Here is a 57,671-nt window from a genome sequence, read left to right as displayed (position 1 = left end):
CGCAACCACGCCCTCGTCGAACCCGCCGGTGCGGGCGACGTCGATGATCGTGCGGGCGACCGTGGTCACCGGCGTCCCGTCCAGGATCGTGATCTCGTCGGGGTCCAGGGCCGCGCAGAAGGTCTGCAGGGTTCGCCGGCGATGGCCCGAGCGGGTCTCGGAGTTCGTCACCTGCACGAGCGTGCTCGGCGGGTGCAGGAGGGCGATTCCGTGCAGGCACGCCGCCGAGCGGTGACTGACCACGTGCCGGCCGTCCAGCTGGGCCATGGTGGCGGCCACCCGCAGCCGATGTTGCTCCGGTGCGGGCAGCGCCGCGAAGGCGGACGAGCGCGCATAGGCGCCTCGGCGGAGGATCTGCCAATCGCCACGGGCCACCCGACGCTTGATGTCGTCGGCATCCACGCCGCGCTCGAAGGCGACGGCCCGGTGGATCAGCAGGTTCGGTGTGGGCCCGGCCCGGTCCGCGACGTGGCCCGCGTCGTCTTCTTCGAACATCTCCTTACTGTTGAACCCGAACTCGCACAGGGCCAGCAGCAGACGGTGGATGTGGATGAAACTCGCCCATGGGGACAACGTGCGTGTCGGTCACCGGGAGAGGCCGCGGGTGTCGCACTTGCCGGCGCAGGGAACTCCTCCCGGGCGCAGCGAACTCCTCCCCGGCGAACAGAACTTCTGGTCGACAAGGAGTCCCGTTCGCTCGTGGGGAGTTGGGTGGGGCCGGGCCGGGCTGATGGTCGGCCAGCCCAGCGGGCGGGCTCGCCTGGAACGGGTGCTGGAGCCGCGTCCGACGGGCCGAGGCGCCGCCGTCGGCGGGGCTCGCCTGGACCGAGCGCGGCGGCGGCCGCGTCAGACGGGCCAGGCGGGCAGCGCCGTGCCCTGGTCGAAGAACATCCACTCGTACTGGCTGGAGCGCTCGAACGCGGCGATCATCGCGGCCCGATCGGCCGAGGATGCGGCGGCGTACGCGCGGTCGGCCAGGGTCACCGCGCGAGCGGTGGACTCGGCGAACGCCGGGTCGGCGTACGTCTCGATCCAGGCCGCGTAGGGGTGGTCGGCCGCCGCGGCGCCGGCCGCGGTGTGCAGCTCGCCCAGCCGTTCGCCGATGTGCTGGTACAGCCAGAAGCAGGGCAGCACCGAGGAGACGGCCTCGGCGTACGAGCCGGTCGCACAGCAGCGGTGCAGGTGGTCCAGGTAGGCCGTGGTGATCGGGGACGCCTGCACGTTGTCGAGCGACTCGCCGTGGGCGGTGAGCAGCGTCCGGTGCAGCGCCATCTCCGCCTCCAGCGCGGCGGCCGAGGAGTGCGCGAAGAACTCCTGCGCGTCCTGGTCGGGCGCCAGCGCGGCGACCCGGGCCAGGCAGCGGGCGTATTCGCGCAGGTACCAGGCGTCCTGGGCGAGGTAGAAGCGGAAGTTCGGCCAGGGCAGTGTCCCGTCGGCCAGCGCAGTGATGAACGGCATCGTCTCGATGGCCGCCCGAAGCGGGGCGATCCGCTCCCACACCGTCGTCGAGAAGGCGGCCGGGAACAGCACGTGCAGGTGGTCAACCGGACCCCGGCCCCGCCCGACCTCGACGAGCGAGCCGCCGACCAACGCGCCGGTCAACCATGCCTTGGCGTCCACGGCGGCGGCCGCCCATGACTCCCGCTGCGGACGCAGCGCGGCGAGGGCCGACGATAGCGTGCAGCCGGTGCCGTGGGTGTTCTTCGTCTCCACCCAAGGTCCGGCCACCACCGTCACCGACCCGTCGGCCCCGACCAGCGCGTCGGCGGCCAGCCGCTCGGCGCCGGCGCCGGACAGATGCCCGCCCTTGACCAGCACCTGCGCGCCCGTCGTCGAGGCCAGCGCCTTGCCCTGCGCGATTGCGCCGTCCAGATCGCGGGCCGGCTCGTCGCCGACCAGCACTGCCAGCTCGGCGACGTTCGGGGTGAGCAGATCCGCCGACGGCAGCAGCGCCCGCAACGCCGACTCGGCGTCGCTGTCGAGCAGCCGGTCGCCGCTGGTCGCCACCATCACCGGGTCCAGCACGACGAACGGCGGCCGGTGCGCGGCCAACCAGTCACGCACCACGGCGATGTTCTCGGCCGAGCCCAGCATGCCGATCTTCACCGCGTCGACGGCGATGTCGTCGGAGATCGCGTCCAGCTGCTCGGCCAGGAACGACGCCGGCGGGCTGAACACGCCCCGGACCCCGGTGGTGTTCTGCGCGGTCAGCGACGCGATCACCGCCATGCCGTAGACACCCTGCGCAGCAAAGGTTTTCAGGTCGGCTTGAATGCCGGCACCGCCGGACGGATCGGACCCGGCGATAGACAGTACGCGGACGGTCATCAGGACATCCCTTCGCTAGCGTTACCTAGATCAGGTGGCTACGGGTGTTCTCTCAGCCCGACCTGTGCGGGCACCCCGTGTCAGTTGCGCAACTTACCAGCACGCCGCTCGCCGACTGGGCCGTTGCCGACGGTGGCCTCGCAGGTTCGCCCCGTGTAGCCTCGCGGCATGCTGAACGGAGCCGGAACGAGCGGGTATCGCCGCCGGCACGTCGACCTGCGTCGGGTCGCCAGCGCCATGTGTTGCCGCTGAGCCACCGCTCAGCCGACCCGGTTTGCGCCGGTGCCGGGCAACCGACCCCGCGAGGACCTCGCGTCATGACGCACACACCCATCGACATCCACCAGCACCTGTGGCCGCCGGCGCTGCTCGACGCCCTGCGCCGTCGCCGCGAATCGCCGCGGCTGGACGGCTGGACGCTGCACCTGGCCGGTGAGCCGCCGTTCGCGGTCCCCCCGGCCGACCACGACCCCGAACGGCGCCGGGCGACCGAGCCGGGCCGGGTGGTCCTGGGCCTGTCCAGCCCGCTGGGCATCGAGGACCTGCCATCCGAGCAGGCACGGCCGTTGCTGGACGCCTGGCACGGCGTCGCCGATCTGCGGCCCGACTTCGACGCCTGGGCCGCGGTCAACCGGCACGACCCCGACGTCGCGACGCTCAAGGACCAGCTGCACGACGGCTTCGCCGGCCTGCAGATCCCGGCCACCTGGTGGCAGTCGCCGGCGGACGTGGACCGGCTCGGCGAGGTGCTCGATGTCGTGCAGGACGCGAACCGGCCGGTGTTCGTGCACCCCGGGCCGGTGCCGCGGACGGCCGGACCGCGCCCGGCCTGGTGGGCCGCCGTCGTCGAGTACCCGGCCCAGTTGCAGGCCGCCTGGTGGGCCTGGCAGGTCGCCGGCCGGGCCGGATTCCCGCGCCTGCGGGTGTGTTTCGCGGCCGGCGCCGGGCTGGCCCCCGCCCAGCACGAACGGTTCCACGCCCGCGCCGGCCGCCCCGTCACCGTCGATCCGCACACCTTCGTCGAGACGTCCTCGTACGGGCGGCAGGGCGTGGACGCGTTGACCCGCGCGCTGGGCGTCGACCCGCTCATCGTCGGCAGCGACCGCCCGTACGGCACCCCGTACGTCACCGACCTGGGCCATGCGCTGCGGGTCGCCTTCACCCAGACCAATCCGCACCGACTGCTCACCGGAGAACAACCGTGACCAGCACTGAAACGACTGAGATCGCCACCGCCATCGCCGCACGGGTGGACGGCCCCACGGTCGCCGCCCGGCACGCCCACCGGATCGCCGACGAGGCCGGCGGCCTGACCCTGCAGACCCTGCCCGGCCGCGACCTGGATCCCGACGAGCTGATCGAGTTGGCCAGCTCGATCGCGGCCGACCCGGCCCCGCTGGAGCCGCACATCGCATTCAGCGACGACAAGCGGCACTACGTCAGCCTGCACCGGGACAGCCACGTCGACGTCTGGCTGCTGTGCTGGACCCCGGAGAACGACACCGGCTGGCACGACCACGACATCTCGTCCGGTGCGGTGGCGGTGCTGCGGGGAGCGCTGACCGAGCACAACCTGGCCGTGGCCGACGACGGCATCCGCACCGACGTCACCGCCGGGCAGGTGTTCGGCTTCGGCCCGGACCACATCCACCGGCTGACCGGCCGCGATCCGGGCAGTGTCTCGGTGCACGCCTACTCGCCGCCGCTGTGGCGGATGGGCCAATACACGCTCGGGCCCGGTGGCGTCCTGCGGCGGCGGACCGTGTCGTACGCCGACGAGCTGCGGCCGGCCGACGGCTAGGACAAACCCTTGTCAACACCAAATGTTAGAGGCTAACATTTGCTGCATGACCGTCCCCCTTCCAACGACGACGAGCCGGACCGCACGCACCCGCGCCCGGCTGCTGGCCGCCGCCATCGACCTCTTCACCCGCCAGGGATACGACCGGACGACGGTCGCCGAGATCGCCGCGGCGGCCGGCGTCACGGAAATGACCTTCTACCGGCACTTCGGGTCCAAGGACCAACTGCTGCTCGACGATCCCTACGACCCGTTGATCGCCGGCGCGATCGGGCACCAGCCCACCGATCTGCCACCGCTGCTGCGGGCGGTTCGCGGCATCCGGGCGGCCTGGCGCACGATGCCGATCACCGAGGAGGGCGACGTCCGTGAGCGCGTGGCGATCGTCGCGGCGACGCCGAGCCTGGCCGCCGCCGTCCGCGCCGGCACCGCGGCCACCGAGGCCGCGATCGTCGCCGAGCTCATCGCGGGCGGGGCTGCGCCGGCCGAGGCGGCCATCGCCGCGGCGGCCGTGATGGCCGCGTTGATGACGGCGCTGCTGCAGTGGGGCGGCGGTGTGGACGGCACCCTGTCGGCCGCCATTGAGCGAGCCCTGGACGTCCTGGCGGTGAACCGTGATTGAGCCGCTGCGACTGGCCGGCGTGAGCCGAGAATACGGCGGCGGCGCCGGTGTCCGGGACATCGATCTGACGGTCAGGCCGGGCGAGATCCACGCGCTGGTCGGTTTGAACGGTGCCGGCAAATCCACGCTGATGAAGCTGATGCTCGGCATGCTCCGGCCGGACGCCGGCCGCATCGAGCTGTTCGGGACGCAGATCCGGTCGGCCGGGACCGGCGTCTGGGCCCGGGTCGGCGCGCTGATCGAGTACCCGCTGGCCTACGGCGAGCTCGACGGCCGGACCAACCTGGAGCTGGCCGCCCGGCTGCACCGCGTGCCGACCGGCCGGATCCGACCGATGGTCGACGCGGTGCTCGACGAGCTCGATCTGCACCGCTACGCCGGCATCCGGGCCCGCCGGATGTCGCTGGGCAACAAGCAGCGGCTCGGTCTGGCCGCCGCCCTGCAGCATCGGCCGGATTTGATCATCCTGGACGAGCCCACCAATGCCCTCGACCCGGCCGGCATCATCCTGCTCCGGGAGGCGCTGGCGCGGCGGTCCGCGGCCGGCGCCGGGGTGCTGGTGTCCAGCCATCACCTGGATGAGGTGGCCCGGATCGCATCCCGCATCTCGGTCATCGCGGAGGGCCGGCTGGTCGGCACGCTCGACCCGGACGGCGTCGACATCGAACGGGCCTTCTTCGCGATCGTGCATGCGGCCGGCCAACGAGCCACGATGGGAGCTCCGCGATGAATGCCCTGCTGGCCGCGGTTGCGGTGGAGGCCCGGAAGGCCCGGTCTGCTCGGGTGCTGTGGGCCACCGGCACCCTGCTCGTCGTCGGCGTGGCCGCACTCGCCGGGGTGACCGTCGTGGCCGCCCGTTCCGGCGACGCCGAGATCGTCGCCAAGCTCGGCCCGATCGCGGCAACGGGAGGTTGGCCGGCGCTGCTCGGGGTGGCCGCGCAGGTCACGGCGGCGGCGGCGTTGCTGGCCTTCGGCGTCGGAATCAGCTGGCTCACCGGCCGCGAGTTCGCCGACCGCACGGTGTCCGGGCTGTTCGGGCTCCCCGTCGGCCGCGGCACCATCGCCGCCGCCAAGCTGGCCGTCTACGGGATCTGGGTAACCGCGATCAGCCTGGCGATCACTCTCGCGCTGCCCGTCGTCGGGGTCGCCGTCGGCATCGGGTGGCCGTCCGGGGACGACCTCGTCGGTTTGGGGCGCCAGCTCGCACTCGGTCTGCTCACCGCGCTGATCGCCGTCCCGGCCGGCTGGGCCGCCTCGCTGGGCCGTGGCCTGCTCCCCGGGATCGGCACGGCGGTCGGCATCATGGCCGTCGCGCAGATCGCAGCCATCGCCAAGGTCGGAGCCTGGGTGCCGTTCGTCGCGCCCGCGTTCTGGGCCCTGCAGCCGTCCGCGTCGAGTGCGGCGGCCCTGTCGGCGGTGCCCCTCGTGCCGCTGGTGTTCGGCAGCGCGCTGATTCTCATCTGGCGCCGGCTTCAGCTGGACCGCTGACGGCCGGGCGACGTCGCGCCACTCGAGCGAACCGCGCGCCGCCTCGACATGGCGCGAGGACAACCCGGCGGCGCGACGTGGCCGGCCGGGACCGGAGATGCGGGCGCGGGCGGCATCTGTGATGCGGGGCGGATGGCAAGATCAGCGCCATGAACGCCGCGTCCCGCCGACCGAGGGTGCTGTCCGGCATCCAGCCAACGGCCGACTCGTTCCACATCGGCAACTACCTGGGCGCGCTGCGGCAGTGGGTACGGATGCAGGACACGCACGAGTGCTTCTACTGCGTCGTCGATCTGCACGCGATCACGGTCGAGCAGGACCCGGCGGTGCTGCGGCAACGCACCCGGGTCGCCGCCGCGCAGCTGCTCGCGCTGGGCATCGACCCCGACCGGTCGACGCTGTTCGTGCAGTCCCAGGTGCCGGCGCACACCCAGCTGTCCTGGGTGATGGAGTGCCTGACCGGCTTCGGCGAGGCCAGCCGGATGACGCAGTTCAAGGACAAGTCGCAACGCGGCGGCGCCGACCGGTCCAGTGTGGGCCTGTTCACCTACCCGATCCTGCAGGCCGCGGACATCCTGGCCTACCAGGCCGATGCGGTGCCGGTGGGGGAGGACCAGCGCCAGCACCTGGAGCTGACCCGCAACCTGGCCCAGCGGTTCAACGCCCGCTTCGGACCGACGTTCGTGGTGCCCGAGCCGTACATCCTCAAGACAACGGCCAAGATCTACGACCTGACCGAGCCGCGGGCCAAGATGAGCAAGTCGCTGCCGAACGGCACCCTCGACCTGCTCGCCCCGGTGAAGACGAGCGTCAAGCGGATCAAATCGGCGGTCACCGACACCGAGCGGGAGATCCGCTACGACGAGGAGAACAAGCCGGGGGTGTCGAACCTGCTCGGGCTGCTGTCCGAGCTGCGGGAGGTGCCGATCGCGCAGCTGGAGCAGGAGTACACGGGCCGCGGCTACGGCGATCTGAAGGGCGGCCTGGCCGAGGCGTTCACCGCGTTCGTGGAGCCGGTGCAGGCCCGGGTGCAGGAGTTCCTGGCCAATCCGGCCCAGCTGGACAAGATCCTGGCGGCCGGGGCCGAGCAGGCGCGCGCCGTCGCGAGCGTCACCGCGGCCACCGTCTACGAGAAGATCGGCCTGTTCGCGCCCTGACCTGGTGCGCCCGGCGCATTGCGGGGTACAGACCTTCACGAGCGTCACCCGCACGACGACCCCCCACCCGGAGGTTTCATGGTCACCACGCCGGAGCGCACCATCGGAAAGGGTCCGATTCCGGCCGACCCGCCGCCCGTCGGCCGGCTCGTCCTGCTGGGCAAGCGGATCGCGTCCCGACCCGGTGTCAAACACCTGATCGCGGCCATCACCCGCTATGGCGACCGGCTGGGCAGCCAGTTCGCCGGGGCGATGACCTACTTCTCGTTCCTGTCCCTGGTCCCGATCCTGATGGTCGGGTTCTCCATCGCCGGCATCGTCCTGCGCAACAACCAGGAGCTGCTGAACACCCTGGAGAACGAGGTGGCCAAGCTGCTGCCGGTGGACATCGCCAATCAGGTGGTCTCGCTCATCGACAGCGTGGTGGCCAATCCGCTCGCGATCGGCATCGTTGGTCTGCTGATCGCGTTGTATTCCGGGATCGGCTGGATGGGCAACCTGCGCCGCGCGATCCGGGCGTTGTGGGGGCGAAAATTCGAGTCGGGCAAGGCCAACGCGGACAGCCTGGTGACCGGCACCATCAAGGACCTGGGCGCGCTGGCCGGGCTGGCCGTGGCCGTCACGGTCTCGGTGGGTCTGTCGGCGATCGGCGCCCAGTTCGCCGGCACGATCCTGGGCTGGCTCGGCCTGGCGGAGGTGAGCTGGCTGCTGCCGGTGCTGACCGTGGTGCCGATCCTGATCGCGATGGCCGCCGACGTGTTGATCTTCATGTGGGTCTACACGATCCTGCCGCCGAAGGCCCAGCGCTCGCCGTTCAAGGCGCGGCTGCGCGGTTCGATCATCGCGGCGGTCGGTTTCGAGATCCTCAAGTTCGCCCTGACCACGATCCTGCCGGCGTTCACGGGCAGTTCGAAGACCGCGGCGATCTTCGGCCCCGTCATCGGTCTGCTGTTCTTCTTCAACCTGGTCGCTCAGCTGGTGCTGTTCGTCGCCGCCTGGGTGGCGACGGCTGAAGGCCACGACGAGGACGACGACGAGCCGCTGCCGGAGGTGCCGGAAGCGACCTTCATCGTCCGCAAGGAGCCGTCCCGGCTCAGGTCCGCCGCGATGCTCGGGGTCGGTGCCGCGGTGGGCTGGGGGGCGCGTCGGCGGCGCGATTGACGCCCGCGCCTCGGCCCGCTCGTCTGGTGGTGGCGTCGGCCCTGGTTGGGCGGAGCCGCCGGGGTCGGCCGGCTTCGCTGATCAAATCCGGGGCAGGTCGGACATTTCGGGTGCCGGTCCGCGGGTTTGATCAGCCAACTTGATCGGCCCGACCTGCTTCGCGGATGAAATCCGCGTCGGATCGGACCTTTCGGACGCCGAATCGCAGTTTTGATCAGCGAGGCGCGGGGCCGCCGGGGTCGGCCGGCTTGGGATCCGCCGGTTCGGCCGGAGGCGTCGGTTCGGCCGCGCCCGTCGCCTCGGCCGGCTTGGGACCCGCCGGTTCGGCCGGAGGCGTCGGTTCGGCCGCGCCCGTCGCCTCGGCCGGCTTGGGATCCGCCGGTTCGGCCGGTGCTGCCGGTTCGGCCGCGCCCTCCGGTTCGTCCGTCGGTTCGTCGGTTCCCGCGGCGGCGGGGCCGGCCGGCTCGACAGGTTCGGTCGGCTCGTCTGTGCCCGTCGGTTCAGTCGGCTCGGCAGGCTTGGTCAGCTCGTCTGCGCCGGTCGGTTCGGCCGGCTCGCCGACCGCAGCCGCTCCGGGTTCGGCCGGGTCGGGCTTGGGTTTGGCGTCCCCGGCGAACACCGCCCTCTTGTTCAGGTGCCGACGCCGGATGAGCAGCACGACGCCCGCGGCGACGACCAGGATGCCGATGCCGGTCAGGATCCAGGCGACCGGGATACCGCTGGACGACTCGCCCGCGGTCGGCGCGGCCGCCGCCGCGGTCGGCCCCGGGGTCCCCGATGCCACCATCGACCCCGGGACCGGCGCCGAAGCGGGCAGGCTCGGCGTGGGGGAGGGCCCGCCGGTGGCCTCGGCCAGCGAGTTCACCAGTTCACCGACCGGCGCCGAGGTGGCCGGCAGAGCGAAACCCCAGTCGAGCAGCGACGCGGCCTGCATCCACTGCCGGCGGGGCTGCTGAGTGCCGTTCATCATCGTCACGACCAGCCGCCGGCCGTCCTTGCCTGCCATGCCGACGAAAGTGTTGCCGGCGTCGTCGGTGAAGCCGGTCTTGCCGCCCAACGCCCCCGGGTACTGGGCGAGCAGCTGGTTGTCGTTGGCCGCGATGTATCCTTCGCCGCCCGCGGCCGGCACCCGAATGTCGGGCCGGGCGATGAATTCCGGGAACGGCGCGGTCTGCATGTCGGCCCGCGCGAACAACGCCAGGTCGTAGGCCGAGGTTGACTGACCCGGCCCGTCCAGCCCGGAGGGGGTGGCGGCCCGGGTATCCAACGCGCCCAACGCCCTCGCGGTGGCGTTCATGTCGGCGATGGTCTTGTCGTACCCGCCGTTGGTCCGGGCCAGCGCGTTGGCCGCGTCATTGCCGGAGATCATCACCAGGTAGGAGATCAGGTCCCTGACGCTGTACTGGCCGCCGGCCTCGATGCCGACCCGGGTGCCGTCCTGGGCGGTGTCCGCCTGGGTGCCCTCGACCATTTGATCGAGGTTCTTCAGGTTGGTCAGCATGACCTGCGCGGTCAGCAGCTTGAGCGTGCTGGCTGGCCGGTAGCGGCCGTGCGGGTCCTTGGCGGCCAGCACCTCGCCGGTGTCCAGGTCCGCGATCACCCAGGCGCCGGCACTGATGTCCGGCGGCAGCGGTGGCGCATTCGGCGGCAGGATCAGCCCGCAGTTCGCCAACTGCGCCCCTCCGACCGGTGTCGATGGAATCGGGAGGGGCTCGGGCGCCAACTGGCCGTCCGGCACGTCCTCCGACGTGTCGACGGCGGGCGGCGGCTTGTCCCGCTGCGGGCATCCGTCGGTGGACGGGGCCTCGATGGTCACACTGGGTGGGACGAACGGATCGGTGTTCGGGGCGGCCTCAGCTGGCGCGACGGCGCTCAGGGAGGCGAAGACGAACGCGGCCCCCACCAGGGCGACGCGCCGGGGCAGGGAGGCGGGCATCGTGGCTTACGGTAACGCCCGCCCCGTGAGCAGCGTGTCAGTGGGCGGTTGCGCCCTGTTCCTGTGCCTGTGCGATCTGCCGACGCACGTCGTCCATGTCCAGGTCGCGGACCGCGCCGATCAGCTGCTCCAGCGAGGGCGCGGGCAGGGCTCCGGCCTGCGAGAAGACCAGAATGCCGTCCCGGAACGCCATCAGCGTGGGGATGGACCGGATGTTCGCGGCCGCGGCCAGCTGCTGCTGGTCCTCGGTGTCGATCTTGCCGAAGACGATGTCGGTGTGATTCTCCGACGCTTCCTCGAAAATCGGCCCGAACATACGGCACGGACCGCACCAGGCGGCCCAGAAGTCGACGAGCACGATGCCGTCACCGGACACCGTCGTCTCGAAATTGTCGTTGGTCAGCTCCAGCGTGGCCACGGAAATGTCCCTTCGGTTCTCTTCGGCATTGTTCGGATCGCACGGTCAATCTGTTTCCGATACTGCCAGGCATAACGGTGGGGGCCCGCCCGTCATTCCCCGGCGGCTGATCGGGCCCGGGCTGGGATACTCGGCCGATGCCGCGACGGGGGTGCCGGGTCCGATGAGCGATGTCGTGGCCGGCCGGTACGCCCTGATCGACCCCATCGGGTCAGGGGGTTCGGGCACCGTCTGGCGCGCCTACGACCGCCGGCGGGGTGCGTACTGCGCGGCCAAGTTGCTGCGCCAGCGCGATGCCGGCGAGCTGCTGCGCTTCGTCCGCGAGCAGTCGGTCCGGCTGGACCATCCGCACATCGTCAGCCCCTACAACTGGGCCGCCGAGGACGGCACGGTGCTCATCGCCAGCGAGCTGGTGGCCGGCGGCTCGCTGCACACCCTCATCGGCGACTACGGCCCGCTGGCCGAGGGCACCGTGGTCGCCCTCCTGTACCAGGTGCTCGCCGGGCTGGCCGCCGTGCATGACGCCGAGTTGATTCATCGGGACGTCAAACCGGCCAACGTGCTGCTGCGGGTGACCGGAACCGGCCCGTTGCACGCGGTGCTGACCGACTTCGGGCTGACCATCAGCCGGCGGGATGCCCGGCTGACCCAGGTCGGCACGGTCATCGGGACCCCCGGCTACCTGCCGCCGGAGGTCCTCGTGGGTGGGGTGCCGCCGGATCCGCGCCACGATCTGTATGCGGTGGGCCGGCTGGCGGTCACCCTGCTGGGCGGTGCGGAGCCGGTCGGCCCGGCCGTCGACGTCGTCGACACGGTCCGCGATCCGGTCCTGCGGCGGGCGGTCGATGCGCTGCTCCGGCGGGACCCGGCCGAGCGCCCACCGAACGTGCCGGCCGCCGTGGCGCTGCTGGCCGGCGCCGGGGCCGACGCGGCCCCCCGGACCCGCGACGGGGATCCGGTCGAGGTGCTGGACCAGTTGCCGGCGCTGGCCGCCGGGGCGGGGATGACCGTACCGCCGGCCCCGGCGGGCGGGCCGGTGACGGTCATCGACGTGGCACCGACCGCCCCGCGCACCGGCCGACCGGATCCACGACCCGCGGCGGTCACGCCCGCGCCGCCCGGGAACGCGCCGCCCGGATCCGCGTCCGCGGGGCCGACCTCGGCACCCGCGCCCGGGCCGGCCACGGCACCCGCCCCCGGGCCAGCCACGGCATCCGCGCCGGCCACGGCACCCGCCTCCGGGCCGGCGGCGCCACCCGCCCGGCCGCGCCGGCGATCCGGGCGGGTGCTGGCCGCGCTCGCCGGCGGGCTGGTCCTGGTGGTCGCGGTGGTGCTGGGAGTGCGGCTGATCGGCGGGACGGGCGGCGGCGACCCGAGCAGCCCGCCGCCCACCGGCACGTCGACAAGCCAGTCGACCGGCTCGGCATCCCCGCCGGGCAGTGTCGACGCGCGGGTCGGCGACGAGTGCACCTGGCAACAGGAGGGCGATCGCCGGACCGGCGCCGACGGCGTGCTGGTCTGCACCCTGGCGGACGGTGCCTACCGCTGGCGCGCGGCCTGATCCGGTCGGCGCCGGGCCCGCAGCGCCAGGATCACGGCGCCCACCGCCGCCACGGCCACCGCGGCGCCGGCCCACCAGCCCCAGGCGGGCACACCCCCGCGGACGGGGTCGGCCTGCGCGGTGGGCACCCCGGCCGCCGACCCCGCACCCGGAGATCCGCCGCCGGTGGGACCTTCAGTCGACGACCCGGCGGCCGGTGACGGGTCGCCGGGCTGAGCCGCCAGGTAGGTCGGGCCGGTCTGCGCCCGGCCGTCGATCGCCACGGTCAGCACGAAGTCCGTGCGGGACGGCACCGCGTTGCGGTTCGCGCCGACCCGCAGGTAGTAGTCGCCGTCGAGGGCATAGATCGCCTGCAGCACGCCGTCCCGATTGGTGTAGCGCACCGGGTAATCGGTGTCCGCCCCGAGCGTGGCCCCCACGGCGGGCCCGAACCACAGGCTGCCGGTGCTGGCGAACCCGTCGAGCTCGCGGACCGGGTTGAACACGTCGGCGGTCACCTCCACCCCGCTCGCGTCGAGCGTCGGGTCGGCCGGGCCGATCTCGGTGACCGAATAGGCGAACCGCTGACCCCAGCTCAGCGGGATCTTGTAGTAGCGGTCCTCACCGGTCGCGATGGTGTCGTGGTAGGTCGCGCCGCTGGACAGGGCCGGTGCCTGGGCGAAGGACCGGCCGCCGGCGAGGTCGGCCGGCGTGCCGTGGGCGGGGGCAGGGAGGTCGGCGCCCACCGGCGCCGGTCCGGGCAGGCCGGCCCGGTCGGCCGGCGGCTCCATCCGGACCACGATCTCGGCCTCCAGTGGCTGATCCGCGAACGCCTCGCCGATGCGGTTGACCTGCAGGACGGCCAGCTCGTCGGTCGGGCAGGAAGCGTTGGCGTCGGGATCACCGAAGACCGGGCCGTTGAGCACCGCGATGACCGGTTGATGCCGGCCCTGCACCGGGAGGTCGTCCGCGGCGTTGGCGGCGCAGACGTCGCTGGTCGAGTCGAGCAGCGTCACCTCGACGCCGAACAGCTGCTCCGGTGCCGGATCGGCGTCCGGCGGGGACAACGTCACCGAGATGTAGGGGTGCACGCCGGGCCGGGCGTCGATCACGTAGTACTTCGTTGTGCCCATGGCGCCGTACTCGCCGATCCCGCCGCGGGAGAAGGTGTCGACGTACCGGCCGGGGTCCAGCCGCGGCGCCGTGGTGCCGGGCCGGTCGGCCCCGGACACCGGAACGGCCTGGTCGTCGGCCGTGGCGATCGGCGCGGAAATCGGTGCCGCGATCGGTGCGGAGATCGGTGCCGCGATCGTCGGGGTCAGGACGGCGAGCGCCGCGGCGGTGACGGCGCCGAGCAGGCGGGCCGGGCCGGTCAACGATCGCCCCCGACGCTCGGCGGCCCGCCGGCGGTCCGGCGCCGCGTCACCAGGATCACGACGGCCGCGACGACGCCCACGGCCAGTGCGCCACCCAGTGCCCACACCCAGCCCGGCACCGCGGGGTCGGCCGATGTCCGGTCCGTGGCGACGCCATCCGGGCTGGCCGTCGAACCGCTCGTGGCGGAACCCGCGACCGCACCGGACGGCGGCGTGGTGGACCCGGCCGAGCCGGCCGTCCCCGACGTGGAGCTGCCGCTCGTCGCCGCGGTGCCGGCCGCCAGGTAGGTCGGGCCGGGCTCGACGTCGCCGCTGACGACGACCTTGATCAGGAAGGTGGTGGTGGACGGTTGTTGCTCGTGCCGGTCGGCGTTGACCCGCAGGTAGTAGTCGCCGTCCAGGGCGAACTCGCGCTGGCTCGCGCCGTTGCGGTTGGTGTAGCGGGCCGGGTACGGCGTCGACGATGTGAAGGCATGGGTGTCCGGCGTGTCGCCGAACCACTGCTGGCCGTTGGTGTCGGCCAGGAGGGTGACCGTCGACCGCACCGGGTTGAAGACGTCGACCCACACGGCGGGAGTGGTGTAGCCGAGGCTGGGTTGGGCGGGACCGACCTCGGTGATCAGGTAGGTCAGCCGCTGACCCCACTGCACCGGAACCCGGTAGAACCGGGTCTGGCCGGTGGACAGTGTGTCGGAGTAGGTGGCCCCGCTGGTGAGCCGCGGTGCGTCGTTGAAGCTGGTGCCGCCGGTGAGCGTGACCGGCGGGCCGGCGACCGGGGCCGGGAGCGCGTCGCCCTCGGACGCCTGGGGCAGCAGGCCGGCGGTGTCGGCCGGTGGTTCCATCCGGACGACGATCTCCACGGGGAGCGGCCGGTCGGCCCAGGCCCCACCGATGCGGGCGACCCGGAGGACGGCGACCCCGCTCTGCGGGCAGGACTTTGCCTCGGGAGTTCCGAAGGTCGGTCCCGCCATCACCCCGGTGGCCTCCTGATTTCTGGCGCCCTGCAGGATGACCGAGCCGCGCTCGTGCCGGCAGGCCGTTCCGTCCGGGCCGAGCAGGTCCAGATCGAGGCCGAGAATGCCGATGTCGGTGGCGCCGCCGATGGTCTCGTCCGCCGGCACGATGGTGGCCGAGATGTAGGGGCGCATGCCGGCCTGCACCGGGACCGTGTAGTACTTGGTCGTTCCGGGGGTGGCCGTGTCCTCCGAGCCGCCCACCGCGAAGGTGTCGACGTACTGGCCGGGCGTCAGTAGCGGCGCCTGCTCCGAGGCCCGGTCGGCGCCGGTGACCGGGGTGCCGGCGGTGGTGTAGCCGGTGATCGCGACCTCGACCTTCGCCTGGAGCGCCTGGGCCAGGCCGGCGCCGTCCCCGGCGTCGCTGTAGGTGCCGCCGGTGGCCTGGGCGACACAGCTGAGCTGATCGCGGGCGGTGGCGTCGACCTTGAAGCCGACGGTGTGCACCGTCAGGTCGATGCCCTGCCGGTGCAGGTCGCGGGCGACGTCGCAGGGGGTCGGCGGCGCGCAGGTGTCCTCGCCGTCGGACACCAGGACGATGCTGCGCGGGCCCTCGTTCGGCAGCGCGTCGGCCGCCGCCGTCAGCGCGTTGCCGATGGGCGTGTAGCCGGATGCGGAGATGCCCTGGATCTGGGTGGCCAGGGCCGCCGCGTTCAGCGGGGCGACCGGGGCGAGCGTCCGGATGTCCTGGCAGCCCGCCGCCCGTTCGGCATCGGTGCTGCCGGTGCCCGTGCCGTAGACCATCAGGCCGACCTGTGCGTCCGCGGGCAGGGTGCCGAGCAGATCGGTGGCGGCGGCCTTGGCGGCGTCGATGCGCGGGCCGGGAGCGTCGGCCTGGTTCATCGATCCCGAGGCGTCCAGCACGATCATCACCGGAACCGGCGCCGCGGCCGCGGCGGTGGGCGCCGTCGCGGACGGTGCGGCGGCGGCCGGCGAGAGGGACGTCAGCGCCGCCAGCACCGTCGCGCCGACCAGGGCAGCGGCCCGGGCCGCCGCTCGGCGGTGAGCGGAAACGAATCGTGACACGGGGTTCTCCGTCCGATATCTTTGCAGTAGCAAACCCAACATTTGCACATGCAAATCCAAGATGCAAGCCCGGAAGGGGTGTCGTGCCCACCGCCGATGGACCCCACGCTCGACTGCAGCCGCCCGGCGGGCCCACCGTCACCCGCCAGGTCGACCTCTACGGGCTGAGCTGGTCGGACCGGCTGCACCGGTTGATGGCGGCGTACCGGTTGACCCAGGCCCGGCTGGCGGCGGTGATCGGGCTCAGCGCGCCGATGGTCAGCCAGCTGATCAGTGGGCAGCGGGTGAAGATCAGCAACCCGGCGGTCTACGGCCGGGTCGTGCGGCTGGAGGAACTGGCCGGCTCACCCGGTGTGCGGGCCGGCGATCCGGCCGAGATCGCCCGGGTACTGGCCGATGTCACCGCGGCCACGCCGACCTTGACGACCGTCGCCGGTCCGGCCGAACCCCGGCGGCCGGGGGAGCGGGAGCAGGCGGTCCGGCATCTGGCCGGCCTGGCCCCGCCGACGGTGCTACGGCTGGCGGCGGCCGCGGTCCCCGGCACGGACCTGGCCGCGCTGCTCGGCGAAGCGGCGACCGCCGACTGGGTGGCCCGCCCCCGCGGCTGACCGCCCGGACCGGCCGGAAAGGTTGGTTCGGAGCCGGCGGCGGACGGTACCGTCGAATCGTGGGGGCAGACGACTGGGCTCGCGCCGTGCACGCGTCCGTGCCGGTGCGTCGTCGGCGTCCCGGTGGTGCGTTCCTGCTGCTGGCGGTGGTCGGCCTGGTGGTGGCCGTCGCCGTGGTCGCCCTGGCCGTCGGCCGGACCGAGGCGACCGCGAGCACCCCGGCGGCGGCCGACGTGCTGGCCCAGCCGGCCGCGCCGTCGCCGACCGGGCCGCTGTTCGACGTCGGGCCGATGCCCAGCTTCCGCACCTCGTGGGAAGCAGTGTCGCCCGCGCCGGGCGGCGCGCCGGGCACCGGGGACGTGGTGGCCCCGTACCGGCCCGGGACCGGGGCCGGTATCGCCCGGCGCGGATTCGATGCGGGCAACATCATCTCCGACCAGGTCTTCTATGACTCCGGCGCGATGACCGAACCGCAGATCCGCAGCTTCATCGCCGCCCAGGGCGCCGGCTGCGTCGGTGAGCTGTGCCTGAAGAACCGGACCTGGACCCTGGACCCGGGAGCGGCTGACCAGTACTGCGACGCCTACCTCGGTGGCGCCGGGCTCGATACGGCTGCCCTGCTGGCCCAGCTGTCGACGGCGTGCCGGGTCAACCCGCAGATCATGCTGGTCACCCTGCAGAAGGAATCGAGCCTGCTCGATCGGCCGGCGCCCACCGAGGCGAACTACGACGCCGCGTTCGGCTGGCACTGCCCCGACGTGGACGGCGCCGCCGCGTGCGACCCGGCCTACCGGGGCTTCGTCGTGCAGACCGCCGGGATGGCCAAACAGTGGTCGCGCTACCGGGTCTCGCCGGAGAACTACTCCTACCGCAGCGGCCGGACCTACCAGATCGCCTGGGACGTGGACCCGGCGTGCGGGTCGGCGCCGGTGACCATGCGCAACACCGCAACCGCGTCCCTGTACAACTACACGCCCTACCAGCCCAACGCCGCGTCCCTGGCCGCCTACCCGGGTGAGGGCGACCAGTGCTCGTCCTACGGCATCCGCAACTTCTGGTTCCTGTTCCAGGGATACTTCGGGTCAGGCGCTGTTGCCAGCACGCCCTGACCTCTTACCCCCGACCCGGACCTCGACGTCAGACTCGGCGGAACATCAAGGCGCGCTTGACTTCCTGGATCGCCTTGGTCACCTGGATGCCGCGCGGGCAGGCTTCGGTGCAATTGAACGTGGTGCGGCAGCGCCAGACGCCCTCAGCGTCGGACAGGATCTCCAGCCGCTCCTGGGCGCCCTCGTCACGGGAGTCGAAGATGAACCGGTGGGCGTTGACGATGGCCGCCGGTCCGACGTAGGCGTCCTCGGACCAGTAGACCGGGCACGAGGTGGTACAGCAGGCGCACAGGATGCACTTGGTGGTGTCGTCGAACCGGTCCCGGTCCTTGGACGACTGCACGTACTCCCGGGTCGGCTGGTTGCCGTAGGTGATCAGGAACGGCTTGACCGCCCGGTAGGCGTCGAAGAACGGCTCCATGTCGACGATCAGGTCCTTGAGCAGCGGCAGGCCCTTGATCGGCTCGATGGTCACCTCGTTGCGCTTGTCCCCGATGAGATCCTTGACCAACACCTTGCAACCCAACCGGTTCCGACCGTTGATCCGCATCGCGTCGGAGCCGCAGACGCCGTGCGCGCAGGACCGGCGGAAGGTCAGCGTTCCGTCGATGTACCACTTGATGTAGTGCAGGACGTTGAGCAGCCGGTCCCCGGGTTGCGCCGGCACCCGGTACGACTCCATGTGCGGCGCGTCGTCCAGTTCGGGGTTGTACCGCTGGATGGTGACGGTGAGCATCACCGCGCCCTCGGGGATGGGCGGCAGCTCGGCGCGGTCGAGAGAGCCGGTGCCGGTCTCAGCTGCGATCGTCATCAGTACTTGCGCTCCATCGGCTGGTAGCGGGTCTGGACCACCGGCTTGTAGTCCAGGCGGATGTCGGCGGTCAGCTCCAGGCCCTGCTTGTAGGCCATGGTGTGCCGCATCCAGTTGGCGTCGTCGCGGTTCGGGTAGTCCTCCCGGGCGTGCCCACCGCGCGACTCCTGCCGCACGAGCGCGCCGACCACCAGGACCTCGGCCAGCTCGAGCAGGAAGCCCAATTCGACGGCCTCGAGCAGATCGGTGTTGTAACGCTGCCCCTTGTCCTGGATCGACACCCGCGCGTACCGCTCCTTGAGCAGCCGCACGTCGCCCAAGGCCTCCTTGAGGGTGGCCTCGGTGCGGTACACGGCGGCATTGAGGTCCATCGTGTTCTGCAGCGCCGTGCGGATCTCGGCGACCCGCTCCTTGCCGGTGGACTCGCGCAGCTTGGTCACCATCTCGATCACGACGGCCTCGGGATCGTCCGGGACCTGGGTGAAGTCGGTGGCGGCGGCGTGCTCGGCGGCGGCGATGCCCGCCCGCCGGCCGAACACGTTGATGTCGAGCAGCGAGTTGGTGCCCAGCCGGTTCGAGCCGTGCACCGACACGCAGGCGCACTCGCCCGCCGCGAACAGCCCGGGCACGACGTCGGTGTTGTTGCGCAGCACCTGACCGGTGATGTTGGTCGGGATGCCGCCCATCACGTAGTGGCAGGTGGGGAACACCGGCACAGGCTCATCGAGCGGCTCGACGCCCAGGTAGGTGCGCGAGAACTCGGCGATGTCCGGCAGTTTCGTCTCCAGCACCTCGGCCCCGAGGTGGGTGACGTCGAGCAGCACGTAGTCCTTGTTCGGTCCGGCGCCGCGGCCCTCGCGCACCTCCATCACCATCGACCCCTCGCCGCGGACCGCCTCCGAGATCAGGATGCCCAGCCCGGCCAGGCCCGTCGGGTGGAACTGGAAGAACTCCATGTCCTCCAGCGGCAGGCCCTTGCGGAAGACGATGCCCAGCCCGTCGCCGGTCAGCGTGTGCGCGTTCGAGGTCGTCTTGAAGATCTTGCCGGCGCCGCCGGTGGCCAGCACCACCGACTTGGCCTGGAAGACATGGATCTCGCCGGTGGCCAGTTCGTAGGCCACCGCGCCGGAGCAGACCTCGCCCTCGTCGGTCTTGGACAGCAGCAGATCCAGCACGTAGAACTCGTTGAAGAACTCGATCCCCAGCTTGACGCAGTTCTGGTACAGCGTCTGCAGGATCATGTGGCCGGTGCGGTCGGCCGCGTAACAGGCCCGGCGGACGGCGGCCTCGCCGTGGTTGCGGGTGTGCCCGCCGAACCGGCGCTGGTCGATCCGGCCCTCGGGCGTCCGGTTGAACGGCAGCCCCATCTTCTCCAGGTCCAGGACGGCGTCGATCGCCTCCTTGCACATCACCTCGGCGGCGTCCTGGTCGACCAGGTAGTCACCGCCCTTGACGGTGTCGAAGGTGTGCCACTCCCAGTTGTCGTCCTCGACATTGGCCAGTGCGGCGCACATGCCGCCCTGCGCCGCTCCGGTGTGCGACCGGGTGGGGTAGAGCTTGGTGAGCACGGCGGTGCGGGCCCGCTGGCCCGATTCGATGGCCGCGCGCATGCCGGCACCGCCGGCGCCCACGATCAGCACGTCGTACCGATGGAACTGCATAGTCAATGGCTCCTGTCAGCTCATCGAGGGATCGAAGGTGAAGATCACCAGCGTCCCCACCGCCAGGGTCAGCACCACCGAAATCAGCAGCAGCAACTGCAGCCAGAACCGGGTGCCGTCCTTGCGGGCGTAGTCGTTGATCACCGTGCGCAGGCCGTTGGCGCCGTGGATCTCGGCCAGCCACAGCATGATCAGATCCCAGGCCTGCCAGAACGGGCTGGCCCAGCGGCCGGCCACGAAGCCCCAGTTGATCCGGTGCACCCCGCCGTCCAGCACGTTCATGATCAGCAGGTGGCCGAGCACCAGGACCACCAGCACGATGCCGGACAGCCGCATGAACATCCAGGAGTACATCTCGACGCTGCTGCGGCGCCCGGTGACCCGCTTGTGCGGCGCCCGCGGCGCCTCGATGCCGCGGGTGGCGGGCGGATCGAATGCTGCCGACATCACGCACCACCGAACAGGTTGGCCACGGTGTGCTTCATCATGAAGTAGACACCGGGGACCATCACGACGAACCAGATGATCAAGATGATCCACAGCATCGTGCGCTGGTAGCGGGCGCCCTTGGCCCAGAAGTCGACCAGCATGACCCGGATGCCGTTGAGCGCGTGGTAGAGCACCGCACCCACCAGGCCGACCTCCATGAGGTTGACCAGCGGGTTCTTGTACGTCTCGATGACCTCGTTGTAGGCCTCGGGCGACACCCGGACCAGGGCGGTGTCCAGCACGTGGGCGAACAGGAAGAAGAAGGTCAGGACGCCGGTGATCCGGTGGGCCACCCAGGACCACATCCCGGCATCTCCGCGGTAGACGGAGCCTCGCCTGGGTGGTGGTGCCGGCTGACCGCCGGCCACGACGGCAGGGTTGGACATGTTGCTCCTCGACCTCCGACTTCGACGGCGGACGTGCATGAATGGTGGGACCGGCGCGGTCGGCGACCCGATCGCAGGGCCGGCGACCGCGATCAGGGCCCAAGGCTAACCCCGGGTTCACACGGGTCGCTCCTGCCCCTTGTGTGACGTGCTCGACACCGGCGTGGGCTTGGGCACACCGGATCGGGCCGATGGCGTGGCCGACGGTGTGCCGATCCGGTCACCATGAGTGACCGAATGGGGAGGCAGGCTTGGTCGCCGAGGGCAAAGTTACGGTCCGTGGGCAGCCGGGACGTGAATCCTGCCGAAATAATCCGGCAATCCGGGCATTTGATGAACGATTCGGTTACGGAGCGATGCAGCCCTCGCTCTCCCGGCATACCCGCGAGTAGGGTCCGACGATGCCCCCGTCCAGGAAGGGAAAGGGAGATCCAACGTGCGTCGAGCCGTAGGACTGAAACTCATCGCCGGACTCGCTGTGGCCGGCCTCGCGCTGGCCGCGTGTTCGTCCCCCAGCGGTTCGTCCGCATCCAGCGCCGCCGCCTCGGTCGGTTCGGCCGCCCAGTCGGCCGCGTCCGCCGCCCAATCGGCGGCATCCAGCCTGACCAGCAAGGCCGGCGAGGCCGCCTCCTCGGTGCAGTCCCGTGCGTCCGCGGCCGTGGCGTCGCTGACCGGCGACCCCGGCTCGGTCAAGCTCGGCCTGGCCTACGACGTCGGCGGCCGGGGCGACCAGTCGTTCAACGACCTCGCCGCGGCCAGCCTGGACAAGGCCAAGGCCGAGGGCGTCACCGTGGTCGGTGAACTGACCGCGGGTCAGGGTGAGCCCGATTCGGCCAAGACCGACCGGCTCAACCAGCTGGTCGACAGCGGCGCGACCGACATCATCGCCGTCGGATTCGCCTATGCCACCGCGCTGAAGGAGGTCGCGGCGGCCAACCCGAACGTGCACTTCGCGATCGTCGACGACTCGAGCCTGGCCGACGTCGCCAACGTCGCCTCGCTGACCTTCGCCGAGGAGCAGGGCTCGTACCTGGTGGGCGTCGCCGCGGCCAAGAAGAGCGCATCGGGCAAGGTCGGCTTCATCGGTGGGGTGAACACCCCGCTGATCCAGAAGTTCCAGGCCGGGTTCGAGGCCGGCGTCACGGCGACGAACCCGAACGCGACGGTGACCAGCAAGTACATCACCGAGCCGCCGGACTTCAGCGGCTTCAACGCCCCGGACAAGGGCGAGACCATCGCGACCGGCATGTACAACGACGGCATCGACGTGATCTACGCCGCCGCCGGCGGCTCCGGCGCCGGCGTGTTCAAGGCGGCCAAGACCACCGGCAACTGGGCCATCGGCGTCGATTCGGACCAGTACAACATCCCGTCCCTGGCCGATGTGAAGGACGTCATCATCACCTCCATGCTCAAGAAGGTCGACGTCGCGACCTGGGACTTCATCGCCAGTGCGGTGAACGGCAGCCCGATCGCCGGGCAGCACGTCTACAGCCTGGAGAACGACGGTGTCGGCTACTCGACCTCGGGCGGCCTGATCACCGAGTACGTGCCGGACATCGAGAAGGCCAAGGCCGGCATTCTCGACGGCAGCATCACCGTGCCGAGCACCGTCGGCGGGTGATCCCGGTCCGGACGTCGGACAGCGCCTGAAGGGGCGGACCTGACGCGACGCGGCCCCGACGGGAATGATCCCGTCGGGGCCGTGCCCATTCCGGCCCGTTCCGCCGAAGAATGTTCTGCTATGACTGCCACACGGCAGCTGTGCTCGACCGCCTTTCCGCCCGCCCGAACCTGAATCGCGAGGTGCAGGTGCGATGACTACCGACGCGACACCCGCCGGAGGACCGGTTGCGGCCGTGACCGACCCGCCGGCCGTCGAGCTGACCGGCATCACCAAGCGGTTTCCCGGGGTGGTGGCCAACTCGGACATCACCTTCAGCGTGCGCCGCGGCACCGTGCACGCCCTCGTCGGCGAGAACGGCGCCGGCAAGTCGACCCTGATGAAGACCCTCTACGGCATGCATCAGCCGGACGAGGGCACCATCGCCGTCGACGGCAAGCAGGTCACCTTCGGATCGCCGGCCGACGCCATCGCAGTCGGCATCGGCATGGTGCACCAGCACTTCATGCTCGCCGACAACCTGACCGTCTGGGAGAACATCGTCCTGGGCTCCGAGCCCGTGTCCGGTGGCCGGCTCGACGTCAAGGGCGCCCGCGGGCGGATCGACGAGCTGGCCCGCCGGTACGGGCTTGTCGTCAATTCCGGCGCGCTGGTGGAGACCCTCGGCGTCGGTGCGCGGCAGCGGGTGGAGATCCTCAAGGTGCTCTATCGCGGCGCCCGGACGCTGATCCTGGACGAGCCGACGGCCGTGCTGGTGCCGCAGGAGGTCGACGAGCTGTTCGGCAACCTGCGCGAACTCAAGGCCGAGGGCCTGACCATCATCTTCATCTCGCACAAGCTCGACGAGGTGCGCAGCATCGCCGACGAGATCACCGTCATCCGCCGCGGCACCACCGTCGGCACGGCCGACCCGAAGGCCGTCACCAACAAGCAACTCGCCGAGATGATGGTCGGCTCGGCCCTGCCGGTTCCCGAACTGCGCGAATCGACCGTCACCGACACGGTGGTGTTGGAACTGTCCGGAGTGCAGGTGGCCGGCGGGTCCGGGGAGCGGGACGTGCTGTCGGACATCGACCTGCAGATCCACGCCGGCGAGGTGCTGGGCATCGCGGGCGTCGAGGGCAACGGTCAGGCCGAGCTGGTCGACGCGATCATGGGCATCCGGCCGATCGCCGGCGGCACCGTCTCGCTGTCCGGTCGGGACGTCGGGCATCTGTCGACGGCCGGCCGCCGGGAGGCGGGGGTCGGGTTCATCCCCGAGGACCGGCACCGCCAGGGCCTGATCCTGGAGGGAACCCTGTGGGAGAACCGGGTGCTGGGCCACCAGACCCGGCGGCCGTCCGCCCGCGGCTGGTTGCTCGACCGCGGCGCGGCGCGCGCCGACACCAGGCGCATCGTCGACACGTTCGACGTGCGCACCCCGGGCATCGAGGTGACTGCCGCGTCGTTGTCCGGCGGCAACCAGCAGAAGCTGATCGTCGGCCGGGAGATGAGCGAGGACCCGGTGCTGCTGATCGCCTCGCACCCCACCCGCGGCGTGGACGTCGGGGCGCAGGCCGCGATCTGGGAACACCTGCGCACGGCGCGCGCCGCAGGCCTGGCGGTGCTGCTGATCTCGGCCGACCTGGAGGAGCTGATCGGCATGTCCGACCGGTTGACCGTGATCCTGCGCGGCCGGCTCACCGGCACCTACGACCCGCGCTCGGTCACCCCCGAGGAACTGGGCGCGGCGATGACGGGCGCGGCCGACGACCCGGGCGGGTCGGCGGGCGCGAGCGGTCAGGAAGGGGTGAAGTCATGACGGGGTCGAAGGGCCGGCGGTTCCTGCTCGGCGCGGCCGCGCCGGTCGGCGCGCTGCTGGTCTCGGTGATCATCACCTCGATCCTGCTGGTCACCACCGGCCACAGCCCGATCGACGCGTTCGGCGCGATGTTCGACGCGCTGGAGCGGCCGCGCATCATCCTCGGCACGATCAACCAGTCGGCCATCTACTACCTGGCCGCGGTCGCGGTGGCGATCGGGTTCAAGATGAACCTGTTCAACATCGGTGTCGACGGCCAGTACCGGCTGGCGGCCATGCTGTCAGCGGCCGTCGCCGGCGCGGCCTGGATGAGTGCGTTGCCCGGCTTCCTGCGGATCATCATCACGCTGCTCGTGGCGATGGCGGTGGGCGCCGCCTGGGCCGGCGTCGCCGCGCTGCTCAAGGTCACCCGTGGGGTCAGCGAGGTGATCAGCACGATCATGCTGAACGCGATCGCCACCTTTGTCATCGCCTACCTGCTGACGCCGCAACGGCTGGCCGTGCAGGAGGGCAACAACATCTCCACGCCCAAGATCACCGAGGGCGGCCAGCTCGGGGTCATCTTCTTCGAGGGCTCGACGACGCCGCTCTACACCCTGGTGGCGCTGGCCGCCGTGGTCGGCGTGCTGTACGCCCTGATGCTGTCCCGCACCGTGTTCGGCTTCAGCATCAAGGCCACCGGCATGTCGGAGTCGGCGGCGATCGCGTCGGGCATCTCGGTGAAGAAGATGATCGTCTCGGCCATGCTGCTGTCCGGTGCGGTCGCCGGGCTGATCGGCATGCCCGAGCTGCTGAACGGGTCGGCCGCGTCCTACTCGCTGAACTTCCCGACCGGCATCGGCTTCACCGGAATCGCCATCGCGCTGCTGGGCCGCAACCACCCGGTCGGCATGATCTTCTCCGCCCTGCTGTGGGCGGCGTTGGACAACTCGGCGAACGCGCTGCAGGGCGTCGGGGTGCCGCGGGAGCTGGTGACGATCATGCAGGGCATCATCGTGCTCTCGGTGGTGGTGGCCTACGAGTTCGTCCGCCGCTACCGGCTCACCCTCGAGGCCAAGGACGTGGCCCGGGCGCTGGCGGCCAAGTCCAAACCGGCGCCCGCGGCCGAACCGGCGAGCGGAGTGGGCTCATGAGCGTCGACTCGGATCTCGCGGTCCCGCTGCCGAAATCCTCCCGGCCGCAGCGGAACCTGACCCCGGTGATGTGGCTGGGCATCGTCGCGATCGGCATCGCGGTGGTGTCCCTGGTCCGCATCCTGACCGGCGCGAACAACCTCGATTCCTCCGGGGCCATCCAGGCCGCGATCACCGCGGCCACCCCGATCGCGCTGGCCGGCCTGTCCGGCCTGTGGTCGGAACGCGCCGGGGTGGTCAACATCGGCATCGAGGGCATGATGATCCTCGGCACCTTCGGCGCCGGGTACGCCGGCTACCAGTGGGGCGCCTGGGCCGGCGTGGTCTTCGGCATCTTCTGCGGCCTGCTCGGCGGCCTGCTGCTGGCGCTGGTCACCGTCACCGTCGGCGTGGACCACATCATCGCCGGCGTGGCGATCAACATCCTGGCGCCGGGGCTGGCGCTGTACCTGTCACGGCTGCTGTTCACCGACGCCCCCGGCGGCGGTCAGCGGCAGTCGCCACCGGTGCCCGACGTCGGCCGGATCACCCTGCCGTTCCTGTCCGACTGGCTCGGTGAGATCGAGGACAAGGGTTGGTTCTTCGTCTCCGACGTGGCCAGCATCCTGCGCGGGATGTGCACCAACCTGTCCCTGTTGACCGTGCTCGCCGTGCTGCTGATCGTCGCGACCGGCTTCGTGCTCTGGCGCACCCGGCTGGGCCTGCGGTTGCGGTCCTGCGGCGAGGCCCCGTACGCGGCGGAATCGTTGGGCGTCAACGTGTACTGGTACAAGTACGTCGCGGTGGCGGTGTCCGGTGGGCTGGCCGGGCTGGCCGGCTCGTTCCTGGTGGTCGGCCTGAAGTTCCAGGACGGGCAGACCGGTGGTCGGGGCTTCATCGGCCTGGCCGCGATGATCTTCGGAAACTGGCGGCCCGGCGGGATGGCCCTGGGTGCCTCGCTGTTCGGCTACACCGACGGCGTCCAGCAGTACGACGCGTCCGGTTCGGCGATGCACGCCTTCCTGATCCTGGTGGCGATCGCACTGGCCGTCGTCGCGGTGCTGCAGTACCGGGGTGGCCACCATACGGTGGCGGCGGTGGCCGCGGTCATCGCCATCCTGTGCGTCTGGTGGTTCCTGGCCACCGACGAGCTGCCCCAGCAACTGGTCAAGGCCGCCCCCTACGCGATCACGCTGCTGGTGATGGCGCTGGCGTCGCAGAACCTGAGAATGCCCAAAGCCGACGGAATGATCTACCGAAAGGGTGGGCACTGATGCCCGATACCGACCCCCTCGTGGACTGGCCGCTGCTCCGGCAGGCCGCCGTCGAGGCCGCGGCGGCCGCCTACTGCCCGTACTCGGGGCTGCAGGTGGGCGCGGCCGCGCTGGTCGACGACGGCCGGATGATCACCGGCTGCAACGTCGAGAACGCCTGCTACGGGTTGGGTCTGTGCGCCGAGTGCACCCTTGTCGGGCAGTTGCGGCTGACCGGCGGCGGCGCCCTGGTCGCGGTGGCCTGCCGGTCCGGCGCGGGGGAGCTGCTGATGCCCTGCGGCCGGTGCCGGCAGCTGCTCTACGAGTTCGGCGGCGCCGAGCTGCTGGTCGAGACCCCGTCCGGGCCGTTGCCGATGAGCGCGGTCCTCCCCGACGCGTTCGGCCCCGAGCACCTGCCGGCCGCCCGGACCGCCGCCCCCGATCCCACCTGGAGTTGATCATGGCGTTCCCTGCACGACACGCCGACGACACGCCGACCTCGGTGACAGAGAACGCCATGATCAATTCGGTGCGGGGGATGCGGTGAGCACCTTCGCCGCGGTCGATGAACCCCCGGGAGGAAACCCCTTGGCCGGCAGTGTCATCGCCGATCTCATCCGCGCTCAGATCGACAATCTCGAGGGGCCGGACGCCGACCGGGACGGGTGGGAATCCCTCGCGATCGTGCTCGAATTCCCTGACGGCGAGTTCAACTCGGCCCACGGCTATCTGTACTCGCCGGGCGGCCGGATCTCGGCCGTCGCGGCCGACCCGTGGGCGGTCAGGACTGCGGTGAAGGCGTACACGGACAGCTACTACCAGCCCGATGACGCCCTCCCGCGCAAGATCCTGGTGCAGTTCGACCGGACGACGGGCCGGTACGACGTCCATTTCGAGGAGACCGATGAGGCCCGCTGGAACGCGACTCCGCGTAACTTCCGCGAACTGCGCGAGGAGCTGCGACCGAAGCTGGGCGCAGACGTGGGCCACGCCGGCGCGGGGCGCAATGCCGGGAATGGGGCCTGACGTGAGAGCGGAACATCCGGGGTGGCTCGCCGCCGGGGACGGTCCGGCGTGAGCGCCATCGCCGCGGTCGACGTCATCCGGGCCAAGCGGGACGGCGCCGCGCTGAGCGAGGCGCAGATCGAGTGGATCATCGACGCCTACACCCGGCACGAGGTGGCCGAGGAGCAGATGTCGGCGCTGCTGATGGCGATCCTGCTCAACGGAATGACCGGCGCCGAGATCGCCGCCTGGACCACGGCGATGATCGCGTCGGGCCGGCGGATGGACCTGTCCACCGTCGGCCGGCCGACCGTCGACAAGCACTCCACCGGCGGGGTGGGCGACAAGATTTCGCTGCCGTTGGTCCCGCTGGTCGCGGCGTGTGGCGCGGCGGTGCCCCAGCTGTCCGGCCGCGGCCTGGGCCACACCGGCGGCACCCTGGACAAGATGGAGTCGATCGCCGGGTGGCGCGCGACCCTGTCCCCGCGGGAGATGGCGGATCAGCTGTCCTCGATCGGCGCGGTCATCTGCGCGGCGTCCGAGGATCTCGCCCCGGCGGACCGGAAGCTGTACGCGCTGCGGGACGTCACCGGAACCGTCGAGTCGATCCCGATGATTGCGGCGTCGATCATGAGCAAGAAGATCGCCGAGGGCACCTCCGCCCTCGTGCTCGACGTCAAGGTCGGCACCGGTGCGTTCATGAAGCGGGCCGACCATGCGGCCGAGCTGGCCCGCACCATGGTGGCCCTCGGGTCGCGCGAGGGGGTCCGGACCAGCGCGCTGCTGACCGACATGTCGACCCCGCTGGGCCGGGCGGTCGGTAACGCGATCGAGGTCGCCGAGTCGGTGGAGGTGCTGGCCGGCGGCGGCCCCGCCGACGTCGTCGAGCTCACCGTGGCCCTGGCCCGGGAGATGGTCTCGCTGGTCGGGCTGTCGGCCGATCCGGCGCAGGTGCTGGCGTCGGGCAAGGCGATGGATGCCTGGCGGTCGATGGTGCTCGCGCAGGGTGGTGACCCGGATGCGCCGTTGCCGACCCCGCGGTTCCGGGAGGTCGTGGTGGCGGACGAGACGGGCGTCGTCACCGAACTCGATGCACTGCCGGTGGGTCTGGCCGCGTGGCGGCTGGGCGCCGGCCGGGCGCGCAAGGAGCACGCCGTGCAGGCTGCCGCCGGCGTGCTGTGCCTGGCCAAGCCGGGGGACGAGGTGCGGGTCGGCCAGCCGCTCTTCGAGCTGCACACGAACACCCCGGACGCGTTCACCGCCGCCCTGGCCGACCTGTCCGGAGCGATCCGGATCGACCCGACCGGTGCCGCGTTCGACCGCCCCGCACTGGTCCTGGACGTGATCACCGAGGGCTGACGGCCCGGACCACCCGACCGCCCCCAGGTGGCCCCCGACCCGATCCCCCCCCGTCCGCCCCGGACCCGGAGTTGATCATGGGATCGGGGCCGTTATCCGTCAGGCGGAACGGCCGCCAACCCATGATCAACTGAGATGGGGGTCGGCGGCGGATCAGTAGCATTGCTGACGATGGTGCGGGGCGTCGGTCTCGCCCACGGATGTCGGTCGGGGAGCGGTGTCGTGGGTGCTGGAGCGCGCCGTTCGCGCGGTCACCGCGCGGGCCGCGCCGGCGTGCTCCTGGCCTCGTTGCTCGCGGTGGCCGGGCTCGTCATTGCCCTCGCCGCGCACCGGGACGACGCCCGGGCCAACCCGAATTCGGCGATCTTCGTCTCGGTGCCGCCGCTGACGCGACCGGCCTCGACCGACCCGACGGTTCCGCCCCTGGCCGGCCCCGACGCCGACCCGCTCACCCCGGCTGGCCGCGGTGGCCTGAACACCGCCCCGATCACCCCCGGGGACGACGCGGCGACGTCCGCGCCCTGGCCCGCGCCGCCCGCCGACCCGACGGCGGCCGTCGATGCCGCGCTGGCCCAGGCGACAAGCAACGGGGTGACCATGGGCGTGGTGGTGCTCGACCGGCCGACCGGTGCGGTGCTCGTCGCCCGGGGGGCCGACACGCCCTATCCGTCGCTGAGCCTGCTGAAGGTGATGATCGCCGCCGACGTGCTGACGAACGGATGGCCGACGGACCCCGCCGAACCGGGGACCACCGAACCGGGGACCACCGACATCGCCCCCGCGGCGCCGGCCTCGGCCGGGCCCGCCCGGCCGTCGGCCGCGGAGGAGACCGGAGCCGAGCCGGACGATCCGCAGGCGACCGAGGAATCGCTGCCCATGCTGACCGACCCGGCCCAGATCGACACCGTGCTCACCCGGATGATCGCCACGTCGGACGACGTGATCGCCAGCGACCTGTACGACGCGACCGGCGGCGACGAGATGGTGCAGCGGGTCGCCACCCGGTACGGAATGACCGGCACCACACCGACTCCGGACGGCACGTACTGGGGCAACGTGCAGCTGACCCCGGCCGATCTGGCGACCCTGCTGACGGGCGTGCTGGCCGATCCGCTGACCGCGAGCGTGATCGGCCCGGCGATGCGCGCGACCACGGCGATCGCCGCGGACGGGGTGGATCAGCGGTTCGGGATGCGGCTGGTGCCGGGCGCGGGGTCCAAACAGGGCTGGGGCTGTTGCCTGTCCGGGATCGCCGGAATCCACTCGATGGGCTTCACGGCCGACCGGATCGTCGTCGTGCTGTCCGGCAGCGTGCCGGACGACGAGGGCCTCGGCGAGCAGGACGGCCCGGCCCTGCAGGCCGACCCGGGGGGGATGGCCGGCCAGGCCGCGGTCGACGACGTGGTCCGTGCGGCCCTGGGCGGCCCCGCCGGGTAACGTGCGGTGATGCCGACCCCACTGACCGCCGAGACCATCGTCACCGCACCGAAAGTCCTGTTGCACGACCATCTGGACGGTGGGCTGCGGCCGGCGACGCTGATCGAACTCGCCGACCAGCTCGGCTATCGCGACCTGCCGGCCGGCGACGCGAGCGAGCTCGCCAGTTGGTTCGCCGAGTCCGCGTACTCCGGGTCGCTGGAACGGTATCTGGAGACCTTCACGCACACCCTCGCGGTGATGCAGACCCGCGAGTCCTTGATCCGGGTGACCTCGGAGTGCGTGCAGGACCTGGCCGCCGACGGGGTCGTCTACGCGGAGGTCCGGTTCGCCCCCGAATTGCACACCGAGCAGGGACTCTCGCTCGACGAGGTGGTACGGGCGGTGCTCGACGGGGTGGCCGCCGGGACTGCGGCCGCGGCCGCGGCCGGGCACGGGATCAGGGCGACGATCCTGCTCACCGCCATGCGGCACGCCGCCCGCTCCCGGGAGATCGCCGAGCTGGCCGTCGCGTTCCGCGACCAGGGCGTGGCCGGGTTCGACATCGCCGGGGCCGAGGCCGGCTTCCCGCCGACCCGCCACCTGGACGCGTTCGAGTACCTGCGCCGGGAGAACGCCCACTTCACGATTCACGCGGGCGAGGGCTTCGGGCTGCCGTCCATCTGGGAGGCGATCCAATGGTGCGGCGCCGATCGACTCGGGCACGGGGTGCGAATCGTCGACGACATCACCCTGCATCCCGGTGGCCGGGTGGAGCTGGGCCGGCTCGCCGCCTACGTGCGGGACAAGCGCATCCCGCTGGAGATGGCGCCGACATCGAACGTGCAGACCGGGGCGGCGACGTCGATCGCCGAGCACCCGATCGGCCTGCTTGCGGAGCTCAAGTTCCGGGTGACCGTCAACACCGACAACCGGTTGATGTCCGGCTGCTCGATGAGCAGCGAGATGACCGGCCTGGTTGAGGCTTTCGGCTACGGCTGGGACGAGCTGCAATGGTTCACAGTGAACGCGATGAAGTCCGCGTTCCTTCCATTCGACGAGCGGCTGGCCATCATTGACGAGGTCATCAAGCCCGGGTACGAGCGCTTGCGACACCCTTGATCCGTTCGGGTCACCCTGCGCCACCGCGACCGACCCACCCGGCCCGGCCGGGCTCACAGACCTCCGCGCATCGCGGTGATGGGCTCGATGGAGCCGGCCTTCCACGCCGGGTAGCCACCGGCCAGCAGGCCGATGCCGGCACCGACCAACGGCGCGAGCAGGGCCAGCCGGGAGTCCAGGATCGGTGTCCACTGCTGCACGGCGGCGGTGACCACCACGCCGATCACTCCGAGCGCGGTACCGATCAGCCCGCCGAGCAGCCCGATCAATCCCGACTCGACCAGGAACTGGCCGGCGATGTGCCGGCGGCGGGCGCCGACCGCGCGCCGAAGCCCGATCTCCCCGGATCGTTCCAGCACCGACAGCAGGGTGACGTTGGCGATGCCCAGCCCGCCGACGATCAACGCGACGGCGCCGAAGGCCAGGAACAGCGCGTTGACGTCCCCGGCCACGTTCTCGGCCAGCCGGCCCGGCTTCGGCGGTACCTGGGTGTCGACGAGCTGGGGGTCGTTGGGGCGCAAGGCGATCGGCGCCTGGGCCCCGACCTGCTGCGCGGCGCCGACGACGGTGCGGATGTCTACCTGGGCCGGCGCGGTCAGGTCGAAGCGGGCGAAGGCGGTGCCGTCGGGCAGGATCACCGAGTCCAGTAGATCGGTCCGCCGCTCGACGCCGCCGAGAATGCCGACCACGAGGTAGGGCCGGTCGCCGATGAAGACGCTGGGCTGGATGTCGATCCGGCTCACCCCCAGCCGCTCGGCCGCCCGGTGGCCCAGGACGACGACCGGGTCCGCGCGCCGGCTGTGGCCGATGTCGAACATCCGCCCGGCGGCCAGGGTGCCGACCTCCGTGCCGAGCAGGTCGCCGGAGATCGCCACCAGCGGCAGGTCCACGCCGGAACCGGCGCCGAGTACGCCGGTGTCGACGCCACTGACCCGGGCGCCGCCGGCGTCGACGGCCGAGTAGGTGGCCGCCGCCTGGACCCCGGCCAGCCGGGCGACCCGCGCGGCGGCGTCCCGGGGCAACGTCATGGTCTCGGGTTCGACCGAACCGTCCGGTCCGGCCGCCCGGCCCGCCGCGTCCGCCATCTGCGCCACCACCCGGGTGGCCGCCACCGCATCGAACCGTTCGGCGATCTGCCCGGACGCGGTCTGCGCCAGGCCGAGAGTGGCGACCAGTGCCGCGATCCCGGCGACGCAGCCGACCATGGTGAGGATCAGCCGGGCCGGTCTGGCGCTCACGCTCAGCACACTCTCGTCCAGCAGGTCGAGCAGCGCGAACCGGGACCGGAACGATCGGGCCGCCGACCCGGTGACCTCGCCGGCCGGAGCCGGGTCGACGGTAGACGGGCCGCCGGCAGACGGGCCGCCGGGGGCCGGGTCGTCGCCGGGGGCCGGGTCGTCGCCGGGACCGACGGGTGCGGTCATCCGGCGCTCACCCGGCCGTCGGTGATCCGGACCAGCCGCTGAGCCCGGCGGCTGACGGCGTCGTCATGGGTGATGATGGCAATCGAGATGCCGGCGGCGTGCAACTCGTCGAACAGGTCGAGCACGCCGGCAGCGTTGCGTTGGTCCAGGTTGCCGGTCGGTTCGTCGGCCAGCAGCAGCGACGGTTCGCTGACCAGGGCGCGGGCCACCGCGACCCGTTGCCGTTCACCGCCGGACAGGGTCAACGGGTTGGCGTCGAGGCGATGCCCCAGGTGCACCCGCTCCAGGGCCTGCACCGCCCGGTCCCGCCGACCCCGGCGGGGCACTCCCTGGTAGATCAGCGGGAGCAGCACGTTGTCGATCAGGCTGCGGGTGGGCAGCAGGTGGAAGGCCTGGAAGACGAAACCGATGCGGTGGCCGCGCAGGCCCGACCGTTGCGCCTCGCTCATCTGCGACACGTCGACGCCTTCGAGCCGGTAAATGCCGGCGGACGGCCGGTCGAGCAGGCCGAGCACGTGCAGCATCGTGGACTTGCCCGAACCCGACGGGCCGACGATGGCCAGGTACTCGCCGCGGTCCAGCCGCAGGTCGACGCCGCGCAGCGCGTCCACCGGCGGCGGACCGGCGAACGACCGCCACACGTCGACGAGTTCGACCACCGGCGGCGGCTCCGCAGGTCGGGTCGACCCCGGCAGCGCCTCGAGCTCGGCCATCGACGACGCCCCGGCCTCGGTCACCGGCCGACCACCACCAGGTCACCGACGTCCAGGGTGTCCGGACCCGGCGGTACCGGCGCACCGGATTCGTTGATCGGGGTGATCTCGGCCTCGCCCCCCGCCGACAGCCCGACCTTGACGGTCTGCCGGCGGGTGGTGACGCCGTCGTCCTGGGCGATCTCGATCGATGTCGCCCCGGACGCCTCGGTGAACAAGGCCGCGAGCGGAACCACCAGCACGTCGTCGGCGGTGCCGGCGACCGGGATGGTCACCCGCGCGTTCTGCCCCCGCAACGCCACCGCCTGGTCGGTCGGAACATTCTGCGGCTGCAACGTCACCTCACGGCTGCCGGCGGCGGCGCCGGAACTCCCACCGGAGCCGCCGGAACTCCCCGAGCCACCGTCGGACCCGGCGCCGGAGGTGCTGCCGGCGTCGTTCGCCGCCGGCGTGCCGACGGTCGTCACCGTGCCCGTCATCGGCGGCAGGCCACGGACGACGAGCTCGGCCGTCATCCCGGGACGCAGCAGGCCGGCCTCCTCGGCGGTGACCCGGGCCCGGACGGTCAGGTCGGCCGCGCTGACCCGCAGGAATGCACCGGAGACCGTCGAGCCCAACGCGGTGAGGACCTCGTCGACCCGCCGGGGCAGCCCACCCAGCCAGACGACCTCGGCCGCGGGAAAGGGGGTGATCGCGGCGTCGCGGGCCGCGGCCAGGGCGTCCGTCGCCTGCTGCAGTTGAGTGTTCGCGGCGTCCAGGCCGGATCGGGCGGCGGCGGTGTCGGTCGCCAGCCCCTCGTCCCGCAGTGCGGTGGCCATGGCCAACTGGGTGCGGGCGGCGGCGATCGCGGCCTGGTCCGGGGTCGCCGGAGTGTTGGCCTGGTCGAGCGCCCGCCGGGCCGCATCGAGTTCGGCGGCGGCCTGGCCGGCGGCGGCCTCGGCCGCGCCGACGTCGCCACCGGACTGGCGGGCGACCTCCAGGTCCTGCTGCGCCATCCGCATTCCGGAGTCGGCGGCCGTCCACCGGGCGGTGGCCTGCTCCACCGCGGCCGCGTCCGGTGGGCCCGGGTCCTGAGCCCGGGCCAAGGCGGTCGCGGCATCGTCGACCGCGGCCTGCAAGGAGATCCGGGTGGATTGCGGCGGGCCGGCCCGTGCGGTCTCCAGGGCCCGGGCGGCCTCGGCGACGGCCCCGCGGGCGGTCGCCTCCTGCTGCTCCGCGGCGGTGACCGCGGCCTGCAGGTCGGCCTCGGCGGCCGGCGGCGCGTACTGCAGGGAGCCGTACAGCGCGGTGACGGCGGCCGCGGTCGCCGCGTCGTACCGGCCGTCCTGTGGTCCCGGGTCGAAACCCATCCCGGCCAGGGTTGTCTCGAGTTGGGTGACGTCGGGGCCGGTGGCCCCGCCGGTCAGCGTGCGGTAGGCCGGGATCGGCCCGGACAGGGCGATCACCGGGCGTCCGGTCACCTCGACGACGACGGTGCCGGCGGTGACGTCCTGACCCACCTGCGGGAGCCTCCCGGTCACCACCGCCGTGGTTCCGGTGGCCGCGGTCAGCTTGACGTCCACCGATTCGCTGAATGCGATGTCACCCCGGGTGACGACGGTCGATTCCAGGCGCTTGGATTCGACGGCCACGGTGACGGGCCGGGCCGCCGGCGGCGCGGCTCGGGCAGCGGCGTCCTCCGGCGAGACGATCAGGGTCGCGGCCAGGAAGCCGCCGGTGGCCATCACCACGGCGACGATCGCGACGATCAGGATCGCGCGCCGGCCCGCGAGCCAGGGCCGTCCGGAACCCGTCGCCGCCGGTGGTCCTTCGGGCGCCGGGGTCGCACCGTCGGTGCGGGTGTCCGCCGCCGTGGGCGCATCCGGGTCGACGGACGCGGCCACCGGCCGCAGGACGTCGGCGAGAAATCCGCCGGGCGGTTCACCGGGCTCTGCCGGCATCACCCGCCGCCGTTCATCGCGTCGCGATAGCGTTCGAGTTCGGCGCGGTTGTCCCGCACGAACTGCTCCTGCAGGCCCTGGGAGACCGCGTCGAACGCCGCCTGGTAGCGGCTGGACTCCCGGCAGTCGAAATCGGCGACGGCCATTGCGATCTCGTCGGCCTTGAGCTGGATCAGCGCCGGGTCGTCGGGATCGGGCCCGACGAAGGCGGACCCGTCGGTCGCGGTGGCCGTCTCGGTGGCCACCGGGGGCGGCGACGTCCCGTCCAGCTCCGACCAGAACGCGTTCATCCGATCGGAGAGCTGCCGCATCGGATCGTCGACCGACGCGAGGCCGGGGTGCCCGGCATCGGCCATGCATGCCGTCCAAGCGGTCTGGGCCTGGGCGACCGCGGGATCGTCGGCGACCTTTTCGTACAGCGTGGACATCCGCTCGAACAGGTCGTTGAACTGGTCCGGTGATGCCGGTCCGGCCCCGTAGACCTCCAGCTGGGCGGCCCCCGTACAGCCGAGTTCCTCCGGGCCGGGCGGCGCCATCGACGCCGTCGACGCCATCGGCTCGGCGGCCCCGGATTCGGCGGCCGTGACCGGTGCCCCGTACAGCGCCGCATAGTAAGCCTCGCGCTCGGAGTCGCTCATGGCATCGACGATCGCCTGGTTGGGATCGGTCGGCGCGCCGGTCGAGTCGGGTCCCGCGGGAACCGACTCGGTCGCGAAAGTGCTGATGCCGTAGCCGTACTTCTCGGCGAACGCACGGGTGCCGAAGTTGTCGTAGGCGGTTTCGATGGGCTGGTTCATGCTGAAGGGGCGGTACTCGAACCCTTCGGCGGCCATGCAAGCGACCACCGATTCCTGGACCTTCCGCTCCTGGGCGGCCATCTCCTCCTCGGTCAGGCCGGCGGACGGTGCGCCGAAGAACTCATCGAGCGGTCCGGTGGTCCGGACGACCGTGGCGTCCGTCGGGGCCGGGCCGGCGGGGTTTCCGCCGCCGCAGGCGGCGACCGTGGACAGACCGGCCAGGGCCGTTGCGGCGACCAGGGCTCGGACGAGCCGTCGATTCATGCACCGCTCCTCGTTCACGGGCCGAGCGCCCCGGCCTCCCCGTCCGGCCGCACCCCGCCTGCCGGTTCTGTCCGATCCTATGACGATGGTGCCGGGGACGGTCGGAGATGCCCCGCCGGCCCCGTTCGGGACCGGGAATCAACCGCCGCCCGGCCCGATCGTGTCCCGAAAGCGTTCGAGTTCGGCGCGGTTGTCCCGGACGAACCGCTCCTCCAGGCTCAGCACCGCCGCGTCGATCGCCGATCGGTACCCCGATCTCGCGCGACAATCGAAATCGGCCAGGGCCAGACTGATCTCGTCCCGCTCCAGGGCGACCAGGACGGGATCGTCGGCCGGTGGCGGCGGCGGCGTCCAGGAACCGGCCGGATCGATATCGGTCCCGGTCGGACCGGCCGGATCCGGGTACGCCGCATCGAAGTATTCCTGCGAGCGGCGGCGGATGTCCTCGGCCGGCTCGTCCGGGTCGGCGAATCCGGAGTGCCCGGCGTCGGACATGCAGGTCGCCCAGCGTTGTGTCGCCTCGATCACGGTCGGATCCTGGGCGGCCTGTTCCTGCATCGTGCCGAGTCGCTCGAACAGGTCGTCGAACTCGTTCGACCCCGGCCCGATACCGTGGACCTGCTCCAACGCATCGCCCCAGCAGCCTGTGTCGTCGGGCAGGACCGGTTCGCCGCCGTCCGCCGCGCCGCCGTCGTACACCGCCATCTCACCGTGCAACGCGGTGGTGTACGCGTCCAGTTCGGCCGGCGTCATCGCGTCGGTGATGGGCAGGTTCGGATCGGCTGATGGGTCCATGGCCTGGTCGTCGAACGGGGTGTTGACGATGCCGTACCCGTACTTCTCGGCGAACGCCCGGGTGTTCAGGTCCGTGAAGAAGCTGTCGTCGGGCGGCACCGGAACGTACGGTCGGTACTCGAAACCCTCGGCGGCCATGCATATCACGATCGCGTCCTGCACCTGGCGTTCCTGGGCGGCCATCTCCTCGCCCGACGGCGGATCCGAAGCGCTGCCGAAGAATTCGTCGAGTGGACCACTGGTGCGGGTCGGTGCCGACGGCCCGGACGATGCGGGATCGCCGGCGCCGGAGCAGCCGGACAGCAGCAGACCGACCATTGTCGCGGCGGCGCCGAGCAGGCGCAGCGACCGTCGGGACGAGTCGCCGATTCGCGCCATTCGACCGCTCCTCGATCACGGAATGGCGTCGCCATCCCCCCGTTGATCACGCCGCCGAGCATTGCTGCCGACAGATCGAGCGTATCCGCGCCGACAATCGAATTTCGGCGGATCATGGCCGGATCGGCATGGGCCGACCGACGGCTCAGCCGTGAACCCCGTCCCAATCCAGCGTGGCGGCGAACCGGTCGACCAGCACCGACCAGGCCGCGGCCTCGTCGTCGAACGGCGGCGACGGGGCCAGCCGGTCCGGGTCGGGTCGGGTGATCGCGCTGATCAGGTTGCCCAGCGGGGTGGACGAGCCGACCGCCTCGACGGTCTCATCGTCGCCGCGTTCCAGGGCGGCGTCGATGAGCAGTTCGACCGCCAACTCCAGTTGCTTGCCGTCGACCTCGTCCGGGCCCGCCTTCAACGCGTCCGCGAGACCGGCCAGCCGGTAGGTGTTCTCGGGGCCGGCCAGCACGGCCGCGTCCCCGTCGATCACGGCGGTGCGGATCTCCGGCCACACCTCCAGTGTCGACAAGCGATGCGTGACATCGGCTTCCATCAGGTAGTTCTCCAGCTCCTCGGCCGAGGTATACACCTTGATGCGGTGGTTCTCGGCGAGGAACACCGGTTCGTCACCGAGGTAGCAGCGCAGGGTGTATCCGGTGCGCTCGCCCACCGTGATCTCCAGGCAGTCGACGCCGGTCTCGTCCCAGAACTCGAGGTCCTCGTCCCGCTCCTGCTCCTCCTCCGGCTCGACGGTTTCGCCGGTCTTGTCCACGGCGCTGATGGCCGCCGCCTCGGCGCGGGTCTGGGTCAGCTCCTCGGCGTCGATCTCCGGCGTCTTGACGATCGCGTCGATCGCGTCGATCACGTCGTCCCAGCGTTCGGCGATGACGGCGCCCATCTCGTTCCACAGCTTCTCGCCGTTGCGCCCGACGAACGCTTGTTGACCCATGGGCAGAACGGCGAAGCCGTCGGCCGAGTCGAGGATCTCGTCGACCACGTCGAGGCCGCACACCTCGGACAGCGACCGGACGATGTTCACCGTGTCGGTGAGCGACGCCAGGGTCCAGATGTCGGGGATCTCGGCGACCAGGTCCGGCACGCCGACGATGTCGAACACGTGGTCGTCGTCGGGTCGCAGCTCGTCGACCAGCAGCTCGGCGGCGGTGTCCCACTCCGGGTGATCCAGCAGGTCGTGCTCGTCGGACGAACGGATGAACGCGGCCAGGTGCGCGGGGGTGGGAAAGACGTACAGGTCGTCCCCGTGGCCGAGGAACGCCTCCCATTCCTCGCCGTCCTCCAGCCACTGGGGCGCCCAGAGCGTATAGACGTTGCCGTCGGTCAGTCCGAGCTGGATGGGGATGATGTCGGCGGCCACCGGGGTCCTTCCGTGCACGTCACGATGCCCCGTCGGGGGTTCCGGCGGAGCGGCGCCAGCTTAGTCGGCCGAGGTGGGGCCTCCGTGTGCCGGCCGAGGTGGGGTGTGTGCCGGCCGGGGTGGGGCAGCGGCCGGCCGCCGGTCAGCCGGCGTCGCCGGAACCGACGGCCCGGATCACCACGACATCACCGGCGCCGAGGTACACCCGGGTGCCGAACCCGGCGGTGCTGAAGGCGGCGTCGAGGGCGGCGCCGGTCTGCCACGGGCCGGGGCCGGCGGCGGCCCGCACGTCCGCCGGCAGCTCGGGCAGCTGCGCGTCGGTCAGCCCGGAGGTGGCTCGCAGCCCCGCGACCACGGTGGGGTCCAGCTGGACGGCCGCGTCGATCCAGTACGTGCTGGGCCCCGGCGCCGAACTGTCGCCCGTGGTGCCGGACTGCCAGGTGACCGCGGCCGGATCGCCCAATGCGGCGAATCGCTTGGTCAGCGGCTCGGCGTCGTGCCGGACCGGCCCGGGCTCGGACCGGGTCGCGCTGGGCAGGAACGACGAGCTCACCGGGGATGCCTCCGATCCGGACGTGCAGGACGACAGCAGCAGAGCGGCGGCGAGCATGAGCGCACCGGCGCCGACCGGGCGCCTCACGTGCCGTCCAGCGGGGTGTTGCCGGGAATCGGCGGCCAGGCCGGCCGCCCGCTGCCCAGGTCGTCCGGTCGGTCCTCGGTCGTCGGGTTGCGGGAGACGTCGCCATCGCCGGCACTGACCCCGCCGGTGTTGCCGACGGGCCAGGTGATCGTCCGGGTCAGCTCGCCGGCGGTGTCGAACGGCTTCGCCCAACCGAGCACCGCGAACCGGCCGTTGTCGTCATCCGGCGTACCGGTCGCGATATCGGACATTCCGGCATTGAAGTCGTAGCGGTCGTGCGCGTGCACGGTGACCGTCATGGTTGCCACGCCGTCGACGATCGTCACGTCGGCGCTGCTCCACAGCTGATGGTCGCCCAGCGCCTTCTGCCAGTTCTCCGTGGCCGGGTAGCCGCCCAGCGTGCCGACCATGGTGGCGTCACCGGTCATCGAGAAGGACGACGAGCTCGATTCGGCGGCCAGCCGTTCGGCGGCGGCCTGCGCGTTCCCGATCTCCGTGTCGACCGCCTTCGCGATGTTCGCGTCCTCCCGGTACGCCTCCTCGTAGTCGACCGTCATCGACGTGCCGGAATTCTCCCGGTAGTGGTCGTAGACGCGCAGCGCGTCGTCCAGATCGGGACGGAGCAGGTGGGCGCCGGCGGCCTGGGTGCCCCACTTGGCCCACGAGAGGTAATCGGCCGGCGTGGGCGTGGCGTTCGGGTCGTAGGGGAAGGAGTCCGTGTACGTCAGCGGCGGCTCGGTCGCCGGGCCGATGACGTAGGCCGCGCCACCCGGCGCGCCGGGCTGATCGCCCGGGTCGCCGCCCGCGGCCGGGACGGGAACCGACGTGCCGAACCCCCCGGTGAACCCGGCGAGGCCGGCCGCCCCGCCGCCGGCGGGTCCGGTGACCGCGCTGGCCTGCCGCTGCTCGTCGGCATTGCGGTGCAGGGTGGTGGCCGCGTCCTGCAACCTGGTGGTGGCCGCCTCGATGGTCCGTCGGTGCACAGCGTCCCAGGCGTGCCGGAACGACTCGGCATCCGATCCCGACCAGCCGATCGCGTGCAACTGCGCGCGCACCCGGACCGACACCGCCGACAGCTGCTGGGCGGCGCCCGCCATCGACCGGCCGAGCTCGTCGAGCTCCTCCGGGTCCGCGCCGACCATCCGCCCCATGGAATGGCACTGTAACGGCGGGTGCAGGATTGCAGTGGCGCCCGGCCATTCGGCCGGGACATGATGGGCGCCCAGCAGTACGGGTGCCGGCACCAGCTCCGACGATCGAGAACCACAGCCCGGGAGGCCAACCATGACCGAGCAGGCAGCAACAGAAGCGTCGGATTCGGACACCGGACAGGCGCCGACCGGCGAGGCGAGCACTGAATCGACTTCCGAATCGACCTCTGAATCGACCTCTGAATCGACCAAGGACAAGTTCGCCGCCGCGCTGGCCAAGAAGAAGGCCGACGGCCAGGCCCGGAGCGCGCACCTGGACGGTCACGGAGGAGTTGGCGGCGCCACTGCCAGCCACAAGGCGACCAGGCAGTTCCGCCGCAAGTCCGGCTGACCGCTGCGGGAATCTCGCGCTCCCCACCGCATCGGACCCGCCGAACCCATTGGCCCCAGGTCGAGAGACCAGCTTCGGGCGATCCCGGACAGCCTCCGCCGGACCCGGCCGATCACCTGGACGGGTAGTTCTCCCCATGGTGGATTGTCGATCCGGCCGGTTACCGTGTCCTGTCGGTATCCGATGTCCGGATAGCCCGCCCGAACGGGTGGAAGCGTCCGTTGGCCGCTGCGGATGCCGGTAGGGTCGCCTCCGTTGGGGTGACGGAACGTGTGGGGGTTTGACGCGCAGCAACGGGCGGTGATCGGTGCTGCCGGAAAGCGGACCCCCGCCCCTCGGGAGGATTGATGCAGGTCGTCTGGGGTGCCCAGACGGATCGGGGTCGGGTTCGCGAGATCAACGAGGACGCGTTTCTGACCGATCCGCCGCTCTTCGTCGTCGCCGACGGGATGGGTGGGTACGAATCGGGCGAGATCGCCAGCGCCGCGGTGGTGGCGCAGTTCGCCGGAGCCGGTCCGCGGGACGTCACCCCGGAGTGGATCACCGAATGTCTGGGTATCGCCAACCGCCGCATCCGCGAGGGTGCGGGCGGCGGCACCACGGCCACCGGCGCGGCACTGGTGGAGCGGGACGGCCGGCCGTACTGGCTGGTCTTCAACATCGGTGACTCGCGGGTCTACCTGTCCGACGGCTCGGACCTGCGGCAGATCAGCGTCGACCACTCGGTGGTCCAGGAACTGGTGGACGCCGGAAAGATCACGCCTGAACGCGCCCGCACGCATCCCGAGCGGCACATCGTCACCCGGGCGGTGGGCACGGCGGCGGATCCGCGGCCGGACTTCTGGCTGGTGCCCCGGGAACTGGGCGACCGGCTGCTGCTTTGCTCCGACGGCGTGACCGGCGAACTCGACGATGCCGCGATCGCCGACGCCTTGCGTCAGCCGGGATCGGCGCAGGCCGTCGCCGAGCGAATCGCGGCCGGGGCGCTGCGGGCGGGGGGTCGGGACAACATCACCTGTGTGGTCATTGACGTGCGCCCGTCGGACGGCGAATCGACCCCTGTGGGGGGCGAGCAGGACCGCGACGACACCCGCCCGCGGACCCGGGGTGCCCCCGGATGAGGGTGGACTACCGGCCCGGGGCCCAGTTCCTGGCGGCGCGACCGGGCCCTGACCTTTCTCTCGCCGGATCAGCAGCTGGCCCGACGGGTGTGGGTGGCGATCGGTGCCACCGGCCAGGTCGACGACCTGCTGGTCGAACTCGTCCGCGACGGGCTGCGGGCCACCGGTGCGTTCGTGCTCGTGGACGCCGCTGGTGATCGGGTCCGCGTGCTGGTGCGGGGTGATCTGCCGGTGCGGGTCCACAGCGAGACCGGCACCGTCGCGTGGTCCGGGGCCGGCGTCAGCACCTGGGCCGAGCAGGTGTTCGACCGGGTGGACGTCGTCGTTGTCGGCGTGGCCGACCCGGCGGCGGATCTGCTGCCGCTGCGTGACGGCATCGTGGGTTGCGCCGGATTCGTGCTCGACGGAACCGGACGTCCGCCGGCCGATCTCCCGGTGTCGGCCGCGGTCTTCGAGCCACCACCGGAGCCCGACCCGGCGCCGGAGCCCGACCTGGCGCTGGAGCCCGACCTGGCGCCGCAGCCCGACCCGGCGCCGCAGCCCGACCCGGCGCCGGAGCCCGACCCGGTGCCGGAGCCCGACCCGGCGCTGGAGCCCGACCCGGCCCCGGTGCCCCCCGACGAGGTGGTCCCGGCCGACCCGGGCCAGACCCGGACGGAGTCGCCCGACGACGGTTTCGATCACCTTTTCGAGTCGACGATCGTCCGCAGCGTGGAGGATGCCGCGATTCGCGACGCCTCCGACGACGCCGGTTCGACCTCGCACTCCGATGCGGTCGGGACGGCGCGGCTGGGCGACCACGACGGCCGGACGATCACCGCCGCCGAGCTGGGGGCCATCCGGCCGCCGATGCCCGACCACGAGCCGGTCGATGCGACGCCGCCCGGAGCGCGGCTGGAGGTGTCGACCGGTGACGTGGTCGCCCTCGACCGCGACGTGGTGATCGGCCGCCGGCCCGAGGTCGACCGGGTGCAGGGCGGGCAGGTGCCTACCGTGCTCACCGTGCCCAGCCCCCGCCAGGACGTCTCCCGCACTCATCTGCGGATCGGGTGGTCGGGTCGCACGGTGCTGGCCACCGACCTGCACTCGATGAACGGAACCGTGCTGATCGGCGCCGACGGCACGGCCCGCGCACTGGACGGCGGCGTTCCGCAGGCCCTGGCCGAGGGCGACACCCTCGACGTCGGCGACGGCATCACCCTGACCCTGCGCCTGACGTCGGCATGAGCGAGCGCCAGCGAGCGAACTGTCGATGGGGTCCGGCCGGGGTCCTGTCCGGTGGCTCCGAGCCTGCGAGGTCCTCCGGAAGGGCGCCGGCATGAGCGAGCGCCAGCGAGCGAACTGTCGATGGGGTCCGGCCGGGGTCCTGTCCGGTGGCTCCGAGCCTGCGAGGTCCTCCGGAAGGGCGCCGGCATGACCAGACCGCCGTCGCCGGCCCCGACGTTGCCCGGCTACAGCCCGATCCGGCACCTCGGCGGTGGCGGCTTCGCCGACGTCTTCCTGTACCGGCAGCTGAGCCTGGACCGCGAGGTGGCGGTCAAGGTGCTGCTGGCATCGGATTCGTCGCCGTCGGCCCGGGCCCGGTTCGAGAACGAGGGCGCGGTGATGGCCCGTCTCTCCGAGGAGCACCGCAACATCGTCCCGGTCTACGACGCTGCGATCTGCGCCGACGGCCGGCCGTACCTGGTGATGCAGTACTGCCCCAAGCCGGATCTGGCGAAGCGGTACAAGAGCGGGTCGTTCACCGTCGCCGAGGTGCTGTCCACCGGGGTTCAGCTGGCCGGTGCCGTCGAGTCGGCGCACCGGCAGGGCATCCTGCACCGGGACATCAAGCCGGCCAACGTGTTGACCACCCGCTCCGGCCGGCCGGCGCTCACCGACTTCGGCATCGCCGTCGCCACGTCCGCGGCGCACGACCCCGACGCCGTCGGAGTGTCCATCCCGTGGAGCCCGCCGGAGTTGCTCGCCGACGAACCGGTCGGCGACGTGCGGTCCGACGTCTATTCGCTCGCCGCGACCCTCTACACGCTGTTGGCCCGCCGGTCACCGCTGGAGGTGCCCGACCGTCGCAACACGCAGGCGGACCTGCTGTCCCGCATCCCGCGGATCCCTGCCCCGCCGACCGGGCGCGGCGACACGCCACGCTCGTTGGAACGCCTGCTGTCCCGCGGGCTGGCCAAGGACCCGGCCCTGCGGTTCCCGACGGCCGAGCAACTGGCCCGCGCGTTGCAGCAGGTGCAACGTGAGATCGGTGAGCCGATCACCGATTTCGAGTTCCTGGCGGCCGACCCCGGGGCGGAACTGGCCGACCTGGCGCCGGACGCGGCCGACCATACCCGGGTTCGACCCCTGGTCGTCCGGGCGCAGGGTGTCACCGGTCAGGAGCCGGACAGCCCGACCCGGATGCGCGGCGTCGACGGCGCCGGTCCGGTCGATGCCGTCGATCCGGCGACCCGGGCCCGCCCGGCGGGGCCCGAGCACACCGTTCGCCGCGGCCCGCGGGCGACCGGCGGGTACCTCGATGCGCCGCCGCCGTCCGCCGCGACCACCGAGGACACCGTGGTGCCACCGCGCCCCGCCGCGACGGCCGCGCCCCCGGCCACGAAGCGCCGGTGGGTACCGGTGGCCGTCGGCGTCGCCGTGCTGGTGCTGGCCGGCGGGCTGACCTGGATCGTGCTGCGCGGCGGCACCGGCGCCCCCGCGCTGGGCGCGGAGACGGCGACCGCGTCGGCGCCCACCGGCAACGCACTGCCCGAAGCGGTGGTCCCCGCCCCGACCGACCTGACCGGCACGGTCACCCCGGCGGGGGTCGTCTTCACCTGGACCAACCCCGCTCCCCAGGCCGGCGACAGCTACTCGTGGACGCGCTCCGATCCCGGTCAGGCCGGATCGGCCGCGGCGGTGACCGAGCCGTCGGTGACCGTCACGGGGGTCGCCCAGGCGTGCGTCGAGGTCGAACTGGTTCGCGACGACGGCCGGTACTCCGCCCGTCCGGCCCAGGCCTGCGCGGGTGGCTGACCCGATGACCGAAGCGTTGGATGTTCGCCGGGTCCGGATCGGGTTCTGCGGTGAGTGGTACGACGCCGACCCGGCCGCCGAGTTCGTCATCGGCCGGGAGGGTGACCTCGCCGTCGACGACAACCCCTACCTGCACCGGCGTTTCCTGGTGCTGACCTGGCAGCAGGACATGTGGTGGTTGGTGAACGCCGGAACCCAACTGTCGGCGACGATCTCGGACCCGGCCGGGGCCCTGCAGGCCTGGCTCGCGCCGGGCGGGCGGGTGCCGCTGGTCTTTCCCGACACCACTGTGCTGTTCACCGCCGGGCCCACCACCTACGAGATCGAGATCGTCTGTGAGGACCCGACCTTTACCCCGAGCCAGCTGGAACCCAGCAGTGGTATCGGCGCGACGACGATCGGCCCGGTGACCCTGACTCCCAGTCAGAAGCAGCTGATCGTTGCCCTGGCCGAACCGTTGCTCCGCCGGGAAGGAACCAGCATCAGCGCGATCCCGTCGTCGAAGGAGGCCGCCGCCCGCCTCGGGTGGGAGCTGACCCGCTTCAACCGCAAGCTGGACAACGTCTGCGACAAGTTCGATCGCCGCGGCGTTCGCGGGTTGCGGGGTGGTCCCGGGCAGCTGGCTTCGAACCGGCGCGCCCGGCTGGTCGAGCACGCGGTCACCGCCCGGGTGGTCACCGCCGACGACCTGAGCCTGCTCGACGGCGTGGACGCGGCCCGGTCCGGCATCGATCGGGCCGGTTCCGCCCGCTCCACGGCCGATGGGACGCCGGCGTGAGCGCCCGTCACCGGTGGCCGTGGTCCACCCGATCGACCGTCATCGTGGTCGTGACCACCCTGCTGGCGTCGGTGCTGGTGGTGCTGGGGGTGAACGCCCAGGGGTATCCGGTCACCGATGTGAATCTGTCCTCATCGACGGTCTGGGTGACGAACGAGGCCAAGGGCGTGGTCGGCCGCGTCAACCGGCAGATCGACGAGCTGAACTCGTCGGTCAAGGCGAACAAGCCGGCCTTCGACGTGCTGCAGGACGGCGACGCGGTGCTGGTCGTGGACCGGGTGAAGAACGAGGTCCGGCCGTTGGACGTGACCGTCGTCGCGCTCACCAGCCGGATCGGGATGCCGGAGAACGCGTCCGTCTCGTTCGGGGGCGGGGTCCTGGCGGTGGCCGACCCGGTGTCCGGGAATCTGTGGGCGGGAACGCCGGAGTCGCTGTCCGGCCTCGACCCGAAGACCGCACCGGCCCTGCTGACCACGGCGGCCGGCGCGCGGACGACGACGTCGGTGAACGGCACGGTGTTCGTGGTCGCACCGGGCAGCGACGCCTTGTGGTCCGTGACCATCGGCGGCACCGGTCAACCCGAGGGCTGGACCGCCGACGACCAGGGCACGCCGGTTCCGCCGGAACCCGGCCGGCTCGTCGGTGGGGCACTGACACCGGTGGCGGCCCAGGTGGTCTCCCAGGCGGCGCCGACCGTCGACCTCACCGCGGTGGGCGACACCCCGGTGGTGCTCGACCGGGCCACCGGTCAACTGATCCTGCCGGACCGGCGGGTCGACATTCCCGGAGGCGCCGACGGCGTGCTGCAGCAACCGGGGCCGGCGGCCGATGCCGTGCTGGTGGCCACCCGCAGCGGGTTGCTCCGGGTGCCGCTGGCCGGGGGCGACCCCCGGACCGTCGTCGACGGGATGTCCGGAACGCCCAGCGCCCCGGTCGGTCTGAACGGTTGCGCGCACGCGGCGTGGACCGGGAGCCGGCCCACCTACGCGGTGGCCTGTGGCACCGACGGACCCAAGATCGTGGACGTACCGAACGCCGACGCGTCGGCGACGCTGACCTTCCGGGTCAACCGGGACGTCATCGTCCTCAACGACCAGGCCACCGGCGCCATCTGGCTGGTCGACGCGGACATGAAGCTGATCACCAACTGGGACGACGTCCAGCAGCAGGACAGCTCCAGCGACGAGACCGCGCAGGACGGCGATCAGAACAGCTCCGACCAGCTGACCAACTCGCGCAACGACTGCGCCGCCACCAGCGCCGACGGCACCGGACCGGAGGCCGCCGCCGATCAGTTCGGCGTGCGGGCCGGCCGGACCACCGTGCTGCGAGTGCTGGACAATGACTCGTCGGCGGACTGCTCGATGCTGGCGGTCACGTCCGTGACGCCCCGGCCGACCGGCAATGACCCGGCGGCGGCGTCGATCACGATCGCGGAGGGTGGTCAGGCCGTCCAGGTGACGGTGCCGGCGACCGCATCCGGCCCGCTGCCGCCCTTCGAGTACACCGTCGACGACGGGCTGGGCCGGACGGCGACGGCCCCGGTGACCGTGACCGTGGCGGCCCCGGACGACACCCGGGCTCCCGCGAAGGTCCGCGATTCGGCGACGATCGTCGAGGTCGGTGGCACGGTGTCGTACAACGTGCTGCCCGATTTCCGCTCGCCGGTCGGCGAGGACCTGTCGTTGATCTCGGCGACCACCGACACGGACGACTCGGTGACGTTTCAGCCCAACGGCCTGGTGACGTTCCGGGACACCGGGTCGGCCGGCGCGATCAAGAAGGTCGTCGACCTGGTGATCTCGGACGGCACCGCGCAGGTGAACGGCAAGCTGACCATCGACGTGAAGGCCGAGGGGTCGACCAAGCCGGTACCCGGCCCGGTGGCGGCGACCGGCGCGGTGAACGAGGCGGTGACCGCCTTCCCGCTGCGCAGCGTGCTGTCCGGGTTGCGCGACACCGCCCGGGTGACCGCTGTCCAGCCGCTGGCGCCGGGCACGGCGGAGAAGCCGGCCATCGCCACCGCGACCCTCAACCCGCTCGACTCGACCGTGGCGCTGATCGGCACCGCGCCCGGCACGAGCTACTTCCTTTACACCGTGGTCGCGGGTTCGGCCAGCGCGACCGGCGTCATCCGCTTCGACGTCGCGGCGCCGCCGGACACCCCGCAGGCGCCGGTCGTCACGCCCGACGTGGGCTACCTGGTGCCCGGCCGCACCCTGGTGATCGATCCGCTGGCCAACGACCGCGACCCGATGGGATCGGTGCTGGCGGTGCAGTCGCTCACCCAGCCGGCGGACAGCCCGCTCACCGCCACCGTGCACGGCCTGAGCCTCGTGCAGGTCTCGTCGTCGCGAACCGTGCCGCCCGGTGGCGTCACCCTGACCTACGTGGCGGCCAACGCGGCCGGCAGCACCACCGGGCAGATCCGGGTGATTCCGGTGCCTGCCCCGCTGGTGCCGCAGCCGCCCGTCGCGTCGGACATCTCGGTGTCGGTCCGAGCCGGCGACGCGGTGACGATCCCGATCGGCACGTACGCCACCGACCCGACCGGTCAGACACTCAGCGTCAAGCCGTTCCCGGACGACACCCTGCCGGCCGATCAGGGTCTGGTGTTCGCCACCGACTCGGCGATCAGGTACCTGGCGCCGGCGATCCCGCCGCCGACCACCGTCCGGTTCAGCTACACGGTGCTCAACACCGATCTGCTGTCCGACACCCGCACGGTGACGGTCTCGGTGCTGCCGGCCGATCCGACCGTCAACAGCGCGCCGCAGAACCCGCCGCTCACCACGGCGCGGGTCTTCGCCGGGCGCACCACCGCGATCCCGTTGCCGCTGAACGGGCTCGACCCGGACGGTGACTGGGTGACGTTCGCCGGCCAGACCGACCCGGCGCCCACCCTGGGCCGGGTGGACAAGGTCGGACCGGCCACGCTGCGTTACACCGCGCTCGGTGCGTCCGGCCTGGACACCGCCGGGTACCTGGTGACCGATCCGTTCGGCAAGCAGGCCAAGGGTCAGCTGCGCGTCGCGGTCATCGCGCCCCCGGCCGTCGCGGAACCGCCGGTCGCGCCCGACCTGGACGTGGTGGTCCGGCCCGGCCGGACGGTCGGCGTGGACGCCATCGGCGCCGCGTCCGACCCCGGTGGGAACACCCCCTTCAGCTATGCCGATCCCGCGCTGGTGGTGCCGGCCGGCATCGACGCGCAGATCGGCGACGGCGTCGTGGTGGTCGACGCCGCGGACTCCGAAGGGGTCTTCCCGATCAAGTACACGGTGCGCAACGCCAAGGGCCTGGCCGCGTCCGGCATCCTGACGGTCACCGTCTCGGCGACCGCTCCGCTCGCCCTGCCGACCGCCACGGACGTCTTCGTCGACGCGTCGATGCTGTCCGCGGACGGATCGTCGGCGACGGCCGACGTGACCGGCTCGGTCACGAACCGATCCGGCCAGGTCGCCGATCTGACCGTGGCGGCCGATGGCACCGGCGTCGCCGTGTCCGGCCGGGCGGGCACCGCGCCGGTGACCGACCGCCGGCAGGTCATCGCCTACCGGGTCACCAACCTGGACGGCGACGCCGCCCGGGCGTTCGTCGTCGTGCCGTCCCGGGCCGAACTGGCCCCGGTGTAGCAGCCGGACCGGACCCAGTCGCAGCCGGCGGCGCCGCCGCAGGCCCGCGGCGACGTGCCGCCGTTCCGGATCAACGCCGGCGAGACCAAGAGCGTGCCGGTCGCCGACTACGTGGTCGTCGACGCCGGGCGCAGCGTGCAGGTGCCGGCCGGCGCCGCCACCACCGCCAGCCAGGGCACCGTGCAGCGACTGGACGATGGCCACCTGCAGTATTCGGTGCCCGAGGACGCCGCCGGCTCCGCGCTCATCAACGTGCAGGTGTCCGACGGCACCGCGGACCCGGTCTTCGTGCCCATCCCGGTGGAGATCATCCCGAAGGTCACGCCGCCGCCGACGTTCTCCGGCGCCACCATCAACGTGGAGAAGGGGTCATCGGCGACCCAGGACCTGGCCGGTCTGGTCGGCACGTCCACGCCGGAACAGGCCGCCGCCCTGACCTTCTCCGGTCCCACCGGGTTGTCGGGTGGGATCTCCGGGTCGCTGGACGGCTCCGTGCTGACCGTCACCGCCGACACGGCCGCGGCGCGCGGCACGTCGGCGACGGCCACCGTCACGGTCTCCGACGGCACCAACACGGTCAGCGGGGCGATCGCGGTCAACGTGGTCGGATCGACCGCGGCCCTGCCCACCGTTCAGGCCGCCCGCCAGGTGGAGGCCTCGGCCGGTGAACCGGTGACGGTGAACGTGCTCGAGGGCGCCTACAACCCGTTCCCGGACACCCCACTGATCGTCGTCGCGGCGACCGCATCGAACGGGACCGCGGTGCAGATCGCCGGCGGTTCGCTCACGATGACCCCGCCGGCCGGGGCGCTGGAGCAGTTCACCGTGTCGTTCACCGTCGCCGACGCCACCGGCGATGCCGACCGGCAGGTGCAGGGCACGCTGACGGTGATCCCGCTGGCCAAGCCGGATGCGCCGACCGCGGTGGTGGCGACGTCGCTGGGCAAGCCGGACAGCGTCGACGTGGCCTGGCGGGCGCCCGCCCTGACCCGGCCGGCGATCAGCGCGTTCACCGTGTACTGGAGCGGCGGATCGACCACCTGCGCCGGGGACGCCGGGCATTGCGAGGTCGGCCCGCTCACCCCCGGCACCGCCTACACGTTCGAGGTGGCGGCCACCAACGGCGAGGGGGAGGGACCGCGCTCGGCGCCGTCCGCGTCGATCACCCCGGACGTCGAGCCGGACACCCCGGCCGCGCCGGCGGCGACCTGGGCCGCGCCCGGGTCGATCACGGTGAACTGGCGGACGCCGAACAATCGGGGGTCGGCGATCGTGAGCTATCTGCTGACCACCAACACCGGCGACCAGCGCACGGTGGCCGCGGGCAGCACGACCGCGACGTTGACCGGGCTGGATCCCACCGTCCAGGTGAACGTGACGGTTTCGGCGACGAACTCCACCGGCAAGACGAGCCAGACCTCGGCACCGTCGAACTCGCTGTATCCCAGCGACACCACCCTGGCGCCGGGCACTCCCGGCCTGGTCGCGGGGAAGGATGCCGGCGGTACCCGCACCATCACCGCGACCTGGGCGGCGGCCGAGCCGCGCGGCGACCCGGCCGAGAGCTACCTGGTCTCGGTCAACGGGTCCACCGCCACCGTCACCGCGCCGACCACCAGCTACGTCATCGCGAACGTGCGCGACGGTCAGGAGTACACGGTGTCGGTGGTTGCCCGCAATCACGTGGGCGACTCGGCGGCCAGCGGGTCGGCGTCCCTGACCACCAACCCCGATGCGGCCGACGTCACCGACGCGGTCGCGACCGGGGCGGACCGCCAGATCCGGGTGACGGTGCAGGCCACCTCGACGGCGGGCGGGGCGATCGGGGAGTACCGGATCTTCGCCAACGGCACCCAGGTCGGCACCGGGGGCACCAGTCAGACGGTGACGGTCGGGGCCAACGGAACCTCATACACCTTCACCGCGCAGGCTTGCCTCAGCGGCTCGTGCAGCACGCAGACCGGCGACGCCAGGACCGCCAGCGCGTACGGGCCGGTCGGGGCGCCGAGCGTCGCGCACACCGACACCAGCCAGACCCAGGTCCGGTTCAACTGGACCCCCCCGGCCGACAACGGCCGCGGCCCGATGCAGACCAGTTACCAGGTCGATGGTGGCGGCTGGTCCGGCTGGGCCGACGGCGGCGGCTCGATCGTGGTCGGCAACGCCTGCGCCCAGGCGCATTCCATCGTCGTCCGGGCCCGGGACAGCGCCGGGCTGGAGGGCGCGCAGACCGCGTCCGCGTCCGGGAGTTCGGCCGCGTGCCCGCCGCCGCCGGCGACGGTCCAGAAGGTCATCTACGGCAACGCCACCGGGCACAAGGGCAGCGGCCCGACCTCGGTGACCTGCCTCGGGCCCAACTGCCGGTTCATCGCCGTGCAGGTCACCAACTTCCCGCCCAACACCCCGGTGCAGTGCACGGTCGTCGGGGTGACCGCCAACGCCAGGAACACCGACGGCAGCGGTGCCGTGTATGTGGACTGGGGCTGGTACTCGGGCACGCCGGACCAGGAGACCGCCACCTGTTCCGGGGGCGGGGTGACCAGGTCCGGATGACCAGAACACGAACACGAACTGTTGGGGGAGAGCACCGATGACGATGACTCCGGAGCACGCGTCCTGGTTCGCCGAGACGTTCGGCAAGCTGGTGGCCAATGTCGGCCAGGCCGTGCGGGGCAAGCCCCGGCCGATCGGGCTGGCGGTCACCTGCCTGCTGTCCGAAGGTCACCTGCTGCTCGAGGACTTCCCGGGCACCGGCAAGACGTCGCTGGCCCGGGCGCTCGCGGACACGCTGCAGGGCAACAGTTCCCGCATCCAGTTCACCCCCGACCTGCTGCCCAGCGACGTCACCGGGGTGACCATCTACGACCAGGCGACCAAGCGGTTCGAGTTCCACAAGGGCCCGATCTTCGCGTCCATCGTGCTGGCCGACGAGATCAACCGGGCGTCGCCGAAGACCCAGTCGGCGCTGCTGGAGGTGATGGAGGAGGCCAAGGTCACCGTCGACGGCGTCTCCCACTCGGTGGGCAACCCGTTCATGGTGATCGCCACCCAGAACCCCATCGAGCACGCCGGCACCTACCGGTTGCCGGAGGCGCAACTGGACCGCTTCCTGATCAAGACCTCCCTGGGGTACCCGGACCACGCGGCGACGGTGGAGATCCTGGCCGCCGCCCAGACCCGCAGCCACCGGCTGGAGATCGCGCCGCTGATCACGCCGACCGCGGTGGTCGACATGGCCGAGTTGGCCGCCTCCGTGCACGCCGACCCGTCGGTCCTGGACTACGTCGCGCAGATCGCCGAGCAGACCCGCACCTCGCCCCTGACCAGCCTGGGCGTGTCGGTCCGGGGATGCCTGGCGCTGCTGCGGGCCAGCCGCACCTGGGCCGCCGCGCACGGCCGGCACTACGTCACCCCGGACGACGTCAAGGCGCTGGCCGAACCCGTACTGGCGCATCGCATCCTGCTCGACGCCGAGGCCGAGTTCGCCGGCACCACGGTGGCCGACGTGCTCGGTCAGATCCTCGCCGAGGTGCCGCCGCCGGAGCGTCGCGGAGTCCCGGCGTGACGCTCACCGCGGACCGGCCGGCCGCCTCGTCACCCCCGCGGTCGGCCGCTGCCCCGCCGGCCGGGGAGCCGGTGCCGACCCGGCCCTCGCTCGGTGGGCGGCTGCGGCGGGCCGCGTGGGGCCTCCGTCGCACCGCCGCCCGCGTCGTCGGCACGGTCCGTTCCCGGCTGCGGCCGGTCACCGGCGTGATCACCACCCTGGGCCGGACCGCGCTGGGCGCCGCCGCGGTGCTGCTGCTGTTCGCGTTCTGGGGCGGCTGGGTCGAGTTTGCGGTGGCCGGGGTCGCCCTGCTGGTCGCGGTGCTGGCGGCGCTGCTCTTCTCGATCGGGCGTTCCAAGTACCGGGTGGAGATCGACCTGCGCACCCGGCGGGTCGTCGTCGGGGAACCCGCATCCGGCCGGATCCTGGTGTCCAGCACCGCGTCCCGCCCGATGCTCGCGTCGCGGCTGGAACTGCCGATCGGCGCCGACGTCGGCCGGCTCGCCGTTCCGGCGCTGCAACCCGGCGAGCAGCACGAGGAGCTGTTCGTGGTGCCCACCCAGCGCCGCGCGGTGATCACCGTCGGCCCGGCCCGGTCGGTCCGCGGGGACGCGTTCGGGCTGGTGCGGCGGGAGGTCCGCTGGACCGACCCGCAGCTGCTCTACGTGCACCCCCGGACGACCTCGCTGTCGGGCGCGGTGGCCGGCTTCTTCCGGGATCTCGAAGGCCAACCGAGCGACGACCTGGCCACCGACGACCTCTCGTTCCACGCGCTGCGCGGGTACGTGCCCGGTGATGACCGCCGGAACATCCACTGGCGGACCTCAGCCCGGTCGGGGGCACTGATGGTGCGCCAGTTCGTGCAGACCCGCCGGTCGCACATCGCCGTCGCGCTGTCCACCGACGCCGCCGAATACGCCGACGCCGACGAGTTCGAACTGGCCATCGAGGCCGGCGCATCGGTGGTGGTTCAGGCGGCCAAGGAGGGCCGCGAGCTGACCCTGATCACCGGTCCGGTCTCGTTGCCGTCCGGCCCCGTCCGGCGCACCCTGGACCAACTGGCCGGGGTGGGCCTGGACACCGACGCCCCACGGTCGGCGGCCGCCGAGACGGGTGTCGCGGCCGCCGCCCGCCGGGTCGTCGAGGTCGCCCCCGACGTGTCGATCGTGTTCCTGCTGTGCGGCTCGACGCCTACTCCGGCCCAGATCCGTCGGGCCGGAGCGCTGCTGCCGCTGGGCGTCCGGGTGGTGGCGGTGCGGGCGGTGCCCGGGATCGCGCCGACGGTCCGGCGGATCTCCGGGGTCACCGTGGTCACCGTCGGGTCACTGGACAAGCTGCCGCCGACCCTGCGCAAGGTCCGCGGATGACGGCGCGGTCGGGGGCCCGGACGTGACCGGGCGAGCTCGGTCCCTGGGCCCGGCGGCCGTCGACGCGGCGGTGATCGCCGCGCTGGTCGTGGTGGCATCCCTGGCGTTCGGCGGTGCCTACGGCGGCACCCGGTGGCTGATCGCCGTCGCCGGCGGAGCGGTGATCGGAGCGGCGGCCGCGCTGCTCGCCGCCCGGCTGCGCCGGCCCTGGTGGGGCACGGTGCTTGCCGCCCTGCTGGGCTACCTGGCCTTCGGAGCGGCGCTGGCCGTCCCGTCCACCGCCATCGGCGGGGTCGTGCCGAGCGCCGAATCGCTGCGGCTGCTCACCCTCGGCGTGAGCACGTCCTGGCAGCAGCTGCTCACGGTGGCGGTGCCCGTCGGCACGTCCGGGGCGTTGATGATCCCCGCGTACCTGACGGCCCTGGCCACGGCCGCGGTGGGCACGAGTATCGCGGTGCGCACCCGGCGGCCGGCGTGGGCGCTGACCGCGCCGCTGGCGATGCTGTTGGTTGCCGCCCTGTTCGGGTCGGCAACGCCGTGGCTGCCGGTGGTCGCCGGGCTCGGCGTCGCCGTCGGCGGCCTGACGTGGGCATCCTGGCGGACCCGGACCGCCGGTTCCGGGCTGGACCTGCGCCGCCCGCTCTCGGCCGTGGTGGTGCTGGCCGCCGCCGCGTCGGCCGGCCTGTACCTGGGGCCGCAGCTGGACGTGGGCGAGCGGTACGCGCTGCGGGAAACCGTCCAGCCGCCGTTCGACCCGCAGCAGTACCCGAGCCCGCTGGTCGGCTTTCGCAAGTACTTCAAGGAGCAGCGGAAGGCCGACCTGTTCACCGTCACCGGGTTGCCGGCCGGTGGCCGCATCCGGCTGGCCGCGCTCGACGACTACAACGGCGTCACCTACGCCACCTCCGGCACCGTCGACCCGTTCCGCAAGGTCGGCGACCACATCACCGATGACCAGGCCGCCCCGGGCTCGACGGCGGCCGCCGTCGACGTCACGATCGAGGACTACCGAGGGGTGTTCCTGCCGATCGGCGGCAATCTGACCGGGCTCACCTTCGACGCCGGCGACCGGACCCGGCTGCAGGACGCCTTCCGCTATTCGCCGGGCAACGCGACCGGGGTGGTGGTCACCGGGCTGTCCGCCGGCGACGCCTACCGGTCGGACGTGTTGATCACCCCGCCCGCCGCGGAGCTGAATCTCGGCTCGACGCCCTTCGAAAAGGTCACGTTGCCCGCGCCGGGCAAGATCCCGGACGAGGTCAAGACGCTGGCCGGCACGCTCAGCGAACCGGCCGGCACCCCGTACGAGAAGGTCGCGGCGATCCAGAAGGGTTTGGCCGACCAGGGTTTTCTGTCCCACGGCACCCAAGGGGAGGAGCCGTCGGCGTCCGGGCACGGCCTGGACCGGCTGAGCGCGCTGGTCGGCGACCGGGCGCTGGTGGGTGACCAGGAGCAGTTCGCGCCGACGATGGCGTTGATGCTGCGGTCGTTGGGCATCCCGGCGCGGGTGGTGATGGGCTTCGCGCCGCCCACCGGACCCGCCGCGGCCGATGGGAACGACCCATCGGCCCCGGCCGGCGCCGGCGGGTGGACCGTGCAGGGCGCGGACGCCACCGCGTGGGTGGAGGTTCCGTTCCAGGGGGTCGGCTGGGTCGCCTTCGATCCCACCCCGGACGACCAGCGCACCGAGCAGGAGCCGGACCCGCAGCCGGAGGTGGCGCCGCGGGCCCAGGTGCTGCAGCCGCCGCCGCCGCCGCAGCCACCGCAGGAGGTCGCGACCGACGACGTCGATCGCAGTAGTGGCGATCAGGACCAGGGCAACACCGCCGACGACGACCAGGCCGACTCGGGCGCCCTGCTGCGCACGATCCTGCTGGTCACCGCCTGGGTCGGCATCCCGCTGCTGCTGATCGGCGGCCCGATCGCGCTGATCCTCTGGCTCAAGGCGCGGCGCCGTCGGCGGCGTCAGGAGGAGGCCGTCGTCGCCGACCGGTTCGCCGGTGGCTGGGACCAGATCATGGACGTGGCGACCGATCTCGGCTACTCCGGGGATCGGGGGCGGACGCGGGCGGAGACCGCCGCCGACCTGGACGATGCCTTCGGCGGGTCCACCGTGCTGCTCGCCCGGCGGGCCGACGCCCGGGTGTTCGGCCCCGAAGACCTCGACGACGTCGACGCCCGGCTGTTCTGGGCGGACGTCGACGCCGCCGCGCTCGGCCTGAGCGCGGGCCGCAGTCGCTGGCGGCGCGGCCTCGCGGCAGTGTCGCTGCGGTCGCTGCGCCGGCGCCGCGGAGGTCGCCCGTGAGGCTCAAATTCTCCTTCGCCCGGGCGGGGGGAGCAACCGTCGACCTGGTGGCGACCGCCGATGCCACGGTGACGGTGGGCGACCTGGCCGCCGCGCTCGATCGGTGCGACCCGGACCGGGAGTTCCGCGCGGGACCCGACCCCGGCGCCCGGCCGGCATCCCGGTTGACCCTGCGGGTGCACTCCGGATCGAGTCCGACCGGGCCGAGCGCGGTGCTGTCCGCGGACCTGCCGCTGTCCGTGAGCGGGCTGCGGTCGGGTTCGCTGGTCACGTTGGCCGCCGTCAGCGACCGGTTCGTCGGCTCCCGCGACCACCGGGGCACGGCCGCGGCCACCCTGTCCGTCCTGTCCGGACCCGACGCGGGACAGGAGTTCCCGCTGGCCGAAGGCACCAGCGTGATCGGTCGGGATGCCGGCTGCGAC

Annotated in this window: 48 protein-coding genes and 1 riboswitch (1 of these 49 cut by a window edge); of the genes, 31 read left to right on the top strand and 17 right to left on the bottom strand. The window is 72.2% G+C overall.

The window, feature by feature from the left end:
* Window positions 1-846: 846 nt before the first annotated feature.
* Window positions 847-2,328, bottom strand: coding sequence for a bifunctional hydroxymethylpyrimidine kinase/phosphomethylpyrimidine kinase (gene thiD / locus ACILSK_RS01275; RefSeq protein WP_395725291.1), 1,482 nt, complete (start codon window positions 2,326-2,328; stop codon window positions 847-849).
* Window positions 2,319-2,416: riboswitch (TPP riboswitch) on the bottom strand. Its footprint overlaps the gene before it by 10 nt.
* Before the next feature lie 80 nt (window positions 2,417-2,496).
* Here thiD and ACILSK_RS01270 point away from each other — a divergent pair.
* From ACILSK_RS01270 to ACILSK_RS01235, 8 genes are all read left to right on the top strand, one after another.
* Window positions 2,497-2,580 (top strand): putative leader peptide, encoded by an 84-nt coding sequence (locus ACILSK_RS01270; RefSeq protein ID WP_395725479.1) that lies wholly within the window; start codon window positions 2,497-2,499, stop codon window positions 2,578-2,580.
* 65 nt (window positions 2,581-2,645) lie between these two features.
* Window positions 2,646-3,533 (top strand): amidohydrolase, encoded by an 888-nt coding sequence (locus ACILSK_RS01265; RefSeq protein WP_395725290.1) that lies wholly within the window; start codon window positions 2,646-2,648, stop codon window positions 3,531-3,533.
* Window positions 3,530-4,129, top strand: coding sequence for a cysteine dioxygenase (locus tag ACILSK_RS01260; RefSeq protein ID WP_395725289.1), 600 nt, complete (start codon window positions 3,530-3,532; stop codon window positions 4,127-4,129). Before ACILSK_RS01265 ends, ACILSK_RS01260 begins: the two co-directional genes overlap by 4 nt.
* A gap of 46 nt (window positions 4,130-4,175) precedes the next feature.
* Window positions 4,176-4,751: a helix-turn-helix domain-containing protein gene (locus ACILSK_RS01255; RefSeq protein WP_395725288.1), complete on the top strand. Its 576-nt coding sequence runs from the start codon at window positions 4,176-4,178 to the stop codon at window positions 4,749-4,751.
* Window positions 4,744-5,481 (top strand): ABC transporter ATP-binding protein, encoded by a 738-nt coding sequence (locus tag ACILSK_RS01250; protein WP_395725287.1) that lies wholly within the window; start codon window positions 4,744-4,746, stop codon window positions 5,479-5,481. Before ACILSK_RS01255 ends, ACILSK_RS01250 begins: the two co-directional genes overlap by 8 nt.
* On the top strand, window positions 5,478-6,239 hold the full coding sequence (locus tag ACILSK_RS01245) for an ABC transporter permease (protein WP_395725286.1): 762 nt from the start codon (window positions 5,478-5,480) through the stop codon (window positions 6,237-6,239). Before ACILSK_RS01250 ends, ACILSK_RS01245 begins: the two co-directional genes overlap by 4 nt.
* A gap of 149 nt (window positions 6,240-6,388) precedes the next feature.
* Window positions 6,389-7,396, top strand: coding sequence for a tryptophan--tRNA ligase (gene trpS, locus ACILSK_RS01240; RefSeq protein ID WP_395725285.1), 1,008 nt, complete (start codon window positions 6,389-6,391; stop codon window positions 7,394-7,396).
* 78 nt (window positions 7,397-7,474) lie between these two features.
* The gene (locus tag ACILSK_RS01235; RefSeq protein WP_395725284.1) at window positions 7,475-8,557 is read left to right on the top strand and encodes a YhjD/YihY/BrkB family envelope integrity protein; all 1,083 of its coding nucleotides are present in this window, start codon (window positions 7,475-7,477) and stop codon (window positions 8,555-8,557) included.
* A 214-nt stretch (window positions 8,558-8,771) separates the two neighbouring features.
* Here the strand turns inward: ACILSK_RS01235 and ACILSK_RS01230 are convergent, their stop codons facing one another.
* Entirely contained in the window at window positions 8,772-10,493 is a 1,722-nt protein-coding gene (locus ACILSK_RS01230) for a serine hydrolase (protein ID WP_395725283.1), read from the bottom strand.
* Window positions 10,494-10,530: 37 nt separating this feature from the next.
* Window positions 10,531-10,911, bottom strand: coding sequence for a thioredoxin (gene trxA / locus ACILSK_RS01225; protein WP_395725282.1), 381 nt, complete (start codon window positions 10,909-10,911; stop codon window positions 10,531-10,533).
* 163 nt (window positions 10,912-11,074) lie between these two features.
* Here trxA and ACILSK_RS01220 point away from each other — a divergent pair, with 163 nt between their 5' ends.
* The gene (locus ACILSK_RS01220) at window positions 11,075-12,472 is read left to right on the top strand and encodes a serine/threonine-protein kinase (protein WP_395725281.1); all 1,398 of its coding nucleotides are present in this window, start codon (window positions 11,075-11,077) and stop codon (window positions 12,470-12,472) included.
* Here ACILSK_RS01220 and ACILSK_RS01215 read toward each other — a convergent pair.
* Together ACILSK_RS01215 and ACILSK_RS01210 are read right to left on the bottom strand one after the other, a co-directional pair.
* The gene (locus ACILSK_RS01215; RefSeq protein ID WP_395725280.1) at window positions 12,451-13,827 is read right to left on the bottom strand and encodes a hypothetical protein; all 1,377 of its coding nucleotides are present in this window, start codon (window positions 13,825-13,827) and stop codon (window positions 12,451-12,453) included. The two genes, ACILSK_RS01220 and ACILSK_RS01215, sit on opposite strands and share 22 nt — an antisense overlap.
* Window positions 13,824-15,866, bottom strand: a complete 2,043-nt coding sequence (locus ACILSK_RS01210) for a VWA domain-containing protein (protein ID WP_395725279.1) — start codon at window positions 15,864-15,866, stop codon at window positions 13,824-13,826. The genes ACILSK_RS01215 and ACILSK_RS01210 overlap by 4 nt, the downstream gene beginning before the upstream one ends.
* 83 nt (window positions 15,867-15,949) lie before the next feature.
* Between ACILSK_RS01210 and ACILSK_RS01205 the strand changes: the two genes are divergently transcribed.
* Entirely contained in the window at window positions 15,950-16,474 is a 525-nt protein-coding gene (locus tag ACILSK_RS01205; protein ID WP_395725278.1) for a helix-turn-helix domain-containing protein, read from the top strand.
* A 59-nt stretch (window positions 16,475-16,533) separates the two neighbouring features.
* Window positions 16,534-17,583 (top strand): hypothetical protein, encoded by a 1,050-nt coding sequence (locus tag ACILSK_RS01200; protein ID WP_395725277.1) that lies wholly within the window; start codon window positions 16,534-16,536, stop codon window positions 17,581-17,583.
* 28 nt (window positions 17,584-17,611) lie between these two features.
* Here the strand turns inward: ACILSK_RS01200 and ACILSK_RS01195 are convergent, their stop codons facing one another.
* Genes ACILSK_RS01195 through sdhC form a run of 4 tightly spaced genes read right to left on the bottom strand, consistent with a single transcriptional unit; the run spans window position 17,612 to window position 20,930 of the window.
* On the bottom strand, window positions 17,612-18,394 hold the full coding sequence (locus ACILSK_RS01195) for a succinate dehydrogenase iron-sulfur subunit (protein ID WP_395725276.1): 783 nt from the start codon (window positions 18,392-18,394) through the stop codon (window positions 17,612-17,614).
* On the bottom strand, window positions 18,394-20,055 hold the full coding sequence (locus ACILSK_RS01190; RefSeq protein ID WP_395725275.1) for an FAD-binding protein: 1,662 nt from the start codon (window positions 20,053-20,055) through the stop codon (window positions 18,394-18,396). Before ACILSK_RS01190 ends, ACILSK_RS01195 begins: the two co-directional genes overlap by 1 nt.
* 15 nt (window positions 20,056-20,070) lie before the next feature.
* Window positions 20,071-20,502 carry a succinate dehydrogenase hydrophobic membrane anchor subunit gene (locus ACILSK_RS01185; RefSeq protein ID WP_395725274.1) on the bottom strand — a complete coding sequence of 144 codons (432 nt, stop codon included), beginning with the start codon at window positions 20,500-20,502 and terminating at the stop codon, window positions 20,071-20,073.
* Window positions 20,502-20,930 (bottom strand): succinate dehydrogenase, cytochrome b556 subunit, encoded by a 429-nt coding sequence (sdhC, locus tag ACILSK_RS01180; RefSeq protein ID WP_395725273.1) that lies wholly within the window; start codon window positions 20,928-20,930, stop codon window positions 20,502-20,504. Before sdhC ends, ACILSK_RS01185 begins: the two co-directional genes overlap by 1 nt.
* A gap of 436 nt (window positions 20,931-21,366) precedes the next feature.
* Here sdhC and ACILSK_RS01175 point away from each other — a divergent pair, with 436 nt between their 5' ends.
* From ACILSK_RS01175 to ACILSK_RS01135, 9 genes are all read left to right on the top strand, one after another.
* Complete coding sequence (locus ACILSK_RS01175) at window positions 21,367-22,554, top strand: BMP family protein (RefSeq protein ID WP_395725272.1); 1,188 nt, start codon at window positions 21,367-21,369, stop codon at window positions 22,552-22,554.
* 193 nt (window positions 22,555-22,747) lie between these two features.
* The gene (locus tag ACILSK_RS01170) at window positions 22,748-24,355 is read left to right on the top strand and encodes an ABC transporter ATP-binding protein (protein WP_395725271.1); all 1,608 of its coding nucleotides are present in this window, start codon (window positions 22,748-22,750) and stop codon (window positions 24,353-24,355) included.
* Window positions 24,352-25,488, top strand: a complete 1,137-nt coding sequence (locus tag ACILSK_RS01165; RefSeq protein WP_395725270.1) for an ABC transporter permease — start codon at window positions 24,352-24,354, stop codon at window positions 25,486-25,488. Before ACILSK_RS01170 ends, ACILSK_RS01165 begins: the two co-directional genes overlap by 4 nt.
* The gene (locus ACILSK_RS01160) at window positions 25,485-26,741 is read left to right on the top strand and encodes an ABC transporter permease (RefSeq protein ID WP_395725269.1); all 1,257 of its coding nucleotides are present in this window, start codon (window positions 25,485-25,487) and stop codon (window positions 26,739-26,741) included. The genes ACILSK_RS01165 and ACILSK_RS01160 overlap by 4 nt, the downstream gene beginning before the upstream one ends.
* Complete coding sequence (locus ACILSK_RS01155; RefSeq protein WP_395725268.1) at window positions 26,741-27,178, top strand: cytidine deaminase; 438 nt, start codon at window positions 26,741-26,743, stop codon at window positions 27,176-27,178. Before ACILSK_RS01160 ends, ACILSK_RS01155 begins: the two co-directional genes overlap by 1 nt.
* A gap of 130 nt (window positions 27,179-27,308) precedes the next feature.
* A complete protein-coding gene (locus ACILSK_RS01150) occupies window positions 27,309-27,746 on the top strand; it encodes a hypothetical protein (protein WP_395725267.1) in 438 nt (145 codons plus the stop codon).
* Between the two features lie 48 nt (window positions 27,747-27,794).
* Window positions 27,795-29,084 carry a thymidine phosphorylase gene (locus ACILSK_RS01145; RefSeq protein ID WP_395725266.1) on the top strand — a complete coding sequence of 430 codons (1,290 nt, stop codon included), beginning with the start codon at window positions 27,795-27,797 and terminating at the stop codon, window positions 29,082-29,084.
* 222 nt (window positions 29,085-29,306) lie between these two features.
* Window positions 29,307-30,521: a serine hydrolase gene (locus tag ACILSK_RS01140; protein ID WP_395725265.1), complete on the top strand. Its 1,215-nt coding sequence runs from the start codon at window positions 29,307-29,309 to the stop codon at window positions 30,519-30,521.
* 9 nt (window positions 30,522-30,530) lie between these two features.
* Window positions 30,531-31,622: an adenosine deaminase gene (locus tag ACILSK_RS01135; protein ID WP_395725264.1), complete on the top strand. Its 1,092-nt coding sequence runs from the start codon at window positions 30,531-30,533 to the stop codon at window positions 31,620-31,622.
* A gap of 53 nt (window positions 31,623-31,675) precedes the next feature.
* On the opposite strand, the gene ACILSK_RS01130 is transcribed toward ACILSK_RS01135, so the two are convergent.
* From ACILSK_RS01130 to ACILSK_RS01095, 8 genes are all read right to left on the bottom strand, one after another.
* Entirely contained in the window at window positions 31,676-33,046 is a 1,371-nt protein-coding gene (locus ACILSK_RS01130) for an ABC transporter permease (RefSeq protein WP_395725263.1), read from the bottom strand.
* Entirely contained in the window at window positions 33,043-33,759 is a 717-nt protein-coding gene (locus ACILSK_RS01125; RefSeq protein ID WP_395725478.1) for an ABC transporter ATP-binding protein, read from the bottom strand. Before ACILSK_RS01125 ends, ACILSK_RS01130 begins: the two co-directional genes overlap by 4 nt.
* 20 nt (window positions 33,760-33,779) lie before the next feature.
* The gene (locus ACILSK_RS01120) at window positions 33,780-35,699 is read right to left on the bottom strand and encodes a peptidoglycan-binding protein (protein WP_395725262.1); all 1,920 of its coding nucleotides are present in this window, start codon (window positions 35,697-35,699) and stop codon (window positions 33,780-33,782) included.
* Window positions 35,699-36,760, bottom strand: coding sequence for a hypothetical protein (locus ACILSK_RS01115; protein ID WP_395725261.1), 1,062 nt, complete (start codon window positions 36,758-36,760; stop codon window positions 35,699-35,701). Before ACILSK_RS01115 ends, ACILSK_RS01120 begins: the two co-directional genes overlap by 1 nt.
* A gap of 138 nt (window positions 36,761-36,898) precedes the next feature.
* On the bottom strand, window positions 36,899-37,933 hold the full coding sequence (locus ACILSK_RS01110) for a hypothetical protein (protein WP_395725260.1): 1,035 nt from the start codon (window positions 37,931-37,933) through the stop codon (window positions 36,899-36,901).
* Between the two features lie 145 nt (window positions 37,934-38,078).
* Window positions 38,079-39,302, bottom strand: coding sequence for a primosomal protein (locus tag ACILSK_RS01105; RefSeq protein ID WP_395725259.1), 1,224 nt, complete (start codon window positions 39,300-39,302; stop codon window positions 38,079-38,081).
* A gap of 142 nt (window positions 39,303-39,444) precedes the next feature.
* A complete protein-coding gene (locus ACILSK_RS01100; protein ID WP_395725258.1) occupies window positions 39,445-39,942 on the bottom strand; it encodes a hypothetical protein in 498 nt (165 codons plus the stop codon).
* On the bottom strand, window positions 39,939-41,093 hold the full coding sequence (locus ACILSK_RS01095) for a WXG100 family type VII secretion target (protein WP_395725257.1): 1,155 nt from the start codon (window positions 41,091-41,093) through the stop codon (window positions 39,939-39,941). The genes ACILSK_RS01100 and ACILSK_RS01095 overlap by 4 nt, the downstream gene beginning before the upstream one ends.
* Window positions 41,094-41,226: 133 nt before the next feature.
* Here ACILSK_RS01095 and ACILSK_RS01090 point away from each other — a divergent pair, with 133 nt between their 5' ends.
* The 11 genes from ACILSK_RS01090 to ACILSK_RS01040 all read left to right on the top strand — a co-directional run.
* A complete protein-coding gene (locus ACILSK_RS01090) occupies window positions 41,227-41,484 on the top strand; it encodes a DUF5302 family protein (RefSeq protein ID WP_395725256.1) in 258 nt (85 codons plus the stop codon).
* Between the two features lie 347 nt (window positions 41,485-41,831).
* A complete protein-coding gene (locus ACILSK_RS01085) occupies window positions 41,832-42,605 on the top strand; it encodes a PP2C family protein-serine/threonine phosphatase (protein WP_395725255.1) in 774 nt (257 codons plus the stop codon).
* 93 nt (window positions 42,606-42,698) lie between these two features.
* Window positions 42,699-43,832: an FHA domain-containing protein gene (locus tag ACILSK_RS01080; protein WP_395725254.1), complete on the top strand. Its 1,134-nt coding sequence runs from the start codon at window positions 42,699-42,701 to the stop codon at window positions 43,830-43,832.
* Window positions 43,833-44,018: 186 nt separating this feature from the next.
* Window positions 44,019-45,623: a protein kinase domain-containing protein gene (locus ACILSK_RS01075; protein WP_395725253.1), complete on the top strand. Its 1,605-nt coding sequence runs from the start codon at window positions 44,019-44,021 to the stop codon at window positions 45,621-45,623.
* Window positions 45,624-45,627: 4 nt separating this feature from the next.
* Entirely contained in the window at window positions 45,628-46,401 is a 774-nt protein-coding gene (locus ACILSK_RS01070) for a hypothetical protein (RefSeq protein WP_395725252.1), read from the top strand.
* Window positions 46,398-50,033, top strand: a complete 3,636-nt coding sequence (locus ACILSK_RS01065) for an Ig-like domain-containing protein (RefSeq protein WP_395725251.1) — start codon at window positions 46,398-46,400, stop codon at window positions 50,031-50,033. Before ACILSK_RS01070 ends, ACILSK_RS01065 begins: the two co-directional genes overlap by 4 nt.
* Window positions 50,034-50,087: 54 nt before the next feature.
* Complete coding sequence (locus tag ACILSK_RS01060; protein WP_395725250.1) at window positions 50,088-52,586, top strand: fibronectin type III domain-containing protein; 2,499 nt, start codon at window positions 50,088-50,090, stop codon at window positions 52,584-52,586.
* 37 nt (window positions 52,587-52,623) lie between these two features.
* Window positions 52,624-53,598: an AAA family ATPase gene (locus tag ACILSK_RS01055; protein WP_395725249.1), complete on the top strand. Its 975-nt coding sequence runs from the start codon at window positions 52,624-52,626 to the stop codon at window positions 53,596-53,598.
* Window positions 53,595-54,944 (top strand): DUF58 domain-containing protein, encoded by a 1,350-nt coding sequence (locus ACILSK_RS01050; protein ID WP_395725248.1) that lies wholly within the window; start codon window positions 53,595-53,597, stop codon window positions 54,942-54,944. The genes ACILSK_RS01055 and ACILSK_RS01050 overlap by 4 nt, the downstream gene beginning before the upstream one ends.
* Before the next feature lie 22 nt (window positions 54,945-54,966).
* Complete coding sequence (locus ACILSK_RS01045) at window positions 54,967-57,249, top strand: transglutaminase family protein (RefSeq protein ID WP_395725247.1); 2,283 nt, start codon at window positions 54,967-54,969, stop codon at window positions 57,247-57,249.
* Window positions 57,246-57,671: the 5' end (the start) of an FtsK/SpoIIIE domain-containing protein gene (locus tag ACILSK_RS01040; RefSeq protein WP_395725246.1), read on the top strand. The gene runs 4,059 nt beyond the window's last position; the window shows 426 of its 4,485 coding nt (coding positions 1-426); its start codon is at window positions 57,246-57,248; the stop codon falls past the right edge of the window. The genes ACILSK_RS01045 and ACILSK_RS01040 overlap by 4 nt, the downstream gene beginning before the upstream one ends.

The sequence above is a fragment of the Nakamurella sp. genome (assembly GCF_044224575.1).
In the GTDB taxonomy this organism is placed as follows: Bacteria; Actinomycetota; Actinomycetes; order Mycobacteriales; family Nakamurellaceae; genus Nakamurella.
This window is presented reverse-complemented; position numbering and strand designations above follow the sequence as displayed.

What these genes read in the sequence shown, in the direction of transcription:
- trpS (WP_395725285.1), top strand. Translation starts at nt 6,389, where the DNA reads ATGAACGCCGCGTCCCGCCGACCGAGGGTGCTGTCCGGCATCCAGCCA.
- ACILSK_RS01185 (WP_395725274.1), bottom strand. Translation starts at nt 20,502, where the DNA reads ATGTCGGCAGCATTCGATCCGCCCGCCACCCGCGGCATCGAGGCGCCG.
- ACILSK_RS01270 (WP_395725479.1), top strand. Translation starts at nt 2,497, where the DNA reads ATGCTGAACGGAGCCGGAACGAGCGGGTATCGCCGCCGGCACGTCGAC.
- ACILSK_RS01075 (WP_395725253.1), top strand. Translation starts at nt 44,019, where the DNA reads ATGACCAGACCGCCGTCGCCGGCCCCGACGTTGCCCGGCTACAGCCCG.
- ACILSK_RS01130 (WP_395725263.1), bottom strand. Translation starts at nt 33,046, where the DNA reads ATGACCGCACCCGTCGGTCCCGGCGACGACCCGGCCCCCGGCGACGAC.
- ACILSK_RS01090 (WP_395725256.1), top strand. Translation starts at nt 41,227, where the DNA reads ATGACCGAGCAGGCAGCAACAGAAGCGTCGGATTCGGACACCGGACAG.
- thiD (WP_395725291.1), bottom strand. Translation starts at nt 2,328, where the DNA reads ATGACCGTCCGCGTACTGTCTATCGCCGGGTCCGATCCGTCCGGCGGT.
- ACILSK_RS01120 (WP_395725262.1), bottom strand. Translation starts at nt 35,699, where the DNA reads ATGCCGGCAGAGCCCGGTGAACCGCCCGGCGGATTTCTCGCCGACGTC.
- ACILSK_RS01085 (WP_395725255.1), top strand. Translation starts at nt 41,832, where the DNA reads ATGCAGGTCGTCTGGGGTGCCCAGACGGATCGGGGTCGGGTTCGCGAG.
- ACILSK_RS01220 (WP_395725281.1), top strand. Translation starts at nt 11,075, where the DNA reads ATGAGCGATGTCGTGGCCGGCCGGTACGCCCTGATCGACCCCATCGGG.
- ACILSK_RS01195 (WP_395725276.1), bottom strand. Translation starts at nt 18,394, where the DNA reads ATGACGATCGCAGCTGAGACCGGCACCGGCTCTCTCGACCGCGCCGAG.
- ACILSK_RS01255 (WP_395725288.1), top strand. Translation starts at nt 4,176, where the DNA reads ATGACCGTCCCCCTTCCAACGACGACGAGCCGGACCGCACGCACCCGC.
- ACILSK_RS01245 (WP_395725286.1), top strand. Translation starts at nt 5,478, where the DNA reads ATGAATGCCCTGCTGGCCGCGGTTGCGGTGGAGGCCCGGAAGGCCCGG.
- ACILSK_RS01265 (WP_395725290.1), top strand. Translation starts at nt 2,646, where the DNA reads ATGACGCACACACCCATCGACATCCACCAGCACCTGTGGCCGCCGGCG.
- ACILSK_RS01155 (WP_395725268.1), top strand. Translation starts at nt 26,741, where the DNA reads ATGCCCGATACCGACCCCCTCGTGGACTGGCCGCTGCTCCGGCAGGCC.
- ACILSK_RS01160 (WP_395725269.1), top strand. Translation starts at nt 25,485, where the DNA reads ATGAGCGTCGACTCGGATCTCGCGGTCCCGCTGCCGAAATCCTCCCGG.
- ACILSK_RS01170 (WP_395725271.1), top strand. Translation starts at nt 22,748, where the DNA reads ATGACTACCGACGCGACACCCGCCGGAGGACCGGTTGCGGCCGTGACC.
- ACILSK_RS01235 (WP_395725284.1), top strand. Translation starts at nt 7,475, where the DNA reads ATGGTCACCACGCCGGAGCGCACCATCGGAAAGGGTCCGATTCCGGCC.
- ACILSK_RS01110 (WP_395725260.1), bottom strand. Translation starts at nt 37,933, where the DNA reads ATGGCGCGAATCGGCGACTCGTCCCGACGGTCGCTGCGCCTGCTCGGC.
- sdhC (WP_395725273.1), bottom strand. Translation starts at nt 20,930, where the DNA reads ATGTCCAACCCTGCCGTCGTGGCCGGCGGTCAGCCGGCACCACCACCC.
- ACILSK_RS01055 (WP_395725249.1), top strand. Translation starts at nt 52,624, where the DNA reads ATGACGATGACTCCGGAGCACGCGTCCTGGTTCGCCGAGACGTTCGGC.
- ACILSK_RS01115 (WP_395725261.1), bottom strand. Translation starts at nt 36,760, where the DNA reads ATGAATCGACGGCTCGTCCGAGCCCTGGTCGCCGCAACGGCCCTGGCC.
- ACILSK_RS01095 (WP_395725257.1), bottom strand. Translation starts at nt 41,093, where the DNA reads ATGGGGCGGATGGTCGGCGCGGACCCGGAGGAGCTCGACGAGCTCGGC.
- ACILSK_RS01190 (WP_395725275.1), bottom strand. Translation starts at nt 20,055, where the DNA reads ATGCAGTTCCATCGGTACGACGTGCTGATCGTGGGCGCCGGCGGTGCC.
- ACILSK_RS01135 (WP_395725264.1), top strand. Translation starts at nt 30,531, where the DNA reads ATGCCGACCCCACTGACCGCCGAGACCATCGTCACCGCACCGAAAGTC.
- ACILSK_RS01125 (WP_395725478.1), bottom strand. Translation starts at nt 33,759, where the DNA reads ATGGCCGAGCTCGAGGCGCTGCCGGGGTCGACCCGACCTGCGGAGCCG.
- ACILSK_RS01165 (WP_395725270.1), top strand. Translation starts at nt 24,352, where the DNA reads ATGACGGGGTCGAAGGGCCGGCGGTTCCTGCTCGGCGCGGCCGCGCCG.
- ACILSK_RS01070 (WP_395725252.1), top strand. Translation starts at nt 45,628, where the DNA reads ATGACCGAAGCGTTGGATGTTCGCCGGGTCCGGATCGGGTTCTGCGGT.
- ACILSK_RS01230 (WP_395725283.1), bottom strand. Translation starts at nt 10,493, where the DNA reads ATGCCCGCCTCCCTGCCCCGGCGCGTCGCCCTGGTGGGGGCCGCGTTC.